A 57,260-nucleotide genomic window follows, 5' to 3' on the forward strand; every position below is an offset into this window, starting at 1 on the left:
ATCCTCACAAATCTAAATCGGCCAACATAGTCGATCAACATATTAAACACCGGCCGGCCCACCCTTTCGGGCTTGCTAACCACCACGAACCGATCGTCATCGCTTCCCAATCCATGTCTGCATCAATCGCAGATGATGCTGCATATGTGCGATGTAGTCCTCAATCAAAAATCCCAGCGTCAGAGAATCACCCGCCACTGATCCAATATTGCCCAGCCGTCCTCTTTCGATATGACCAATCGTCCACGCCACATGCTCATTCAGCGCAAACCAAAGCGCCAGCACCTGCGCCCATTCGCGTTCCGCATAATGCTGCAGATCCACCCATGCCATCTGCTCGTACCCAGGCAAACTCTGCCCAGGCTCAATCTGCAGCCGAACAACCCGTCCCAGATTGTTGCCCGCCGAATCGATAAGATGCCCGATCACCTGCTTCGCGCTCCACTTCCCTGGGCGCTCCGGCACGCTCGCCTCAGCTTCAGAGATCGTCACCAGCCACGGCATCGCACCGCGCAGCACCTCCGACAGGCGATCGCTCAACTTCGTCGAATCCAGCAGCGCAACCTCCGACACCTGCGCGTACATCACCATCCAAACGCTCCTCGATAAAGCGCGAACTCAACTCCAGATGGCAGCAAGTATACCGACACCACGTCGAACCTGACTGGAACCTCCGCCCTCAGCTTCTCCGGGAACCCCCTCAGGTACGCGCGCGCCATCCTCCGCAGCATATCTCGCTTATCACTGTCCACAGCCGACTCAGCCGGCATCGAATCCCTTCCACTGCGAGTCTTCACCTCAACAAAGCACAGTGTTGGCCCATCCCAACCTACCAGATCAATATCGCCCCACAACTTCGCACTCTTCCACCTCTGCGCCACGACGGTATATCCCAGCTTCCGCAGATGAAACAGGGCCTCCCGTTCTCCTTGCTCGCCCGTCGCAAGGTGTGTCGGGCCGCTCTTTCCGTTTGCCCGCCGCGCCGCCAGCGAATCCATCCCCCGCATCACCCGCGCCTGCAGATCAATCCACATCGCAGCTATCATTTGTTCTCTCGTATATCATTCATCCACCATCTCCTGAGTAGAATACGTGGCAGCGGCGTAGCTGTCTGCAAACAGAGCGCTTCCCCGTAACTTTCAGGCCGGGCCCCAAAAAAGATCAGAGGTGATAACACTCATGCCAACCGCATCGAGAGTACTGCTCCTAGTCCTCGGACTCTTCCTGGCTTCGGCCGGATCTCAAGCAGCCGCGCAAACCAAATCTGCAGCATCGGCCAAAGACAGCCAACAATCGACGCCCCAAGCTGAAGCCTCCGATGACGCAGACACTCAGGAGACACCGGACGACGAGCTCGACACCGCTGCCGTCACTCTCGACGTCTCGCACAGTTCGCCGCTGATTCAAAAGCTCTACCAGGCCACCCGGGAGACCAAAGAGCAACCCATCCTCGACCGGCTCACCGAAGCCAAGAAACTAATCGCGGACGGGGCCGACGTAAAGGCCACCGACCAGTACGGCCGCACCGCCCTTCATTGGACCATCTTCGGCTCCAGCTACAGCACCAAGCCAAAGGTCATCGTCGCTTACGAGGGAATCGCAGACCAACTCATCCAACACGGCGTCGATATCAACCACGAAGACATCTACAACGACACCGCCCTCGATTACCTCCTCTACTCCCCCAACTTCGAGATCCAGACCCTCTTGATCGAAAACGGCGCGACCAGCGGATTCCTCACAGCATTCTTCCACTTCTTTAATCAGGAAAACGGAGATATGCCCCACACCATTGCGGCCAGCGTCACACAATCAAGAGAAGCCGACCTCGCCCCCGGTCAAACCCTAAGTGTCCGCCTCAACGGCCCCGTATACAGCGAACACTCCCGCACCGGCGACCCCGTCGAAGCCACCGTCACCTATCCCCTCTGCAAGAGCGGCGAAAACATCAGCTGTCCGAAAGACGAGCTCGTCATACCACCCGGCACCAAGGTCCAGGCTACCGTTCTCTTCGCCCAAAAAGCTCCAGACAAATACTCCCGTCCTCGCCTCGTGCTCGACTTCTCCAACATCATCCACGCCGACGGCACGCGCTCGCCGCTCTACGCCCGCGTCATTGATGTCGACAACGCCCGCGAAACCGTCCGCAACAACGAAATCCTCGGCATTGTCCAGCCACACGCAACCACCAAAGCCTCCATCGCGCTCGCCGGCCTGGGCATGGTCAATCCCATAGCGGGATACACCATCAAAGGTGTATCCGCGGTCTACGGTCTCTCCATCCGCCGCGAGATTCTCTTTCCCGCAGGAACCGACCTCCAGATCCAAGTCGTCCGTCCCTCCATGTTGAAAACTCGCGATGCCTGGTCCGGCTGGCCCCTCCTTCCGGTCGATCCCGAACTGAAGACCCTCGTCGCGGCAGCACCTCTGCGTGTCCACACCAAAGACAACAAGCCTTCCGACCTGACAAACCTCATGTTCATCGGCTCACAGCAACAACTCATCGCCGCCTTTCAAGAGGCCGGCTGGTTCGAAGCAGACTCTCTCAGCATGGGCTCGGCCGCGAAATCGATTCAAGCAACCATCCGCGGCGCTGGCTACACCAACGCACCAGTGTCTCTTCTGATGATCAACGGCAAACCGCCTGATCTCGTCTTCCAGAAATCTCTCGACACCTTCGCCAAACGCCATCACATCCGCATCTGGAAGGAGCCCGGAACCTATCAGGGCCGCGACGTCTGGATCGGAGCCGCCACACACGACATCGCAATCTCAACCGCAAAAGCGAAAACCAAGTGGTCGCACCGTATCGATCCCCACATCGACCGCGAGCGCGAATGGATCGAAACCGATCTCCTCTTCAAAGGCACTGCAACTTCCTACGCCCTGGTCGACCGTCCCCGCGTCCCGAAGAAAACCGCGAACGCAACCGGCGACGAACTCCTAACCGATGGCCAGTTGTCTGTTTTAGTCATCGGCAACACGAAACCGAACATTCTCAACACCCCCTCCCCCGTTCTGCAAACTCGAGAGTAGCGAAATATCTGCATCGCACGAAGCCTGTAGCATGGAACCATCGGCGTGATCCTCAAAACATCACGTCGATGCGCCCTCTCAACTACCGCGCAAGGTTTCTGGACAAAGGCAAACGGATGAATGTAATTCTCTTCGGCGCAACCGGCATGGTCGGCCAGGCTGCTCTGCGCGAATGCCTTCTCGACCCCGAGGTCAAGCAGGTCCTCTCCATCGTCCGCAATCCAACCGGCCAGCACGATGCCAAGCTACGAGAGCTCGTTCACAGCGATCTCTTCGACTACTCCGACGTCCAGACCGATCTCACCGGCTTCGACGCTTGCTTCTTCTGCATCGGCGTCACCTCCGCCGGCATGTCCGAGGCCCAATACACCCACGTCACGCACGACCTTACCCTCGCCGCCGCAACCACTCTCGCAAAGCTCAACCCGTCGATGACATTTGTCTACGTCTCTGGGTCCGGCACCGACAGCACCGAGCGCGGCAGCAGCATGTGGGCTCGCGTCAAGGGCAAAACAGAAAACGATATCCTCAAGCTCGCCTTCAAAGCCGCCTACATGTTCCGGCCCGGATTCATACAGCCACTTCACGGCATCGTTTCAAAAACGACGTCATACCGAATCTTTTACTCGGCCATAAAACCATTCCTTCCTCTCATGAAGAAGATCTTTCCCACCCAGATCGGCACCACTGAGCAGATCGGTCGCGCGATGCTCCTCGTCGTCAAACACGGCTTCCCCCGCCCTATCCTCGAATCAAAAGACATCAACACCCTCCAGCCCCCGCTTGAAAGATAACCACCGATCACCGCGACCACTCCAACCCCACAAACTAAAAGACTTCAACCGAATCACCACTGAAGTCCTTCGAGATGATCCGTTGAAGTTGATCTTCTGATCAGACCAACGGGTGATTGTGGAACTCGCACTCAATAAGTCAATATTCAACACATCGGCGCAGTCGGCTCCTCACAACGTGCTTCCCGTTAGGCTCCCCGCATGAACATCTACAATTAGAAAACGTAGCCGATATGGATGGTTTGCGAAATTCGGGCCCCCTTCTCCTGACCCTCCTACTGTGCTCAACGCTCAGTACGTATGCACACGCGCAAACGCTTTCCCTTCCGTCCGACGCCAATCCCGTCACCGCGACGCCACTTGGCACAACCCAGCAGATCGCTGCAGTAGAACCTGTAGAACTACCCGACGCACCCGGACTACAGTCTTCCAGCCTCATGTCACCCGACCTGCAAGCAACCGGCAGCATCAGCGGCACCGTACTCGACCCTAGCGGAGCCCAGGTCGAAGGCGCTCTAGTCTCTATCCAATTCCTCGACTCCCGGCCTCAACGCACGCTCACGACAGACGCAGCCGGCACCTTCAACTTCGCTGCAGTTAACGCCGGCACCTTCAAGTTAGAAGTCATCTCGCCCGGCTTTGCCCCTTGGGTCTCCTCCGCCCTTGTACTCCTGAAAGGCCAGCAGTACGAGCTGCCCACGGTCGCCCTGCAAGTCTCCTCCGCCACGACAAACGTCGACGTGAACTTCACGCGGCACGACATCGCAGAGGAGCAGGTATCGCTCCAGGAGAAGCAGCGCGTGCTCGGCATCTTTCCCAACTTCTACGTCTCCTATACCTGGGATGCAGTCTCTCTCAGCTCCGGCCAGAAGTTCCGCCTGGCATTGAGAGATGCATACGATCCCGTCTCCTTCGCCATCCCCGGCATCATCGCGGGTGTAGAGCAATCGCAGAACACCTTCAGCGGCTACGGCCAGGGCGCATCCGGCTACTTCAAGCGATATGCGGCCTCCTACGGCGACGGCTTCATCGGCAGCATGATCGGCAACGCGATCCTTCCGTCGCTCTTTCATCAGGACCCACGCTACTTCTACAAAGGCACCGGAACCATTCGCTCCCGCGCCCTCTACGCCATGTCAACCGCATTCATCTGCAAAGGTGACAACGGCCATTGGCAACCGAACTACTCCTTCATCCTCGGCAACTTCGCCTCAGCTGGTCTTTCAAACCTCTACTACCCCGCCAGCGATCGCAATGGAGCTGGATTGACCATTAGAAATGGTCTGGTCGACACAGCTTCCGGTGCAGCCTCGTCCCTCCTCCAGGAGTTCCTCATCAAGAAAATCTCCCGTGGTATCCCGCACAACCCCAAACCCTGAAGAAAACCCTCGAGCAGTCAAGATCGAATCATCAAATCTCAAAAAATCTCATGACCCAACCTGACTTCCCCTGGAAAAGTCAACCCATTGCTTCCAGGCCGGGACCCTGCGATACTTAACCGTGCCCATCCTGCACAAATTTCAAATACATCTAAAGAGGTCGCGGACATGTCTGCAAAGTACATCTTCGTAACTGGCGGAGTCGTGTCTTCGCTCGGCAAGGGTCTCGCCGCAGCCTCTATTGGCTGCCTGCTCGAAGCCCGTGGCATCAAGGTCAACCTCATGAAGTTTGACCCCTATCTCAACGTCGACCCCGGCACCATGTCGCCCTTCCAGCATGGCGAGGTCTTCGTCACGGACGACGGCGCCGAAACCGACCTCGACCTCGGCCACTACGAGCGCTTCACCCACGCCAAGCTCACCCGCGACAACAACCTCACCACCGGCCGCATCTACGAGCAGATCATCACCAAAGAGCGCCGCGGCGATTATCTCGGCAAGACCGTCCAGGTCATCCCCCACGTCACCAACGAGATCAAAAACGCCATGCGCAAAGTCGCAGCGGACTGCGAAGTGGCCATCGTCGAAATCGGCGGCACCGTCGGAGACATCGAATCGCTTCCCTTCCTCGAAGCCATCCGCCAGATGCGTCAGGACCTCGGCCGTGAAAACACCTGCTTCGTCCACGTAACGCTCATCCCCTGGATCGCCGCCGCACAAGAACTCAAAACCAAGCCCACCCAGCACTCCGTCAAGGAGATGCTCTCGATCGGTATCCAGCCCGACATTCTCCTCTGCCGCTCCGACCGCGCCGTCCCCCGCGAGATGCGCAACAAGATCGCCCTGTTCTGCAACGTAGAAGAGGCTGCCGTCATCGCCGCCCGCGACGTCCCCAGCATCTACGAAGTCCCCCTCACCTTCGCAGCCGAAGGCGTAGACACCCTCGCACTCAAGTACCTCCGCATCGAAACCAAAGCCCCCGATCTCTCCCGCTGGCAGGACATCGTGCGCCGCGCCTACAACCCCAAAGACGAAGTCTCCATCGGCATCGTCGGCAAGTACGTCGAGTACGAAGACTCCTACAAATCCCTCAAAGAAGCTCTGGTCCACGGCGCCTTGGCCCACAACCTCAAGCTGCGTGTCACCTGGCTCGAAGCCGAAGGTCTCGAAGTCCCCGACTTCGCCGCACAACTCCAGGGCTTCGACGGCATCCTCGTCCCCGGCGGCTTTGGCAAACGCGGCATCGAAGGCATGCTCAACGCCATCCGCTACGCCCGCGAAGAAGCAGTCCCCTACTTCGGCATCTGCCTCGGCATGCAGACCGCCTGCATCGAGTACGCCCGCAACGTCTGCGGCCTCAAGGACGCCAACTCCGGCGAATTCGACCCCGCCACCCCTTACCGCATCATCTACAAACTCCGCGAACTCACCGGCGTCGAAGAGATGGGCGGCACCATGCGCCTCGGCGCCTGGGACTGCGTCATGGAGCCCGACTCCCTCGCCGCCCACGCCTACGGCAAGACCGAGATCAGCGAACGCCACCGCCATCGTTACGAGTTCAACCGTGAGTACGAGGCCATCCTCACCGGCGCGGGCCTTCGCCTTACCGGCACGACGCCTGACGCAACCTACGTCGAGATCGTGGAGATCCCCACGCACCCCTTCTTCCTCGGCTGCCAGTTTCACCCCGAGTTCAAATCCAAGCCGCTAGAGCCGCACCCGCTCTTCCGCGACTTCATCGCCGCAAGCTACCAGAACCGCCTCGCCATGCAGCACGAGATCTCAACCTCCTCCAGCATGGAAGCCCTGTAGTTGTCAGCGACGTAACGTCGTTCCGATTCGCATTGACGAGCGCAGGCGACTACTACGGCGCTGCCTCGCCATTTTGTTGGGCGCCGGAGTAACATTGTCGAACGATCTTAGACCGGACAATGATGACAACTCTAGCTTTCAGTTCGCTTGGGTCCGTTATGTGGGGCGGCATTACGTTTTTGGCAGGTATCGCAAGCAAGGGCATTGTCGATTCATACCTTCGTCGCAGAGATGACACACACAAGTTCCTGCTTGATAAACGCCTGCACTTCCTTGAAGAGCAGCTGTCAAAGTTCTATTGGCCGACTTATCTTCATCTGCAAAAAGAAAACTTACTGTGGGATCGACTCAAAGACAGAGACCAGGATCCAAACAGCCCTCAAAGCAGACTGAGTATCCAGATAGAATCAGCCGGAATTCTACGAAATCACAGAGACGCCCTTGCGGTCATTGAAGACCACCTGCATCTGGCAGGCGATACGACCATCGTTGAAGCCTCGTTACGTTACGTAAGACATGTAAAGGTCTTTGAGATGCTCCGTGAAGCGGGTCTTAAGGACGATCCCGTGAGCCACGGGGAACCGTATCCGCACGACTATTTTCCACTGATCGAAAAGCGAGTCAACGCACTTCAGACCGAATACGACCAATTGATCTTAAGGCTCAGGCCGGCGGAACGAGACTGAGCGCAAAGGCAGCATTAAGAAAGCATCTTTTGACGCGACGACCACTGCCTGTAAACTCAAGCCAATCACATGCCCCTCCTTCTGCGCGCCTCTCTCCTACTTTGCCTTTCGACCGCTTCCGTAATCGCCCAAACCACCCCCGCCACCGATCCAGGCATCCGCACCATCGCCGACGCGAACAAAAACCTCACCGGCCGTGCCCCTCACGGCATCGACTGGAGCCCCGACGGCAAGCTCCTCACCTTCATCGTCGACGAACCTGAAGCCAGCTCTCCCGGCAAAGCAGGTGACATCGTCCAGATCGACGCCGCAACCGGCCGCGCCAGCGTTCTCGCCACAGCCGAGCAGCTCAGCAAACTCACCTCCGCCGCCGTCAACGAAAAAGATGCGGACCACCGCTCCCGTTACGGCATGTCCGCCTACCTCTGGTCCGCCGACTCCAAACATCTCCTCATCGACAACGGCGGCCGCCTCTGGCTCTACGACATCGCCGCCGGCACCGGCACCCTCATCGTCGACACCCACGAGGGCTCCGGCGACGACCCCAAATTCTCTCCCGACGCTGCCAACGTCTCCTACCTTCACAATCACAACCTCTACATCCACCCCGTAGCCGCCACCGGAAAAGAGACCGCCCTCACCCACGACACCACCGACACCCTCCTCAACGGAGAAGTCGACTGGGTCTACCTCGAAGAGCTCGACGTCCGCAGCAATTACTTCTGGTCGCCCGACTCCAAATCCATCGCCTACCTCCAGATGAACGAGGCCAAAGTCCCCCAGTATCCCATCACTGACTGGATCCCCACCCACGCCACCATCGACAACCAGCGCTACCCGCAACCCGGCGACCCCAATCCGGCCGTCCGCGTCGGCATCGTCTCCACCAAAGGCGGCAAAACCAAATTCATCGAAGTCCCCTTCAGCTCCAACAACGACTACATCCCTCGTTTCGGCTGGGTCGACGCCAACACCGTCTACATCGAAGTCCTCACCCGCGACCAGCAGCACCTCAACCTCTACTTCGCCGACGCACGCTCCGGCAAAACCCGCGTCGTCTACACCGACACCGACGCCAAATACCTCGACTTCAGCACCGACCTCAACATCCTCCCCGGCGGACGCTTCCTCATCAGCAGCTGGCGCGACGGCCACGCCCACCTCTATCTCTACAGCTTCGACGAACACCATCCCCTCGCCGCCGACGCCACACTCACCCGCCAGCTAACCCAGGGCGACTACGAGGTCGAAACCGTCGACAGCATCGACCCGAAATCCAACACCGTCTTCTACGCCTCCAACGAAGGCTCTCCCCTCGAAGACAATCTCTGGTCGGTCAAATTTGACGGCACCTCGAAGCAACAGCTCACCACCGGCCGCGGCACTCACGGCACCAGCACCTCACCAGACGGCGTCCACTTCACCGACTACTACAGCGACGCAACCACGCCCCCCGTCCTCAGCCTCTGCACCGTTGGACAAAGCTGCGCTCCCATCTGGAAGTCCAAGCCCCTTGCCCGCGCAACCGGAGTCACCAGCTCCATCGTCACCGTCACCGCCGCCGATGGAAAGACCAAACTCTACGGCCGCCTCACCACCCCGGCCTCAACCACCCCCGCAACCGTCCCCCTCATCCTCAACCCGTACGACGGTCCCACTCCCGTCAGCAGCATCCGCAACTCATGGGGCGGATCCCAGATCTTCAACGAGCTCCTCGCCCAACGCGGCTTCGCAGTCCTCGATATCGATACCCGCGGAAGCGGAGGCCGTGGCCGCGACTTCCAGCAGGCAGCGTATCGCAACTTCGGCCCCGTCCAGTTCTCTGACCAGATGACCGCACTCGACCAGATCCTAGCCCAATACCCGCAACTCGACTCCAAACGCATCGGCTGGTGGGGCTGGAGCTGGGGCGGCTACTTCACCCTCTACGCCATGACCCACACCGACCGCATCCTCGCCGGCGTAGCCGTGGCCCCCGTCACCGACTGGCGCAACTACGACTCCATCTACACCGAACGCTACCTCGGTCTCCCCTCTCCAAACGCGACACCAGACCCGAACAACATCTACGCCATCGACTCACCCATCACCGATGCCGCCAAGCTCAAAGGCCGAATCCTCATCGCGCAGGGCACGGGCGACGACAACGTCCACATGGCCAACACCATCCAATTCATTCAACCCCTCATCGACGCAGGCATCCCCTACGACCTGCAGCTCTTCCCCCGCAAAACCCACTCCATCGCAGGCCCCACCGCACGCGACGAGCTCTTCGCCCGCATCCTCTGGCAATTCGAAACCTACCTCAAGCCTTAGCTCCGCTCAACCGCTAAGACCTCAGTTACATTGTCGTTGCAGCTGCATCCCCCGCGGTGCAGTTGCAGTTATTGAGTTTTTGAAGCCGTCATCCTGAGCGTAGCGAAGGATCCCTGTATTTGTTTTTTTTTGTCTTTGTCCCTGTCCTTGCAGTTGTCTTTCTTTCTGTCATCCCCGAAGGGGATCTGCTTTTCGCCTCAAAGCCCGCCATCCTACCCCCTGAGCGAAGCCGAAGGGGTAGGATCCTTCTATTTGCAGTTGCCCACACTCCCATCCCCACAACAGCTACCCCCCACCGTAGTAGCATCCAAACAACAATGACTACCCAATACGGTTCATACGGCTCAGGTCGCAGATCCTCCGGAACGTTCTTCGCTGTCGTCCTCTCCCTCTTCCTCGGAGCCGTCGCCCTTGCCGCATTCCTCCGCCAAGCCACCACCGGACTGCCTGCCCGAGTCGCCGCCGCCATCACAGGCCGCACCACCACCTTCGACACCTCGGTTCCGGCGGTCGTCCAGCGCATTCAGCGCCTCAGCCGCCTGGAAACCGTCGTCTACTCCATCGACACCGTCGTCGAAGGCTCCAAATCCAGCACCGTCCTGCCCGACCTCCTAGCCGGCGACCGTCTCCTCCTCGTCGTCCACGGCCAATCCATCGCAGGCATCGATCTCTCGCAACTAAAGCCCGAAGACGTCCGCATCGACAACAACGGCCAGTCCATCCACGTCACCCTGCCCGCCTCGCAGCTCTTCGTCACCACGCTCGACAACCAGCACACCCGCGTCTACGCCCGCTCTACCGGCCTCCTCGTCCCCGCCGACCAAAACCTCGAGTCCGACACTCGCGCCAAGGCCGAACAACAACTCCAGGCATCCGCCCTCTCCGACGGCATCCTCGACACCGCACGCAAGAACGCCCGCGCCACCGTAACAACTCTCCTCTACAGCCTCGGCTTCCACCAAGTCGACGTTACTTAAGACCCCCCATTCACCGAACCCTAACCTAACCCGCGGCAACCTTATCTCCCGCATTGCGTCCAACTGTTCAATGCCACTGAAGCAGTACCTCTCCAGCTTCGATTCTCCCAACCTTCTCAGAACCTGCGCTAAAATTCAAAGCATGATGTTTCGCTCCAAACCTCGGACTGAAGACACCACAACCGAGGAGATCCCCACCACCGCCGTGCTTCCATTCCCCAGTCTCGATCGCAATGGGAAAAACGGGGGAGAGGACCAGGAGACCACTCTCATCAAAACGGTTGGTTGGATCTCCGCCGGTCTGGGCGCCGTTGCTCTTGGTCTATTCGTTGGCCGCGAACTCCGCCAGCGCTACAAGTTCAACCGCCGCACCCCCTACGACTTCTACGCACACTCCGGCGACGAGCAGGACGTAGACGCAGGCCTCGGCATCTAGCTGCCTTCCCAAAACTGGAAAAGATCAGTCCTGCGGACGGCCCACTGCGCGTGGCGCGGTCACTTCGTGACTTTTGTACCGGTCTGGGCGCGTCGAGATACATCGGGCCTCGCGTTGCTCAGCTTTCAATTCCGACCAGCGGGAGGACAAACGCAGTTAACCAACCCAGAAAAGATACACACGCCACGAAGTGGCCGCCCGCCGCGGAGGCGGCCCGTCCGGCAGGACTCCCTCCGTCATTTATCATCGACCTCGACATGAAAATAGCTTTCCTCTTCCCCGGCCAAGGCTCGCAATCCGTAGGCATGGGCCGCGATCTCTACGACAACTTCTCCACCGCCCGCGCCATCTTCGACGAAGCGGACGAAGCCCTCGGCTTCCCTCTCTCAAAGCTCATCTTCGAAGGCCCTGAAGACGAGCTCAAACTCACCGAGCACACCCAGCCCGCCATCCTCACCGTCTCGGTCGCAGCCGCCCGCATCCTTGCAGAGAGAGGCATCACCCCCACCTTCGCCGCCGGCCACTCCCTCGGCGAGTACTCCGCCCACGTCGCCGCCGGCACCCTCTCCTTCACCGAAGCCATCCGCACCGTCCGCTCCCGCGGTCAGTTCATGCAGCAAGCCGTCCCCGCAGGAGAAGGTGCCATGGCCGCCATCCTTGGCCTCTCCTCTACCCTCATCTCCGAGGTTTGTTCCCAGGTCACCGACCAGCTCACCCCGCTCCCCACAATGCCCGACGCCAAAACCTTCAACGCAGCTCTTGCCGTTGTCTCCCCCGCCAATCTCAACTCCCCCGACCAGACCGTCATCTCCGGAGCCTCCGGCGCCGTTCATCTAGCCGCCGACCTTTGTAAGGCTGCCGGAGCCAAGCGCGCCGTAATGCTCCATGTCAGCGCTCCCTTCCACTGCGCCCTCATGCAGCCTGCGCAGGACGCCCTCGCCACCACCCTCGAAGCCGTCACCTTCCACGACCCCGCCTACCCCATCGCCGCCAACGTCGACGCCCGCCTCCTCCATCGCCGCGCCGAAGTCCCCGACTGCCTCATCCGCCAGGTCACCGGCTCCGTCCGCTGGGTCGAGTGCATCCAACTTCTCATAGCCGAAGGCGCAACTCACTTCATCGAAGTAGGCCCCGGCAAAGTCCTCTCCGGCCTAATGCGCCAAATCGACCGCAACCAAAAAACCTTCCACGTCGAAGACTCCGCCTCCCTAGAAAAAACCCTAGCGTCGTTGACGTCGACCGGTAGCTAGAAATTGAAACAAACGACAATCATCTCTGATCGTCATCCTGAACGCAGTGAAGGATCCCTGTATTTCTTCAGTCGTTTGCACGACCTTCAATTTCAAGGCCAAACCAGCCGACCTCCAACTCAAGGTTTAGAATCGGGAGCCATGAAGACACCTAGACTGCGTTTTGTTTTATCTATCTCTGCAGCGATTGCGGCCACGTTCCTGCCTGCCTCATTACACGCCGCCACACCAGAAGAGCAGGCAGTCCTTGCCCCTGTGACAGCAATGTTCGACGGCATGGCAAAGCGCGACGCAGCAGCCATCAAAGAGCCAACACTCCCCGGCGGCACGATGGTCCTCATGCGAGACGGCAAACCAACCCAGATGACATTCGAGGACTTCGCAACCCGCGTAGGAAAACCCGGCACCACGAAGATAGAAGAACGCATACACGATCCCCTCATACGCATCGACAATGACCTCGCCGTAGTCTGGGCCCCATTCGAGTTCTTAGTCGACGGCAAAGTGGATCACTGCGGAACCGATCTCTTCAATCTCGTCCGCAAGGATGGCAAATGGTTGATCGCGAGTGTTGCAGACACCGGAAGGAAAGACTGTTCAGTGAAGTAGCAAGCAGCTTCCCGAAGACGTCCTCACTTTTATCTAGTGCTTAAGTACTGGATCCAGCACGAAGTTCAAATCCCGCACATCTCCCTCGACCACAAGATTCTGCGTAACCGGATCGAAAACACTCGCCTTCGATCCCGCATCCTGCCCGCTCACCTTCACCACGTAGGAGCCACTCACCACACAGTGTAAGACAAACGTCCCCTCGCTTCCGATATCTGCCTCGCGCACCACTGTCATGTCCTCTGGATCGAGTAGCTGCACGGTAACTTTTTTCACCACGCTGCCATCAGCCTTCGCGCTCACCGCGCCCCGAACGACATGTAGCCCATTGGCTGGAATCGTCACATCTACGCCGTTTCGCTCCTCACCGTCATACAGAACGATCGGCAAAGTCTCTCGGATCCTGTACTTATCGCCGAAGTACACCTTCAGCCCGTCACCTTTGGTCACCTTAACATCGATCTCACTAGTACCTGTGATCCGCTTTGGCATCCACAACGCTTGGCGCAGCGCAATCATCACCGAATAAGTACCTGGCGGCAGCCCTGTCTCGCGAAATCTTCCACGATCGTCCGTCTGCACGCTGTCGAGCCCAAGCACCGAAGTTGAGTTATCGTTCGCACTATTTGCGAACGGCTCCCACTGTTGCTTTGCATTCTTCCAAAGCAGCTTCACAGGAAGATTCTCCGCAGGCGAGCCATCGTCATAGATCACAGTGCCGGCGATAGAAGCGCCACGCTGCATCGTCACAGAGGTCGAAGTGGTTCTCCCAGCAACAACCGTTATCGGGTTCAACGCGTACTTCAGTCCCTCATCCTCGTCCTTCACCGCCCCTGAAGTCTCCGCAACCAGAACGTCGTACGGTGTCACGTACCCAGCACAGCGTCCCAGGATGTAATAGTCCCCTGCAACGGCACCATCGATCTGAAAGACCCCGTCCATATCTGTCGGTGAAGAGTAGGCATGCTGTTCACCGGCGGCATACCGTCTCTCTTCTTTGCCGGCATACTCTGCATCGTCACGCTGCCGAACCGGCAGACGGCATGCGTATCCGCACAATACAAGTGGCCTGTCACCGAGCCTGTCTCTTGCCCGGTCGCGTGTCTCTCAACACTCAACACTGCCGTCAGTACGAGCAGCGCCATATTCAAGCAGCGGCCAGCAGAATCACCTCTCTGCGTCGTCATCGTTCTCCCATACTACCCCTGCAGCTTGAGCAGCTGAATGAGATACTCATAGTGGGTTCTGACCCTGAAGGACCCAGAGGAGCCTCGTGCAAATCAACGACAAAGTAGAAAACTTCACCCTCCAAAACCAAGACGGCAAAGAAGTCTCCCTCACCGACTTCAAAGGCAAGCCCGTAGTCCTCTTCTTCTACCCCCGCGCCGACACCCCAGGCTGCACCATCGAATCCTGCGGCTTCCGCGACGCCTTCGAAAAGTTCCAGAAGCAAGGCATCGTCGTCCTCGGCATCTCCCGCGACACCGTCAAAGACCAGAAGAAATTCAAAGACAAGTACGACCTCCCCTACGACCTCCTCGCCGACCCCGACATGGAGCTCATCAACCGCTACGACCTCGTCAAGCCGAAGAACATGTACGGCAAGCTAGTCAAAGGCGTAAAACGCACCACCTACCTCATCGGACCCGACCAGCACCTCATCCACATCTTCGAAGAGGTAAAACCCGAAGGCCACGCCGAAGAGGTCCTCGCGCTCCTAAAAGCCCACGCAAAGAAATAACTTCCCCTCAACAGCAGCCAGCCACGACTCCGCATCGAACAAGCAGAGACCCTCATCGATGAACGCCTACCAGGTACGATTCAAGACCCACCCCGACCCCACCCACCCCGGCGGAATCATCATGCAGTACGAGCGCATCGGCGACATCACCCAAGAAGCCAGCCCCCTCCGAGTCGCCTACCCCGACAAGGTAAAACTCCAGGGAGCCTTCCTCAAAGCAGGCCTCTACCTCCACGCCTTCGGACACGAAGACCCAGGCAGAGACGTCATGCCCGACCCCGATCAAGACTACGAAGTCACCAATGAGATGATGCGGCAACTCGGATTCGAAATCCCCGCCTGATCGTCTGCCCTTTTTTACGTTCCTGACTCCATAAAATCGCCTCCGTCCAGTAAAATTTTCCGCACAATCAATTGATCGCCGCGGCAGGGACCCCATTCCTAACCCCATGTTCACGCTCAATTTACAGCAGATTCATCGACAACCCTAAAACTTAGGGCTATGCGAAAAAAAAGATTTTCTTCTGCATTCAACCTTGTGGCGGCCTTCCTGTTTTTCTTCCTGTGCTCCCATCTGAACGCTCAATACGAAAACGGCACCCTCGTAGGAACCATCCATGATGCAACCGGAGCCGGCGTCTCAGGCGCATCCGTTTCCATCACCAACAACGCGACCTCCATCACCGCAAAAGCGACTTCCAACAGCTCAGGCGACTACGAAGTCCCCTCCCTCCGCGTCGGCGTCTACACCATCTCCGCCAGCGCACCCGGCTTCTCAGACGCGGTCGCAAAAAACATCACCATCTCCGTCGGCGTGCGCGAACGCATCGACCTCTCGCTCCAGGTAGGCTCTACGCAAACCACAGTAGAAGTCAGCGACCTCGCCCTGCAAATCGAAACCGAGACCAGCCAACGCGGCCAGACCATCACGCAATACCAGAGCGAGGCCTTCCCGCTCGTCTCCCGCAACTACTCTGACCTCCTCGGCCTCGTCACCGGCTCCCGCCAGGCTCCCACCGCCGCCACCACCAGCTCCATCAACTCCCTCGTCCGCGCCGGAGCCTACAACATCAACGGCCAGCGCAGCATCTTCAACAACTTCCTCCTCGACGGCATGGACAACAACGCCTACGGCGAGAGCAACCAGGGCTTCGACAACCAGATCATCGCCGTCCCGCCTGACTCCGTAGCCCAATTCCAGATCGTCACCAACAACCAGAGCGCAGAGTACGGCCGCTCCTCCGGCGCCACCATCAACGTCGCCTCCGCCAGCGGAACCAACAAATTCCACGCCACCGTCTACGAGTTCATCCGCAACACCGACCTCAACGCCGCTGGCTACTTCAAACCCACCCTCATCGGCAGCAGTGGAAACGTCGTCCCCTTCCAGAAGCCGACCTTCAACCGCAACCAGTTCGGCGTCAACTTCGGCGGACCCATCATCAAGGACAAGCTCTTCTACTTCGTCGACTACGAGGGCTTCCGCCAGGTACTCAAGCCCCTCAGCGTCAACACCGTCCCCACCACCAACGAACTCAACGGCAATCTCGTCGTAGCGGTCCAGAACCCACTCACCGGTCAGGTCTACCCCGCCGGCACTCGAATCCCTGCCGCAGCCATCAACCCGGTCTCGCAGCAGATCATCAACTACTTCAAGCTAATCCCCACAGCAGGAAGCGGCACTCTCGCGACAGGTGGTCTGGCCCAGGACAACTACGCCACCCAAGTCCCCTTCACCGACAACTCCGACAAGGGTGATCTTCGCATCGACTATCAACAGAACCCCAGCAGCTCCTGGTTCCTCCGCGTCAGCGACCGCAAGGAGACCGGCTTCAACGCTCCCGTCTTCCCGCTTCCTCTCGACGGCCAGACCAACGGCACCATCCGCGTCCTAGACCAGCAGGTAGCCCTCGGCTACACTCACCTCATCGGCGCCAACAAAGTGGTCGATGCCCGCATCGGCCTCTCCAAAACCAAAGCCGGCAAGTTCTCGCCCTCCATCGGTGACAACGCCATCACCCTTCCTGGCCTCCCCTCCGACCCCACCGTCTCGGGCGGCCTTCCCTCCACCAGCCTCGGCGGCGGCTTCACCGCGTTCGGTCGTCAAAGCACCAACCCCCAGTGGCAGAACCCCTCCCTGCTCGATCCCAAGGTCAACTTCACCTGGATCAAAGGCCGTCACTCTCTCAAGTTCGGCTATGAGTACGAGCACATCTGGATGGCCGTCAACGACAACAATCCGCTCTACGGCTCCTTCAGCTACTCCGGAGGCTTCAGCCTCTGCCCCAGCACCACCGTCGCCGGCGTCAAAACCGCGACCAACCCCAACTGCCCCAACATCAGCGGCGCAGTCGCCGACAACTACTGGGCCGACTTCCTCTTCGGCACCACCAACAACTATTCCCTCGCCAACCTCTTCGTCGCCCACCTCCGCCAAAGTCTGCAAAGCACCTACGCGCAGGATGACTGGAAGGTCGATCCCAAGCTGACCCTCAACCTCGGTCTCCGTTGGGAGTACGGCTCGCCCTACTCTGAGCAGCACAACTTTATCTCGAACTTCGATCCCATCACCCAAACCGTCCTCACCATCACCCCAGGCGCAGTCGCTGGCGGCGGCATCACTCCAACCTCCGGCAGCGGCGTCTACGGCAACACCCTCGTCAATCCTGACCTCAACGACTTCGCTCCACGCCTCGGCTTTGCCTACGCAGCCACCGCGCGCACCTCCATTCGCGGCGGCTACGGCACCAGCTACGTCCACTACACCCGCGCAGGCTCAGGCGACATCCTCGCCATCAACGCCCCGCAAGCCCAGTTCGTCTCCGTCACCCAGAAGACGCCCTCCACCAGCAATCACTGTCCCGTAGGCGGAGCCGCTGCAAACTGCTACGTCACTGCCGACCAGGGCTTCCCCACCGGAATCGCCACCACCTTCAACAAAGCAACCGACAACATCACCTGGGTTCCCAAGAACACCCGCGACAGCTACGTTCAGAGCTACTTCCTCAGTGTGCAGCAGGAGCTCGCCAAGAACACGCTCCTCGACATCGCCTACGTCGGCAACCACGGCAGCAAGCTCCAGGGCTTCCTCAACGGCAACCAGATCAACCCCTCCGCTGGCTTCACGCGCCCTTACGGCAACTGGCCCAGCGACATCACCACAGCCCTCAACGAGTTCTACTCGCACTACGACGCCCTTCAGGTTCGTTACGAGCAGCGGTTCGTCGCCGGCCTCACCCTCCTCAACTCCTTCACCTGGTCGCACTCGCTCGACAACGCCAGTGCCTCCCTCGAAGGCAACAGCCCCTCGCCGCAGGACGCCAACAACATCGCCGCCGACTACGCGCAATCTGACTACAACCTTCCCATCAGCAACGTCACCAGCCTCGTCTACGACCTTCCCTTCGGACGTGGCCGCCACTTCATGAACACCGCTAACGGCTTCACCGACACGGTCCTCGGCGGCTGGCAGATCAGCGCCATCAACACCATGCAGGCCGGCACTGTCTTCAACGTCGGCTACTCGCCCAACTCCGCCAACGCCGTCTCACCACAAATCCCCGCAACATATCGCGGAGCCAACGAGTATCGCCCAAACATCGTCCCTGGCCAGAAAGCCATCAAGAAAACCAAGCTGAGCAACGGCTTCATTCAGTACACCAACCTCGCCGCCTTTACCTTGCCAGAGACAAAGGATGGAAGCGGAAATCTGGTAAGCCCCTTCGGCAACGCCTCACGCAACCCAGGTCGCTCGCCGGCTCTCTACCAGACCGACGTCGCCCTCAACAAAACCTTCACTACTCCGCTTGAAAGTCTGCGCATCCAGTTCCGCGCCGAATCCTACAACCTCTTCAACCACACAAACTTCTACATCCCCGGCAGCGGTCTCACCGGCACACTGAGCACACCGGCCACCGCCACTGCACCGGCCAGCCTCAACAACCCAACCGGAGGCGGCCAGATCACCAGCACCTTCGAGCCGCGCATCTTCCAGTTCGGCCTCAAGATCCTCTACTAACCCACAACCCGCAATGCAAAAGCCCTGCGCCAACCAGCGCAGGGCTTTTTTTCATAACGATCAAGAACAGCTCCTACTAAGGCTTCCAGAAGTCCGGCTCCGCCTGTACAAACGCATCCGGCGGATAGCTCATCTTCGGCGCCATCCTGAACAGATTCGACTGTCTCGACTCGACGCACGAAGCCTCCAACGCGTCCAGCTTCTTCAGTCCCTCCGGCCCCAACGCCTCGATGAACTTCGGATCCTTTGCGAAGTTCGAGTCGATCTCCTCCCCCGACCTCAGCGTCGTAATCACAAGATACGTGCTGCCCCCGCCATAAAGCATCTCGTAGGTCCCCCAGTGAGCATCCGGAACACCCTTCTTGTACGCATCGATCACCATCTTCACCAACTCATTCCACTCACCGGTATGGCCCGGGCGAACCACAAATTGCGTCAGCTCCGCATAGCGAGAACCCACGCGATATCCCTGGTTCAAACTGAGATCGTCCCTTCGCATCCACATGCTGGAGTTCGTCTCCGCCAGCAGATCGCCATCCGCTTCATTCGCTCGATCAAGCTCAGCCGAAAGAGACGCGTTCCCGTTCACCTTCTTGCGCTCAGCTTCAATGTCCGCAAAGCTCGGATAGGCGCTCAAAAACAGAACCCTCGGCCGACCCGAAAGAGAGGCAAGCGCGTAGTAGTGGTCCGTAGCCTTCGCCCCCGCCATCGCCTGGGCAAACGCAGCCTCGCTCTTTTCATGAGCTGCCCCCTCCTTGCCTGGCTTGGTGAACTCGCGCTGAATCGTTAATATCTTCTGGCTCGGAATCGTCTTATCCTGCGCGGAGACGGCAGGCGTTACGCAGCTTACAAAACCAACAAGCAACAAAGGGAGAGCGATACATCGACAAGTGATTGGCAGATTCATACAGTCTTCTCCTGATTCGAACGTGAGAGAAGCGAAGGAGCAAGCAGAGGACGAACCTATCGGCACTTTTGCGCGCGACAGCTCGGCTGCACGGCGGACATGCAAGCATGATCGACCCATCAGCCTCAGTGTCCGGGAACGACTATCCCCAGGGTTGAATTGATGCGCGCAATAGTAGGCATTCGAGCTCCATAAATCAAACAAATTCTGCAACTTGCAAAAAGGTGCAGAGAGCCTTCGCAAAGCCGATCCACACTCGCATTACACATCGATTCACGGAAACTCAGGCCCATCAATGGTTGCCCTTCTCCGTCTGTTGTCGCCATTGCTCTTGTCGCTGTTGCTGACACCGCCTCGATCCGACTGCCTTAAAACCCAATCCCCTTGAATCGTCATCTCGACCGAAGACGCGCAGTCTCATCGCGCGACGCAGTGGAGAGACCCCCGTACTTCGTCCTTGTCTTTGTCTTTGCCGTTGCCGTTGCCGTTGCCGTTGCCGTTTAAAAATCCACGCACGCAGTCTCCGTCCCCATCCTCCCTATAATGCAATCAGCGAAGCGCGCAGGCATGACACAAACTCAACTAACCACCTCCACCCTCCTCACCGCGGCAATCGCGACTGCAGGAACCCTCACCTACGCCGCACTCTCTGCCCAATCGCAACTCTTCGGCAAACTCCTCATCGCCCCCAAAAACCCTAACGAAATCGCCCTCACCTACGACGACGGCCCCAACGATATCGCCACCGAACGTCTCCTCGAAGTCCTAGCCCGCAACAACACCCGCGCCACCTTCTTCCTCATCGGCCGTTACGTTCAGCAACGCCCTGCCATCGCTCGCGCCATCGCAACCGCCGGACACCTCATCGGCAACCACACCATGACTCACCCATGGCTCGCCTGGCAATCCACCGCCCGCATCCGCGAAGAACTCACCCGCTGCAACGCCGCAATCGAAGACACCCTCGGCGCTCCCGTTCGCTACTTTCGCGCCCCTCACGGTGCACGCCGCCCCGCAGTCTTTCGCATCGCACACGAGCTCAACCTCACCCCAGTCCAGTGGAACCTTCTCCCCGGCGACTGGAAGCCCATCTCCGCCCGGGAGATCGCAGACCGCACCCTCAGCGGAATTATCCGCAACCAGCGGCAGAATCGTTCATCCAATATCGTGCTGCACGACGGCGGACAGTCTGGTCTCGGCCAGCCTCGCCTGCCAAGCGTCGAAGCCACATCCCTGATTCTTCAGCACTATAAAAATCAACCGGAGATCCGGTTCGTTACGGTCGATTCTTGGAACTGATCCCACCCCGATCCCGTACTATTTAGCATCACCCAAAAGGAATCCCGATGAGCACAACCGCTAACCCCACCGCGGCACAGCAGAATCCCGTCATCGATCCCGAACTCCCCGCGCCGTTATCGATGGGCGATGTCCTGCGCGTCCCCATGATGCGCCGTCTCTGGTACGCCCAAATCATCTCCGTCTTCGGCGACTTCCTCGCCCTCTTCGCCGTCATCAACGTCCTCACATTCAAGCTGCACGCCAACGCCCAGCAGGTCACTGGCGTCCAGATCGCCTACATGCTCCCCATCGCCGTGCTCGGCATCCTCGCCGGAGTCTTCGTCGACCGCTGGCCCCTCAAGCCCACCATGGTCTCAAGCGACTCCATCCGCGCCGGCCTCTGCCTCCTGCTGATCTTCGCCACGCAGATCTGGCACTTCTACGCGATCCTCGCCGCCATCAGTGTCATTTCCAGCTTCTTCAGCCCGGCCCAGGGAGTAGCCATCCGCTCCGCAGTTCCCCTGCATGGCCTCCGTTCCGCCAACGCGCTCATGCAGCAGGTCATGTTCGGCATGCGCATCATCGGCCCTGCCATCGCCGGCCTCATGGTCTCCTATCTCGGAGCCGTCAGCTGCTACGCCTTCGACTCCGTCAGCTTCGTAGGCTCCGCCCTGCTCATCGCCTCCGTCACCTTCATGGCCCCCGGACCAAAAGCCGCCACGCCAGCACCCGACGCCGCAGGCAGCTCCGCAATCGGCAAAGTCTGGCTCGACATGAAGCAGGGCATCAACTTCATCATGCACCACGCCGCCCTATTATTTACGATCCTCGCCATGGCAGCAGGCATGTTCGTCCTCGGCTGCTTCGGCCCGCTCATCGCAATCTACGTGCGTGACTCCCTCCACGCCTCCACAAAATCCTTCGCCATTGCCTCCGCCATGATCGGCCTCGGAATGCTGATCGGCATCAACGGCCTCAACACCTTCGGCAAAAAGCTGAAGGACACAGTCCTCGTCTACTCCGGCCTCTGCGGCATCGCCGTCGGCCTCGTCATCCTCACGCTGCTGCCACATCTCTGGTCGACCATCCTCGGCAACCTCATCATCGGCTTCTCGGTAGCGGGCATCATCGTCCCTTCGCAAACACTCTTCCAGAAAGCAACGCCACCAGAGCTGATGGGCCGCGTAGGCTCCACCTTCATGTCCATCATCTTCACCGCACAGATCTCAGGCCTCGTTCTCTCGGGCATCCTCACTCATTACATCGGCGTACGCCCGGTCTTCGCCCTCTGCGCCGTTATGCTGGTAATCCTGATGGCAGTCGGCAAAATCTGGATGGAACCAAAGCCCGCAAGCACACAATCTGCCTGATCTCCCGCTCAGCAGGTGCCACTCGCCAAAACGCAGTTCAATTCATAGAGTGCCGTCGTCGAATTTGGCAAACAACCGTGCGAAGCTACGCGGACCGAAAGCGGCCGCGGATAAATCCAGAGAGTCCCAGGAAACCAGTTGCGAGCAGGGCCAGCGTCGAAGGCTCGGGAACAGTGGCGTTCTCAGGAGTGACCGTCGCGGAGGTCGTGAAGTCTTCGCTCGCCGAGGTCAGAATCAACGGCCCATCCGACGTAGAGGCGCTGAGAGGACAATCGTCCGCGGGGAAGTTCCCCAGACAGTTCTCGAGGTTCAGGTTAGTCGGATCCACAGGAAAGATGAGATGGCCGTTGGGGTCTCCGCCATCAGCGATGGAGACATTTGTCAGTGGTCCTCCCGAGTAATTGACATCAATGAAGTTAATGCCGCTGTTGGCGAGAAACGTCCCGAGACCGCCGACGGTGATGGTCGTTACCAGAGTCGTGGTCGTTTCAGGATCGGTGAAGGTCGTGAGTGTGTACTCGCCCGTGCCCGGCCCGAGAGGACCAGGACAAGTGTTCGCAGCGATACAAGATAAAAGCTGCTGGCTTGAAAATGTTCCTGTGAAGGTTACATTCTGATTCGTGAAGGATTGGCTGCCAATGGTGCCGCTTGCCTCCTGCGTGATGGATAGGCTGATGGTGTCTGCCCTGGCCACAGAAGTGCCGGCGAAAACAGTAAAAAGCATGAGGGCTGGAAACAGAACGGGACGGAACGAAAGACGCATAAGACCTCCGGGGATGCGTACTATTTTCGTGAAGGAGCAGGCCGTAAGTTGAGCTTCACCGCCATTTCCGGGGTCAGCTTACCGCACCCGGTGGGCATGCGACTGTGGCAGAAAAACCACAACCCATCTCATAAATGCCTCAAGTCCCGGAGCCTGCCCCAGGCAAGCCGCCGCGCCTGCCGGCCTACTGAACGATGATCGAACTTCCCGTGTTTAGAATTGCCTTTGCATCATGTCGATGCTCGGTTCACTGCATCTTGCTGAGGGCGGCGAAGGTGATCTTGCCTGGCCTTAGAAACAGCATGATGAGCAGATAAACAATCACCACCCATATGATCAGGACAAATCCATCGGACGTCGCCAATGTATACGCCTGCGCCCGCACTTGCAGGCCAAGAGCAGTGCCTGCACGTTGCAGTGCCTCTTGCTTACCCGTGGACTGCGGCAGTGCGCCGCCCGCCAGCATCAGCAATCGGTGATCGGTAAGCCAGCTGCCCCTTTGCACATAGAGCCCCAGCATATTGGAGTGAAACTGCTCTCGCACCGCAATAAAGTGAGTCATAGCAGCTACGCCGACCTGGCCGCCGAAGAGCCGCATAAGATGCATAAATCCGGAGAAGGTGGCGGCGTTGGCGGCGCTTGTCAGAGCGCCCGCTTCGAGCGCCTCCAGCACTATGCTGCTCACCAATCCGATGTAGGTGCATGCCAATCCGACAGAGAGCAGAAGCTCCACTATTTCGAAGCTACTTCCTGACCACGTAGTATCCACGTGTGACCAAAGCCAACAGCATATCGCTCCCACGGTAAGTCCAAGCGCCAGGACCAGCCGCGAGTTTACGTGGATGATGATTGTAGCCACCAGCCACACCACCGCGAACATCGGCAGCGCCACCCAGGCAAGCGTGTGTCCGGTCTCCAGCGGCCGGTAGTGTTGAATGTTGCTGAGGAACCCTGGTACCAGCACAATCGCTGCCAGGTGCATGAACTTGAATACGAAGATGGACGTGGCCAGGATGATGATGTTCCGGGTGTTCAGAAACTTGAGATTCACCTCTGGATTCGGCTGGATCATGCGTCTCACGATCGTCGCCCCAAACAGAAAGAGTCCAGCGACTACCATCGCGACGATAGTGCCGGAGTTCAGCCAGTCCAGCCGCTGTCCTTGATCCAGTGCCCCATACAAAAGAGCAAGGCTCAAGCTGAAGTACGTGAACCCCCGCCAACTCGGTTTGGGGTCTGTATTGGTCCGGCGCGGAATTCCGAAATGGATACATACCATCATCAATGGAGTGAAGAGCGCGGCCGTCCAGAAGATCCAGCGCCACGAAAGATGATCGACGTACCACCCCTCCAGCAACGTCGCAATATTACTGACGAAGACAATGTCCGCCGCATACGCCGCGATCCCGAAGATGATCAACCGCTTCGGAAGGTTGGTCAACACAAACGTCATCGTAAGTGAGTAGAAGGTCCCCGAAGCGAGACCTGCCACGATCAACAGTGCCAGCATCACCTGGTAGTTCGGTGCAAACGGCAGGAGGAAAGATGCGGCCGTGAAGATCCCAGCAGCCGGTAGCAGAATTCTGCGCGGCCCCCAAAAGGCATTCAGGAAGACGACAAATACACCACTGAAGATCGTCGCCATGTTGAACGCGGTCGGAAGCCACGATGCATCATCGAAACTGATGCCGAGGGCGCCTCGCAGATCGGGGAGACCGACGCTCAGTAATCGGCTGCTCAGCGTAGCGAGCCCCGCGCCCAAAAAGACCGCAAAGATTCCCACGTACGGGTTTGTGGTCGATTGGGGCTGAACGGGTTTTGCAGGAGAAGCAGGCGCAGACTGACCTGTGGTCTCTGTGGTCGTCATTGAGGTAGTCTCCGTCACAAATCATCTCCATTTTACAAACATTTACGATGCTTAACGACCCTTAGATCCAGGGTAGCGTCGTTCCGCTCCTTATATTCTTCATCACTTCTAGGAGCAATCGAGCTTCCCGTAAAGTCGGGGTGTCGGCTAGGAAGGAAGTCTGGCTGAAGCCTCGTGAGAACAGCACCGGCCTCGATTTCCGCGATCGCGGGGGGGACTTGCACTGCACAGACTACGATCTCACCATTGCGTCACATCTCTTCTTGAGACTCCTTGCCTCTGTCGCGACGAGATCAACAATCTTCTTGGAAAGCAGTGCCGTCGCAATATTGGTCAAAAGTCCTTTCGAAGAAAAAGAGAGTTCGACCTGAGTCGCTCCGTCTCTGGTCTCGATTCTGTGATCGGCGACCAATTCGCCTCCGAGCAGTTTCTGAACCCACGTGAACGCCACATTCGGGGTACAGTCAGTAACTTCATACACTCCAGGCTGCAATCCCGGCTGTACCACGCGATATCGAGCGCCGACTCGTAATCCTTCATCGGTCAGTGGCGTAATTTCGAGAACCGTTGGTGTCCAGTCTTTCCAGTGCTCGACGTCAGCGACTATTCGCCAGACCATCTCCGCGGGTGCCGACGTAACGAATCTTTCGACTGTCTCCATACTGCTGCTCCTCCTCTGCGGTCTTCCTGAGACCACCTGCCGAATTCGCATTCGGTGGCCAGCACAATCCATCATCGATAAGCGTCCGAAGCCACTTCTCCTGCTCAGCCAAAAATAATTCTCAAAAAGTTGGCATATTTTTCGAAACCGAAAATTGTGGTGCTAAAACTCCACATCCACCACGCATCCCACCACGTTTTCACCACCGAAAAACCACATCGAAACACGCAATTTTCCCACAGCCCCCTTCAAAAACCTCAGCAAACCCACACATTTTCGCCCATCCACCACAGCAGAAAAAAAATACCCAACCATCAAAAAAATCGCCAACTTTTCTAAAATTATTCCGGCCGATCCGTCAAAAACGACTTACGAGCAGCTTCGAGGACCATCCCTATCTCCGCTTCCCCATGCGCGGTCGAAACAAACGCAGCCTCAAACTGGCTAGGCGGCAACCACACACCCGCATCCAGCATAGCCCGATGAAACCGCCCAAAAGCAGCCGTATCCGACGTAGCGGCACTCACAAAATCAGTCACAGGCTTATCCGTAAAAAACCACGTAAACATTGACCCAACACGATTGGTCGTCAACGAAATGCCCGCCTCCCGCGCCACCCCCGCAACCCCTTCCGCGATGCGAGCGGTCGTGCTCTCAAGACCGTTATAAATCTCTTCTTCATGCCGCAGAAGATGGCTCAAAGTCGCGATTCCCGCAGCCATAGCAAGCGGATTCCCACTCAAAGTCCCAGCCTGATACACCGGCCCCAGAGGAGCCAAAAACTCCATCACATCCGCGCGCCCGCCAAAAGCCCCACAAGGCAGGCCTCCGCCAATAATCTTGCCCAGCGTAGTAAGGTCCGGCGTCACTCCATAGACTTGCTGCGCACCTCCAAGCGATAGACGAAACCCGGTCATCACCTCGTCAAGGATCAGCAAAGCCCCATACTGCGCCGTAATCTGCCGCAATCCCTGCAGGTACTCCGCCGCTGGAGCGATAGTGCCTGCGTTGCCTACAACCGGCTCCACAATGACGCAGGCAATCTCGTCCGGTCGCGCCGCAAATGCCGCTCTCACCGCATCAAGATCGTTGAAAGGCAGCGCGAGCGTGTGCATCGCGGTCTCCGCCGGCACCCCCGCGGACCCAGGAATTCCCAGCGTGGCCACGCCGCTACCCGCCTTGACCAACATTGCGTCCGAGTGCCCGTGGTAGCAGCCCTCGAACTTGATCACAAAGTTGCGACCAGTGAAGCCACGCGCCAGCCGAACAGCCGACATACAGGCCTCTGTACCGGAGCTGACAAAGCGCAGCTTTTCGATCGACGGAAAGCATCGAGTCACCAATTCGGCCAGATCTGCTTCTGCCGCAGTGGAGGCTCCGAAGCTCGCCCCTTGCGAAGCCGCCTTCTGAATCGCCTCGACGACCAGAGGAAAGGCATGTCCGAGGATCATCGGGCCCCACGAACCGAAGAAGTCGAGGTATTTATTTCCATCCGCATCAAACAGATAGGCGCCATCGGCATGGGTAACGAACGGCGGATCCCCCCCCACTGCGCGAAAGGCCCGCACCGGCGAGTCGACGCCTGCAGGCAGGAATTTTTCAGCACGAAGCTGCAACTGACGGGAGCGAGTAAGGGGACGGGACATATCAACAGTATAAAGAGGCATATCATAGAGAGATGACCGAGCCAGAGCGTGCAGAGATTGAGGGCCGGGCGTTGCTGCTTTACGACGGCGTCTGCGCTTTGTGCAACGGAGTGGTTCAGTTTTTGCTCAAACACGACCGGCAAGAGAAGCTGCGCTACGTCCCCCTTCAGAGCACGCTTGGGCGTGAGGTACTTGGTCGCTTCCAGGTACAGAGCTTCCCCGACGGAGTCGTACTGCTGACAGACGCCCTGAGGCCGCAGGAACGGCTCTACAACCGCTCCGACGCAGTCGGTGGAGCTCTGAGGCTGCTTCCAGCGCCCTGGAGGCTTCTGGGCCGGCTGCTATTACTGGTGCCAAAAACCCTGCGTGAGTTCGGCTACGGGATCGTCGCTCGCCTCCGCTACCGAATCCTGGGCCGCTACGATACCTGTCCGCTACCACCTTTGGACCAGCGCCGAAAACTTTTGGGCGTGTACGAATAACGGCACTTTACGATACTTTGAAGATCGCCCTGCTAGACTAAACTTCTTCTTTTCAAGCACTACGATATGGAGCACGACCTTGCCGGATGAGACCTCCCCGCCGCCTGATTCAATTGCCACGCACAGACCCACGTCCGGACAGGACAAATCCACCGGAGTCTCTCCGCTGCAGTCCGCAAATGCGGAGCGAAAGGCCACTGCGCTGAAGCGATCCTCCTCAGAAGAAACGGCCAAGAGCCCGGCGAAGAAGAGCATCAGCTATGCGGATGCCGGTGTCGACATCACCTCCGGGGACCGCAGCAAACAGCGCATCAAGATGCTCGCGCGGAAGACCTTCAACAAACAGGTGTTGAGCGAGATCGGCGGCTTCGGCGGCCTGTTTGCTCTGGATCTCGAAAAGTTTCCCAACCCCGTACTGGTCTCAAGCGCGGACGGCGTGGGAACAAAGCTGAAGGTCGCGTTTGACCTCGGCATTCACCACACCGTTGGACAAGATCTCGTAAATCACTGCGTCAACGACATTGCGGTGCAGGGTGCGACGCCGTTGTTCTTCCTCGATTACCTGGCCACCGGAAAGCTCGAAGACATAGTGATCGAGCGCGTAGTGCAAGGTATAAGCGAGGCCTGCAAAGCCAACGGCTGCGCGTTGATCGGCGGTGAGACGGCCCAGATGCCGGGTTTCTACGCGGACGGTGAATACGACCTTGCGGGCACGATCATCGGCGCGGTGAGCCGCGACAAGATCATCACCGGAGAGCAAATTCAGATCGGCGATGTTCTAGTCGGTCTGCCTTCGAACGGCCTCCATACGAACGGGTATTCGCTCGCGCGCAAGCTGCTGTTTGAAGTCGCAAAGTATGGCCCGGAGCAGTACATCAACGAGCTGAAAGATAAGACCGGCGCAGCATTGATGCGGACCCATCGCAGCTATCTGTCGGTGATCAAGAAACTGACTGGAGCCGACGTAGTAAGCGGCATGGCGCACATCACCGGAGGTGGAATCACGGAGAATCTGCCGCGCATTCTGCCGAAGGGCATAGGAGCGTTGGTCGACCGTGCTTCGTGGACCGTTCCTCCTCTGTTTGAACACCTGCAACAGCTGGGCAACGTGGAGGAGGACGAGATGCTGCGGACCTTCAACATGGGCATCGGGCTGATCGCGGTGATTCCAGCCGAGAAGATAAAAAAAGCCAAGGCGATTCTGAACCGCGCGAACGAAAGGCACTGCCTGATTGGCCGAATCGTGCGCGGCGAACGCAAGGTCAGCTACAACTAGAGAATAGGCAGCGCCGTTTTTACCGCCCGGTGATCACTGCAACTTCGCAGGTGGTCAGCAGTTTTTTGCTTAAAGCTGATGATCACTGCAGCTTCAGGCCGTGGCGTAGTTGGACGGCCGATGCAGACGGCTACGACGGAAGAAAAAGTAGATGATGACGCTGACGACCGCGGCGTACGCGCACCAGACCGAAGTGAAGGCATATCGTTTGACCAGCATGACGACGAGCAGGCCCACAAGATTGAGCCATGCAAGCGTGATTAGGTCGCGGTAGCCTGAGAAGAAGAGCGAACCGCAGGTCGCGATAACGTAGAGGATTGCGATGAGCGTAGTAGTGGTGATGACGTTGACGTAAACGATGCTGTTGTCCTGTATGGAGACCTGCAGCGGATAAGCAATGAGCCCCCACAGCATGTAGAGCATGAGTGCCCCTCCCAGGATGGCGAACGGGAGCATCTGACGCCGCTGTTTTCGAGTGGGCTCGAGCAGCAGGACGCTGAGTGGAAGCAGGAACGGCAGCAGTCCCTGCGCGTAGAGGACATAGGCTGCACCGGCGTCGTGGGTCACGGTTGGCGAAAGAGTTCCCCCGAGTCCCAGCCAGACAAAGCCTTCGACAAACTGATGGAACGCAAAGAGGCAAGGCATCGCGGCGAAGAGCAGTTCGCGGCGGTGTTTAACCTCAGTGAGAGTGACTACGCCAATTGCGCCCAGAACGGCGCTGCCGACGAAGTTCGCGGTTGCAGAGAAGCACATGGATTCCTCACGGTTCAGGCCATCATACTTCAGCGCCCGCCGCCAATCCTCGCGTGTCTTCTAGAAACGAATTGAGTCGAACAATATGCCCGACGAAGACATAGAGCGCGGCCTCGCCTAGAATCGAAACAAGGAATCCTTCATGCACCGACTTGGCATTCTTCTCTCCGGCAGAGGCTCGAACTTTCTTGCGATCGTGAAGGCTATTCACGAACGACGTTTGCTCGGCGCAGAGATTGCGGTCGTGTTGTCTAACATAGAAGATGCTCCGGGGCTAGCGGCGGCACGCGAGCTGAATCTGCCCTCCTTTGCGATTCCCTCGGCGGGTCACAAGCGTGCCGAGCATGACGCGGAGATGATCGCGCGACTTCATCAACACAAGGTCGACCTGGTCTGCCTGGCGGGATATATGCGTATCATCTCCCCTGTGTTTGTGGGGGCGTTTCCGAACCGAATACTCAACGTACACCCCTCGCTCCTGCCGGCCTTTCCAGGCCTCGACGCACAGGGGCAAGCTCTGAAGTATGGAGCCAAGGTGGCTGGTTGCACGGTGCACTTTGTCGATGAGGCGGTGGATCATGGCGTCATCATTCTGCAAAAGACGGTGCCCGTTCATGACGACGACACTGAGGCAACTCTCTCGGCTCGCATCCTCGAGCAGGAGCACCGCACCTATCCGGAGGCTATCTCCACGGTGCTGAGCGGGGAGTATGTCATTGAAGATCGCCGCTATGTCCGCCGCAAACCCTGACGAAGTTAGAACCGCCGCATCGTCTCAGGCACAAGGCCCATCAGCGCTCCCAGCAGAAATAATAAAAGCGTGTATCGAATCATCGTCCCGCTGCTGGGGCTCTCAGGAGCTGTGCCCGTGAAGAGCCGCCACGCCATACCCGCTGCAATGAAGAGAAAGACTCCTTCATGTAGAGATGCAAAGAAGAGAATGGCGGCGGCCAAGATCAGGCCACGCTGCATGCGATTGAGCGCATGCGTTGCCTGCGCGCCGTCGAGACCCAGCACTGGCACGAGGTTGATCAGGTTCAGCCACGCACCTGCATGGGCCAGCGCAGACCAAAACTCGACTTTCGTATAAAAGTAGATGGCCGCGCATGCTGCGGCCGCCAGCAATCCGGCGAAGGGCCCTGCGAGCGCGATGCTCGAGAGCGCGTCGAGCGAGATTCCCATGCTGTACCACCGCACATACGCCCCTAGCCCAGGCAGGAACACAGGCAGATCCGCCTTCAGCCCACGCCGCCGCGCCGCAATGTAGTGCCCGAGCTCGTGGATCAAGATGGATACAGCGAAACCCAGGCCGAACTTCCATCCAAACAGCGCCCAGTACACCCCGAAGAAGGCGAAGAAGCTTAAAAGAAATTTGAACTTTAGCAGAGCGAACAAAAACGTCTTTGCCTTCAGCAGAAAGAACGTAACCGGAGCCAGCGGCCCCAGCCTCTTCTTCCACGTCGCAGTACGCTGCTCACCCGTCTGAATGCGCTCATCGAGCGTCGCAAGGTGCGCTGCCACCTTCTGACTCTGCTCCCCCGCAGGCAGCCATTGCAGCATCTGCTGCCATGTCTCACGTGCCTGCGGCCATGCCCGCTCCTGCTCCTGCGACATCGCCAGCTGCCCAAGTCCCGTCAAATAACCCGCGTAGACGATCGTGTGACACTCCGGGCAGGCGAGCGTCATCGGCGGCAGCCACAGACTGCACTCGGGACAGTTATGGATCGGTTCAGGGGTACCAGCGGAAGGATTGGTTTCGAGCACTGCAGGATCAGTCATAGAAGCATCTACCATTTTATCCGTTCAGCGACGACCACGTTCAGAGCACTTAGGTCTCGCGACCAGCTTGTCCCTGTTGCTCCGTCGCGTCGTTCAGCTTCACTTTGACGTCGAGCCGCTTATGCCCGCGGAAGACCGTGAGGGTCACCTCATCTCCTGCCTTATGCGAGTTCATCGCCGCCGATAGATCCTGCGCATTCGTGATCTCCTGGCCGTCGATTGCGACGATCAGATCGCCGCCCAGCATCACCGGCATATTGCCCTGGTAGGCTCGCTGAGTTCCTCCATGCAGGCCGGCCTTCTCCCCAGCACCACCCGGCAGGACGCGTTCGATCAACAGACCGTAGTCAGCAGCCAAGCCGATCTGTGCAGCTACCTCCGGCCCAACCTCGAGAGTGGCTATATCGAGCGTGGGACGGCGCACGCGGCCATACTTTGCAAAGTCTGCGATAACCGCCTTCGCCGTATTTACCGGAATTGCAAACCCGATTCCTGACGATTGGTCCGCGCCGTTGTTTGCAATCAGCGTGGTAATACCGATGACTTCGCCACGAGAGTTCAACAGCGGGCCACCCGAGTTGCCAGGATTCACTGCAGCATCGGTCTGGATCGCGTCTTCGATAGGATTGTTGTTCGGGCCACGAATCGACCGGATCGCCGAAATGATTCCGCGCGTCATCGTGCCGGATAAGCCAAACGGATTGCCTATCGCATAGACCCGCTGGCCAACGGTCAGGCTCTGGGACTCAGCCAGAGTCGCCGGCTGCAGATTCGGCGCGTTGTTGATCAGCAGCAACGCAAGATCGTGCCCCTTGTCGACGCCAACCACCGTCGCCTTGTACTTATGCTTGTCCGAGAGCGTGACCTCGACGCGCTGCGCGTTGTCGATCACGTGGTTGTTGGTAAGGATGTGGCCCTGCTTGTCCAGAATGAATCCGGAGCCCTGCCCCTGCTGCGGAACAGGCCCATAAAAAAAGTCGAACGCCACCGCTGTCGAAGTAATGTTTACCACCGACGGAAGAGCTTTCTTGTAGACGGCAATATTCTGCTGCTCCTCAGTGTCGTACGCAGGCGCCGCATCAGCCTCGGTCAGTTCAAAGTTCCCCATCGGCCCGGTGACGGTCGCAGCTCTTGTGGCAGTGACCGGCGCAGATGGCACAGCACGATGCAGCCACGGGGAGACCGCTCCCGTCGACCAGACATGGGTCGTCAGATAGTAAAAGCCGCAAAGAAGAAGGACCACAAGCAGAACGGGACGCAATTTCATCGTGAACACGACCTGAACTTTCAAATAGCCGGTCTCAAAAAAACCGGCTAATTCAATTGTATCGAGCCGCGTGCTCGTCTGCTCACTCGCGGCGGTACGCCGTTGATTCCGTCGAAAGGGGCCAGCGGGGTAGCGGGACCAGATTCGTCCCGCTTCTTTGGAGGATCAGAGCCTTGCAGACTATTGAGCGTCCAGCACATCTTCCCGGGGAGGGACTAAACCTGCACTTTACTTACACCATTCGCTGCAGCCGATTGAGCGCGGACGGCTTGATACGGGGAGCATGGAGAAAATTCTCGCGTTCGGGCTGACGTTTGGCCGGCGCCTCCCACGACTCCTCCTTGACCCGCACCGGACCAGCCCAGGACTCGGCATCGAGGTCTGCGCTGGCAACGTTGGCGCGACCCACCAGCGAGCGATCGGTGCGATCGAGCCGATCCGTGCGCTCAGTTTTCTCTCCAGGCTCGGAGCGTTCGGCCCGATTGATAACCTCTACCTCTTCGCTCTTTGCGACAAGATCAAGACCTTCCAAAGCCGCCTCGGCGTCCTGCTCGTTGTTATGAACGGTCGCCATCAGCGAAGCCATGAAGTTCGCCATCATGCGCTGCGCACACTTCTGTCCGCACAGATGCTTCGCGCCCTTGCGAGAGTTCTGCGGCGACTCCCAACCGCGAAGCTTCAGCTCTCCGCCCGTTTCGTAGGCGACGAACCAGTAGTTACTCGTCTGCTTCTCTGCTGCACAGATATCGCAATTGATCGCTTGCCGGATCATCTGCCCGTCTCCTTGTCCTTCAATAAAGTGTGGCTGTCTGACACAGTACCTTCATCGGCAGAAGACTGAAATGCATCATCCCGGGACATTCAATTTGTTCAGGAGCTTAAGACCGGCATGTTCCTACGATAAGCGCTCGTCTACGCCGCAGCCTCGAGGATCGGCCAAAGCTGATCGACCTGCCACTCCAACTCCGTCAAAGCGCCGCCGTTGGTCAACACGTAGTCGGACAGGGCGCTCTTCTGCTCGTCGGAGATCTGCTGCGCCAGCCTGCGGCGTGCCTCCTCCTCGAACTCAGCGCGCTGCTCTTCGTTGATAGCCTTGCCGCCTGAGGAGCGGGCGACAAATCGTGCGATCTTCACCTCTTCGGGAGCCGTCACCAGAATGATCCTGTCGAAGCGTTTCTGCCATCGTGCACCATCTACCGTCCCGAAGTTCGTCTCGAAGATCAGTGCCGACTCCACCATCACGACAGCGCGTGGTTCCTGCTGAGAGATCTCCTCGGTCAATGCCATCTGGCGCGCTATCACCAACGGATGCGCGATTGCGTTCAACTCTTCGACACGTCCCTCCGTGAAGGCGATGCGTGCCAATGCGGCGCGATCAAGCGTTCCATCGGGCCGAACCACGCCGGGGCCAAAGTGTGCGATCATTCCGTCGTAGATCGGCTGACCTGGCTCCATCAGCTCGCGCCCAATAGCGTCCGACTGCAACACGCGCGCCCCAAGCGCGGCGAACAATCTCGCTGCGGTAGACTTCCCGCTTCCTAGCCCGCCGGTAAGGCCAACGCGCAACATGAAGGTTAGTTGTTCCCCAGCGAAATCCCGCGCCGCAGCTTTGCCGCCGTTACCGTGTTCTGCATCAACATCGCAATGGTCAACGCGCCAACGCCACCCGGCACCGGCGTGTACGCTCCCGCCAACGCGAACGCCGCCGGATGAATATCGCCGACAACAACCGATCCGCGCTTGGCAAAGGTCGCCGCCCGATCCTCATCGCCGGGAAAAAACTCGTCAACCTCATCGGCACTGGTGATGCGGTTGATCCCGACATCGATCAGAGTTGCGCCAGGCTTGACCATCTCTGCGGTCACGAATCCCGGCCTGCCCATTGCAGCCACCAGGAGATCGGCCTTGCGAGTCACGCTGCCGAGGTCGACAGTCTTGCTGTGGCACACCGTCACCGTGGCCGAGGCGTTCAGCAGCATCATCGCCGCAGGCTTGCCGACAATATCCGAGCGCCCCACGATGACCGCATTCTGGCCCGCAACGGGCAAGTCGCTCCGTCGCAGAATCTCCATAATCCCCGCCGGCGTACAGGGAGCCAACCCCGGCTGACCGCTCTGCAGCCGGCCCACATTCATGGGATGAAATCCATCCACATCCTTGTCCGGCGACACGGCCTCGAGCAGCCGCTTGGTGTTTACATGCTTTGGAAGAGGAAGCTGAATCAGAATGCCGTCGATGTCTTCGCGAGCGTTCAGCGCCGCTATCAAATCCAACATCTCGTCGGTCGTAATGGTCTCCGGCGGCGTAAGCATCTCGCTGAAGATTCCCAACTCGCCGCAGGTCTTCACCTTGCTGCGAACGTAAATTTGCGACGCGGGCACCTCTCCGACCAGAATCACGGCCAAACCGGGAGTGATTCCGCGAACGACAAGCGCTTGAACCTCGACTGCAACCTCGGCCTTGATCTGCCCCGCAATCGCTATGCCATCTAAGATTCTGGAAGTTCTTTTCATCTCACTCATATCCGTTCCATGGTATCGCGCTCTCCGGATCTTCGGCCGGTAAGATAGCGATATGAGCGCTGAATCCCTACCGGCCACCGATCTTCGATGTGTCGTGTGCCCGGTGTGCCACCAGCCGCTCGAGAACGCCGGCAATATCATCTCCTGCGAAGGCTGCGGGCGACGTTATCCTGTTATCGACGGAATTCCCGTGCTGCTTGCGGACCGCGTACTCTGATTGAGCTCCTTCAAGGAAACTTTCCGGGCCATCTCTTCGTAAAGTTCTCGGGCGACATAATCTGTCGGGCCAATGAATGAGTTTCAACGCGACCTCGGTTGACCCAGGACGTCTAATACCAAGGGCAGGCCGACGGCGGACACGCGTTGAGCAGGAGAAGTGCAGATGACAAAGGCAAAGGGTGCCCATGTCGAAAAGTTTGCCGAGGCCGACCTCTCGGGTCTGCGAGAGGACCTGATGAAGTCGGGCCTCGACTCCTGGCAGGCAGCCGATCTCATCAGCAGTTTTCTGGTCACGCGCGGCTACGGCGTCTCGACGCAGGACGCACGCAAAGCAGCTTTCCGCATGGAATCCATCAGCTGCTCGCTACCCTGCCTGCAGGAGGAGTTAGAAAAGATCGCGCAATTGATGTGAAATACCCTTCTCTTGGCAGCATCACTAAGCCGAAAAAAGTCTGTCGTACGTCAACGTCGTCGACTACGCTATCCCCATGTCTGCCAACTTCCGCCGCCTTGTCCTTCTTCCACTGACGCTCGCTTTCCTTGGAGTCGCGTCGGTATTTGGCGAAGAACAAGCCGCAGAGCAACCTGACCATCCGCAGCTCGTAAAGACAACTCTCGCCGACGGAATCGATCGAATCGCCGGACAAGAACCGACCTCGCGGATCCAGTACGTTCGCCTGGCCGTGCCAGGGTCTCTTCGTCTCCCCGTTACAGGAGATTCTCCCGCGCCGTCCCCCTCACCCACACTGATCGCCCAGTGCACCCTGCGCCCCAATGGAAAATCTTATTTCGAGCTCTTCGCAAACTTCGGACGCGCCCCCAACCTGGCTTTCTATCCTCCCTGGACGCGAACCCCAGAAGGCGATCTCTTCCCTCCACCCACTGAAAAAGTCATCATGACGATGGACTTCCTCGGCTACACCCACGTAAAACCTGTCCGCCGCCAATGGGAGATTCCTGTCCAAACGCCGGGCCAGTATCGCTACAACCCACCCGGCTCCGGTTCTTCGAATCTTGAAGAGATCGCCTACTATCTGCGCTATCTGCTCGCTCTCCCAACCCTTCGCCTCACGCTCGGCAACAACTCCGCCGACTTTCTCACCACTCCGCTACTCAACGAGATCCGCAAAGAACCCCTCTGCCGCGCCGCTGCTCTCTGATACGGTCTACTGAAGCGCCAGCGCCTCGCCCCCTCGATCCAGCACACAAGGCATAATCAAAGGATGCCGTCCCTTTGGTCTCCAACCGACTGGCCCCAGCGTCTCGCCGAACTACAGGCTCCCACCGGCGAGCTCAAAGAAGCTCCTCTGCGCCGTGACGTTCGCTCGCTCGGCATGTTGCTCGGCGAGGTGTTGCGTGAACAGGCCGGCGAGCCGATCTACGAAGCCGTCGAAGCTCTTCGCCGCATCGCCATCGCCCGCCGCGAGGCCGAAGCCCCGCAGACAGGAGCTGCCGACGAGGCCACCGCCACCGCCCACCTCCAGCAGGCTCTCGCCCGCGTCCACACCCTCGACCTGCCGGCCGCCTACCAGCTCACCCGGGCCTTCGGCTTCTACTTCGAACTCATCAACCTCGCCGAAACAAACCATCGCAAGCGTCGCCGCCTCTCCCTTCAACTTAATCAGAACTCCAGCTCCTCCGGTTCTATCCAGCGTGGTGATCTCCGCGGAACGCTTCGCCGTCTCCGCGAAGCAGACTTCACCGCCGAACAGGTTCACGCACTGTTGAACCGCATCTGCGTCTCCCCCGTCTTCACCGCGCACCCAACCGAGGTCGCCCGTCGCAGCGTCATGTTCAAGCGCCGCCGCATCTCCGATCTGCTCGAGCAACTCGACCGCATCCCCGTCCCTGAGCCCCACCTCGAATCCCTCGAGCACGACCTGCTGGCCGAGATCACCGCACTCTGGCAGACCGACGACGTGCGTAGCGCCCGCCCCACCGTCCTCGACGAGATCCGCATGGCCCTCGACTACTACGAGTCCAGCCTTTTCGACACCCTCCCCGTCCTCTACTCCGAGATCGCCACTGCGCTCGCAGCCGAGTACCCCGACAAGAAAAGCTCCGATTCGGTTACAAATAGACGCAGCGATCCCCCACCCTCAACAACTCCACCACCCTGCATCGCCGATCTTCCCCAGCTCATCACCTTTGGTTCCTGGATCGGCGGCGACCGCGACGGCAACCCCTTCGTCACTCCGCAAGCCACTCGCGACGCCCTTGCGATGGCCCGCTCGCTTCTATTCACGCACTACCGCCGCCGCCTGCAAAACATCTTCGAACAACTCGCAAGCTCTATCCAACAGGTCCCCGTCTCCGCCGAACTGACCGCCCTGCTCGACCGCTACCTAAGCCAACTCCGAACCGCCGGCCAGAACGCTCTCGGAGAGCGCTTCCCACACGAATCCATCCGGCTGCTCGTCGCCTGCATCATGATGCGCCTCGGAGCCACCCCGCAGTCCGCAGTCCCTGTTCCAGCGAACCCCGCGCTCAAGCCCTACACCCGCGCTGCCGAAATACTCTCCGATCTCACCACTCTCCGCGACTCGCTGATCAAAAATAGCGGGCCACGCCTCGCCGAAATGCTCATCGATCCGCTCCTGATCGAAGTCCGCACCTACGGCCTGCACCTGCAGACTCTCGACATTCGCCAGCACGCCCGCGTCCACGCCGCTGCAGTCGCTGAGGTCTCGGCCTGGTGCCCCTCAAGCTCTCCCGACTCGCTCAATCTTCCCTCCGCCTTGAGCGAACAGACAGCCGAGGTCCTTGACACCTTCCGCACCATCGCCGAGCTCAAACAAACCTACTCGCCCGAATCCATCCGGCAGTACGTCATCAGCGGCGCAACCAGCGCAGAAGATGTTCTCCAGGTCATCTGGCTCGCGCGTCTGGGCGGAGTCAGCGTCGAAGCCACGCCACCAGACGCAGACGGGAGAATCGACGATCCCGGCCTTCAACCTGTCCCGCTCTTCGAGTCCATCGAGGATCTGCAAAACGCCCCCGCCATCATGCGCAAGCTCTGGACCAGCGACGTCTACAAGCCTCTGCTCGCCAGCTGGAACCGCCGACAGGAGGTCATGCTCGGCTACTCTGACTCGAACAAAGATGGCGGCATGATCACCAGCACATGGGAGATCTGGAAGGCTCACCGCGCGCTTCACGAAGTCGCCCGCGAATGCAACGTGACCCTGCGCCTCTTTCATGGTCGCGGAGGCACTGTCGGACGTGGCGGCGGCCCCACGCACCGCGCCATCTTCGCTCAACCCGTCGACAGCTTCACTGGCGAACTCCGCATCACCGAGCAAGGCGAAGTCCTCAACTGGAAGTACTCCGACGTGGTCCTCGCCGAACGCAATCTGGAACTAATGATCGCCGCAAGCCTCGACGCCCTCGCCCGCCCCGACGCAGCACTGCAACACGGAGCAGCGATCCCCCACCTCACCGGAGAGATCCTTCCCGCATGGGAAGCCGCGCTAGACCAGCTCTCTGCCACCTCCTACGACTTCTATCGGAAACACATCGTCGACAACCCCGACACCTTCACCTACTTCGAGCAGGCCACGCCCGTCGCCGAGTTGGAGCACGCCCGCCTCGGCTCACGCCCTGCCAAACGCAGCGGCAAAAAATCCATGGCCGATCTACGTGCCATTCCCTGGGTCTTCGGCTGGATGCAGTCGCGCCAACTCGTCCCCGCCTACTTCGGTGTGGGCCACGCGCTCCATCACTTCATCGAGTCCAACCCCGACGGTCCAGTGTCAGGCCTGGCGCAGCTCCAAACCATGGCTCGCGACTTCCCACTCTTTCTCGACATCATTCGCAACGTCGAGATGGCCCTTGCCAAGGCCGACTTCGGAATCGCTCGCCTCTACGCCTCACTGGTCGAAGACGAAGCCCTCCGCGACCGCGTCTTCACCACCCTCGAAGAAGAGTTCAACCTCACCCACCGCATGATCCTCGAGATCACGAAGCAAAAATCGCTCCTGCAGACCAACCCCGTCCTCGAGCGCTCAATCCGCCTGCGCAACCCCTACGTCGACCCAATGTCGCTCATCCAGGTTGAGCTAATGCGCCGCAAACGCGCAGCTCAGACAAAGGGAGACCTCGACTCCCCCGAACTAGATCGCGCCATCTCCGCCACCATAAACGGCATCAGCGCCGGCCTCCGCAACACCGGCTGAGTTCCTGTCAGACCCGTCGTTCATCTTTGTTGTTTCTGCAAATTTGTTTCTCGTCTAGATTTGAACTCATGCTTACGATATTGCGTTCGTCTCGTGCTCGTTCCACCTTTGTGTTTTTGTTCGCCTGTCGTTTCGTATCTGTCCTCAACGCGCAATCGACCGAAGCCGACATCAAGACGAGACTGATGAACCAGCCACTCTTTTTACGTGGCTGCTGAGGCGACGACAAGTTACACTTCGACTCCGTCGGGACTCTCAGGGAGAAATCCAGTGTTGTCGCGTTTACTCTCTGCGGCTTCGAGTTCAAAGATGTCCATATCAAGCAAGATAAGCTCATTCTCGATGGTCGGCGTATCGGTCTCGAGTTGAAAGATGACGAGCAATTCCGCGTACCGCTTAACGCAGGAAAAATAGGAAGTCAGCAGGACGAATCTATTCATCTAGAAGTCGCAGCCGGCCCGACGGGCGATTATAGCCCTGCTCTGGATGCCATCTTCGTCAATGGTCTTCCCAACTTAATTCCGTCGATGCCCTCGTATTGGAAGCCCTATGCTTTGAAATACTTCACTCCAGTGGATGAGGCAGACGCTTCCACCACAGAGCCAACGAGCCAACAACCGCCTGCCCCTAAGGCCGCCCGCGTTGGCGGCGCAGTCAAGGCACCCAAACTACTGCATGCCAAAGAACCGACGTTCAACGATTTCGCACGTAGACTCCAATACAGTGGCGTCGTAGTAGTAAATTTTCACCTTGAGCCAGATGGCACCGTGACGAATATGTCCATCGTTCATGCGCTGGGAATGGGGCTCGATGAACGAGCTCTCGCGGCTGTACAAAAGTACCCTTTCTCCCCCGCCACACAGAACGGTATTCCGGTCCTTGTCGAACTCAATGTCGAAATTAATTTTGAGATCTATTGAAATCAATCAAATCAGGCTGAAGGCGGGTCAGTACCCCTGGTCCGCTCGAAACGCCGTCACTTTATTTTTCACAAAGGTCACGGCCATAGGCTTTCCAAGGTTCGCGAACACCACCATGCGATCTCCATAGGTATTGCTTGTGCTCTTGCTCACCTGCCCCAACGCAAGCTGCACCTGCCGCTCATTCATTCCGAGAATGACCTGGTGCGCATCCACCGCCTTCCAGATCTCCGGCCCCCAATGCTTGTAGAGCTCATGCGGATCGTCATAGAACAAAATCTCATCCGTATAGAACGTGTACTGTCCCGCCTGCCGATACCCCACCGGCACAGCATATTCCTTCGTATCGCCTGCAGCATCGGGCCGCGTGAACACCATCAGCACCTGCTTGTCGCCGCCCGGAATCCGAAACGTCGCCGCCTTCGGAGCCACCTGCTCGATCGCATCCTTCACCAACAGCGGCTCAGCCCCCAACAATGTTCCGGCAGGCTTTCCATACTGCGCCGAGTGCCCAACGAGAGGGTAGTACTCAAGCTGCCCGCCAGCAGAAACCCAAACCGTCGTTCCCGCCAGATCCTTGATGTCCTTCAGCGAGTCAGGCCGCTTTTTCTTCAAAAAAACAAGATCGTCTTCAGGAATTACCTCACGAGCCGGAGCCTTCACCGAGTTGTCCGGAGCATTCCGCTCCCGGTAGATCAAGCCCACCCGAATCCCCACCGCCAACACCAGTATTACGGTTGCCCCAATCGCCGCCTTAGCCCCATTCTGCATCGACTCTCCTCATGAACCCAACCACAGCACTCTAATCTATCGGCTCCGCGACACTCAACTCCAAATCCTTTTCCATCAACGCCTCAGCCGTCAGAGCATCCGCATTGCGCAGCTCGGGAAATAGCCCGGCGGCAGAGGCCGTTACCAACATCGAACCGATTCCACCAATCACCACCGCCCGCACCGCGCCCCACCATTGCGCCGTCACGCCGCTTTCAAACTCGCCAAACTCATTCGACGCTCCGATGAACAACCAGTTCACCGCACTCACTCGTCCACGCATCTCCGGTGGCGTCGCCAACTGCAGCACGCTCGACCGCACCACTACACTCACCATGTCGCTCGCGCCGACAATCACCAGCGCCGCCGCACTCAGGTAGATACTCTTCGACAACCCGAACACAACAGTCGCTGCGCCGAAGATTCCAACGCACACTAGCATCGTCAACCCAGCCTTGCGCTTAATCGGTCGCACTACCATCAACAACGAAACCGCCAGCGCCCCAACCGAAGGCATCGCCCTCAGCAATCCGAGCCCGCGAGGTCCGGCATGCAAAATATCGGTAGCAAAGATCGGCAACAACGCCGTCGCACCGCCCAACAGTACAGCAAACAAATCCAGCGAGATCGACCCCAGCAACAGCTTCGCGCGCCACACATACTCAAGCCCCGCCAGCACTGTCTTCATACTGAAGGCCTTCTTTTCAGTCGTCACCATCTTCGCCCGAATCATGCTCACCAGCACAACGAATCCCAGCAGCATAAGCAGCGTGAAGCTGTAGACCAGCGGAGCGCCATTACACACCGCCGCGACGCCGGCCAGCGGCAAGGTAAATAAAAGCCCCCCCACCGCCGGCCCCGACATATTCGCAATCTGGAAGACCGTCGCGCCCCATGTCACTGCGTTCACAAAATCTTCCTTCGGCACCAGGCTCGGAAGCATCGCGCTCGCCGCAGGCCCACTGAACGCCCTGCCCAATCCAATTCCCACTAGCACCGCATAGATCGGCCACACCCTCCCATGCTGCAACGCCGTCGCACTCAACGACAACCACAACAACACAGCAGTACAACAAGCCTGTAGCCCATAACAGAGCAGAATGATCTTCCGCCGGTCATACCGGTCCGCCGCGTGCCCCGCTGCCAGCATCACAAACAACCCAGGCAGAAAAAGCGCCAGCCCTGTATATCCAAGATCCAACGCCGAGTGCGTCAGCGCGTACACCTGCCACGCCACAGCGACCGACTGCGCCTCCGCCCCCAGAATCACCATCAACCGCGCTGTCTGATATAGCCGAAAGTCCCGCGACTTAAACGCCGAGCGGTAATCCTTCTTTACCGCTGGCTCCCCTCGTTCCGAACCATCCGCCATAGCCTATGTTTTCACACTTCCGCCGCGAAAGTGCCTGTGCCACCGCAGACTTTCGCTATGTTTTCATCACGCAGCAGCGATCAGTCCACAGTTCCAGTTGGCGGCTCGCCCCAACGCTCCGACCGTATCGCCGCGGAACCGTTTCCATCAATGTGTTCCCGCGCACTCTCAGCCGGCCTCACCGCATTTACGATCTGTAACAGAATCTGGAAGGGTAGAATCAAAAAGCAGAACCAGCCCGCATGACCGAATCCGCGATCTGTCACAACAACGCCGATGGCCAGGATGAACAACGCACCCGATGCCACACCCCACACTGGGTTCCGGAGCCGTCGCCGCAATGGCTCTAGCTCAGCATCCGTCCAGGCACCTTTCTTCATGCCGCCACGCAGCTTTTGCACGACCAAGGCGATGATCGCAAGTCCAGCCAGGAAAGGTATTGTGAAAGTGAACAAGCGAAACGCCCACACCGGCAACGCTGTGACACGATTGGACAGTTTCGGGTACACCACTACCTCGAAGAACACCGCGCCCGCCATAACTAGGTTGCCAACCAGGGCCCACGCTGCCAATCGCATCGGCGATGAACGCTCGGCGTTCTTCATGCGGAGAATCCTAACACCGACCCTTGGGTTGCAGCTCTACCGGCCCAGGTAAACCTTGTACTGCGACTCCACGACGCCGGTATTGCGCGCCAACTGCAGCTTCGACTGGTTGTATTGATAGAGCGTATTCACAAGCGTGCTCTGCGCCGCCGCCAGCGTCGCCTGAGCCTGGACCACCGGCAGGTTGTCATCTACGCCCGCCGAGAAACGATCGGTCGCATCCTGCAACTCCTGCGTCGCAAGATCCACGTTGCTCTTGGCAACCTTCACCAGATCATTCGACGACTGAACATCCAGCATCGCCGAGCGAATCTGTTGCTCAATTGTCACTCGCAACGACCCGATCTGCTGTCTCAGCCCGATCATCTGCGCATCCGCCACCTCACGCTCGCCGCGAAGCTGTGCTTCTTCAAATACCGGCACGCTCACCTTACCGGTCGCCGTAAACACACCGTGGTAGAGCGAACCGATCTCACCGAGCACTCCATAGTACCCATCGAACGACAACACCGGCAGCCGTTCAGCCCGCACGGCCTTCCGTGCCTTCACCGCAACCTCAAGCTGCGCCTGCAGACTCAGCAGATCCTTCCGGCGCTCGTAGGCCAGCTTCTTCGCATCATCCAGCGGCAACTGCGCAAACTCCCCATAAGGCGCCGCATCCGTAAGTTTAATCTCCTGATCCACCGGCAACCCAATTAGCCGGTTCAGTGCAATCTTGTCCTTCGCAAACGCGTTTTCGTCATTGATAAGCGCCTGCTGCTGCGTTTGCAATTGAACCCTGGCGCGCAACTCGTCCAGATTGGTCCCAACGCCTGCTTCGTGCGAGGCCTTCGCCTGCTCATACGCGACCTCATCAGCCTTCTCCAATGCCTGCGCATTCGTAATCTGCGAAGCATCCGCCAACGCCAGCAGATACTGCGTCCCCACGGAAAGGACGACGGCATCCTCCTGATTCAGCGTCGTAAAGTTCGCCGCCTTGGAAGCCTGTTGCGCGGATCGATACAGATAATAAGCCGGCACATTGAAGAGCTGTTGATTCAAGCTCATCTGTGCCGAAGCCGTGTTCACCTCGACGATTTCGTTAAATATGAACCCCGGCGGCAACGGAAACTCCGCAAGCGAGGACCCCTTGAATCCCTCCGCCGCAAGGTTAATTTGCTGCGCTTCGATCGCCCCCTTGGCCGTCAAGCTAGGCAACAAACTATTCTCGGCCGTCAGAACCTGGCCCCGCACCATCCGTTCGTTCTGGACGGCCAACAGCATCTGCAGGTTGCGCTTCTCCCCACGGGCGATCGCATCGTCGAGACTCAACGGCATCGCCCCAGGCGTCCCCTGCTCGACCACCACCCCGCCCGGAAACTTCACAATATTGGGCGTCGGAGCCGGAGGCAGATCCGCGCTCTGAGTCTGTGCGTCAGCCAGTGGGCTGCACAGGATCAATGCCAGAGGCCAGGCCTTCACTCCTCTTAATCTTCCAGTAAGGGATTTCATGCTCTCTTATTAGAGTGCCACACTCCCCTCCCGATGCAGAAATTGAAGGAAAACCGTTCCAACCCCGCCGTCAGCTAAAATACAAAAGATAATCCTATGCGTCTTACACCAATGACCCGCATCCTTCTCGCAGCAGCCCTGTTCCTCGCCCTTCCGGCCAGCCTCCCGGCCTTCGCTCAGGGCTTCAAAGACACCTCCATGCTCCGTGCTCCCAAGGGCTCCCCGGTCGCCATCTACGAGTTTGAAGACCTCGAATGCCCCGCCTGCGCCCACGCCTTCCCCATCGTGCACGCGGCCGTTGACAAGTACAAGATCCCGCTTCTTCGCCACGATTTTCCCCTCCGCATGCACATCTGGAGCATGGACGCCGCCATCACGGCCCGATACATGCAGGACAAGATCTCCCCCCAGTTCGCTGAGGACTATCGCCGCGCTGTCTTCGCGAACCAGATGTCTATCGCCTCGAAGGAAGACCTCAACGCCTTTACGCAGAAGTACTTTCAATCTCACGGTAAGGTAATGCCCTTCGTCATTGATCCAAACGGCCTCTTCGCCGCCGAGGTACACGCCGACCAGACCCTGGGCGAGCGCGTCGGCCTCACTAAGACCCCGACCATCTTCATCGTCACCCAAAAGGGATACACCGAGGTTAGCGACGTGACCCAGCTCTACGCCATGCTCGACACCGCAATCGCCGAAAATCCCGCCCCCGCTGCCGCCGCAAAACCAAAGACCACCACAGCGAAGCGCTAGGAAGCGATAGATCGATGACCAGAGCCCAGCGTCTCCTCCCAGGCCTGCTGCTCACCACGATTGTCACGATAACCAACGCCCAACAAAGCTCCCCGGAGTTCATTCAACCCACGAGGCCAGTGCCAACTGGCCTCGCGCCCCACATGCAGGTGAAGCTGGTAAGCCAGCAAAAGGGCGAACGTACCTTCGCCGTCATCTTCGGCAAAGGCGACGAGGTCCTCAGCGGCCTCACCGACTTCGCGAAGCAATACCACGTCGGCGACGCACACTTTACGGGCATCGGAGCAGTCTCGAGCGCCCTCACCGCATGGTTCGATCTCGACCGTAAACTCTACCATCCCCTGCCGGTCAACGAGCAGGTCGAGGTCCTCTCCATCATCGGCGACATCGCCACCTTCCAGTCGAGACCGATCGTCCACACCCACGTCGTGCTGGGAAAACGAGACGGAACGACCGCAGGCGGTCATCTCTTCGAAGCCTGGGTGAACCCAACCCTTGAGGTCTTCGTCACCGCCGAGGACACACCACTAAACAAGCGCGACGATCCAAGCGGCCTCAGACTCATCGACCCAACGAAGTAATTCGCGCGATCAATCTTTCACAGCTCAACGAACCTGAAAGATCAGGAAATAATCCTCTTTATCCGCCTTCGTAAAATCGTACGTCCCCGTGAGCTTGTACCCAGCATCACTCATCTCTTTCACCACCACATCCTGATTCAATCCGTGATCCGCTCCGTTGCCATTGCGGTCGATGATCCCGACCTTCGCCCCTGGCCGCAGTGCTTTCTGCAGCACCTTCATCGTCGACACCGGATGCGCAATCTCGTGATACACCTTCAGCATCAGCACCGCGTCCACGCTACCCTCCGGTAGCCGCGGATCGTCGGCGGTACCCAGCACCGTTCGCACATTCGACAGATTCTCCGTCAACACTCTCTTCCCGATGTGTTCGATCGCTAGTGGATTAATGTCTTCCGCGATCACCGCGCCCGTCGGTCCCACCCTGCGCGCCGCAAGCACCGTAAACCAGCCCGAGCCCGCACCGATATCGGCAACATTCTTCCCTGGCACAATCCCCAGCAGATCCATCACTCGATCGATTTGCAGCTTCTTATCCCGGTCCGGATACTCAAAAATGGAAAGGTCGCCCGAGTAAGGTGTGCTTGTAGGCCGCTGCGTCACATCCTGCGTGCCCGTCTGCCCACCAGCAGGCAAGCCCACTCCAACCACCAAAGCTAATCCAAGAAAAAATCTACCCAGCCCAAGCCGCGTCGAACGCATCATCCCAACAGCATCCGCTAATTTGCGAACTCAGGCAATCCCACCATTGTCGGTTACAGACCCACCCACAACTTCACCCACACGATCAACTAATCTGCACAAGCTCGCTATTACCCGAAGCCCCTGGCGTCACCGACGAGGTCTGCGGCGCGCGCCAGTGATCGATGTAGCTCACCTGGTGCACGCAGCTAATCGTGCAGCCCGGCGCACAACTCTTCTCCGTCAAAAACTCCCGCTTCACATCGGCCGTCTGGTAATTCGCCAGCGGCACCCCCGGATACCCACGCTGCTGGCTGCAATAGTGCACCAGACCGTTCTCGCAGATATACAAGTACCGCCCACCCGCCCGGCATCGCCAATCGTTCGTCTTCCCATTCGCAATTGCTTCCTGGAAGTGATTGAACCGCGAGTAGCTCCGCCGCGTCAGGTTCCGCACCTTGTCCCAAACACTGCGCTCCGCATCGCCCAGCGGCTTCAACTGCCCGCTGCCATCGTGAATAATTCCAATCGTCGAGCTGAACCCCAACGCCAGCGCGCGCTCGCTCACCGTTAGCGCATCATTCGGATCAGCAATCCCGCCGCCGACCACCGAGTTGATGTTCACATGAAAATCCGCGTGCTCAGCCAGCATCTGTAGCTTCTTATCCAGCACCTTCAGGCTCTTCTTCGAGACCTCATCCGGCATCACGTTATCGATCGAGATCTGCATATGGTCGAGCCCGGCCTTGTTCAGTCGCTCAATCCTGTCCGGCATCAGCAGATATCCATTCGTGATCATCCCGGCGATCGCGCCCGTCTTCCTGATCCGCGCAATAATCTGATCCAGCTCCGGGTGCAGCAACGGCTCGCCGCCTGAGATCGTTATCACCGAAGTCCCCAACCGCCCCAGATGGTCGATGCGGCGCAGCATCTCGTCCAGCGGAACCGGTGGCGAGTGATCGTCATACTCGTTGCAGTAGGTACAAGCCAGGTTGCACCGCCGCATCGGCACAATGTGCGCCATATACGGATGCCCGGTCGACATCACCGCGGAACCAATTGAACCCAGCTCGCGCAGCTTACGCGTCACTGCCTTCAGGCGGCGCGTGGCGGTCATCGGACGTCTGCCATTCACCGAGGCAGTTGTAGAAGCAGAAGACATATCACTTTCAAGTATATCGAAACGTGGCCCAACGTAGTGTTTTCCCAACAACCGGAACCCGAAACCTCATCCAACTTGCGTGTCATTTGCTTTGCCCGGTATCACCGCATCACAAGGCCTGATGACGACCAACCTACCCTCCTTGTTGTAGTTACAAATAAAAACGACTGGCGTATCATCTCCCTCATGCAACCAATGAAGCAGCAACTCCTGCGATTTGTGGGACGTCAACATTGGCTTCGCGGTCGCGACAGAATCCTCCGGACGTTTTCGCACCCCGACCATCAGGAATCGCACCCGTTCAACACTGATTTCTTTGGCAAGTCTTACTCCGGCAACATGGCCAACTTCATCGACTGGTCCGTCTTCTACTACGGAGCCTTTCAGCTGCATGAAGTACGTCTCCTCGCCGCCATCGCCGACGCGCTCCGTGCCACCGGCAAGCCAGTCAACTTCTTCGACGTGGGAGCCAACATCGGCCACCACTCCCTTTTCATGTCCAGTCATGCCGATCATATCTTTTCGTTCGAGCCCTTCTCCGTCGTGCGCGCCGAGATGGAACGCAAACTCAACCATGCCAGGGTCGACAACGTAACTATCTTTCCCGTTGCCCTCGGCGACCAGAACGAAAGCGGCACCTTCCACCCTCCCACCGGCGCCAACCAGGGCACTGGAACACTCGGCAACAACCTCCCCGACAACGCCTCCAGCGACGTTATCTCAGTGCCGGTCGTCCGCGGCGACGACTTCTTCGCAGCCAACAACCTGCCTCCCATATCGCTTCTCAAGATGGACGTCGAAGGCTACGAAGCCAAGGCACTCGCAGGCATGCGCGAAACGATCCGCCGAGACCGACCGCCCATCTTCGTTGAGATCCAGCACGATCAGTACACCGGCTCCGGCACGCACAAAGGAGCGACCGTAAAAGAACTCCTCTATCCCGATCACCTCATCTTCGAGGTCGGAGTATCCCACGGCCACTACGAACTCAAGCCCTTCATGACGGGAAATACCGAGGAAGCGCTCGTACTGCCAATCGAACTAGCTGGCCTGATCGAGGGCACCACGGTGCATTAAGAGAACGTAGCCCCGACCGCGCTACAGCTTCGCCAGCAGCTCGCGCGTGTACTGGCCAGTCTCGCCAAAAAACTCTTCCAGCCCAAATCCAGGAATCACGCTCGAACGCTTCTTATTATCCGGCGTCAGCGTCAGCGTCTCCTCATGCTTGTCGCGAATCACCACCACGGGCACAGGCTTGTTCCTGTTGTCATGCACCGTCTTGGTCCAGTCGGCCCCACTTGAAACCGGGATAGAGTTCACCTTCACCACCACGTCTCCCGCCTTCAAGCCAGCTTCCTCCGCTGGGCTGTGGATGTCGACGCTACGCACCAGCAATCCCGCACCACCGTCTGCACCAAAAAATCCAGCCAGCTGCGGTCCCATCACCTCAAGCTGCGCACCCGTATACGACGAACTCAGAATCATGTTCATCGCCAGCACCTCTCGGTGACCCTTGGGAATCGTTGTCGTCCCGGACGACGTCGAGGCCGACATAAAACTATTTCCGCCCACCGACCCCGAAATTGCTTGGCCCGGCGCCGGCACCGAATAGTGTTGCTCCCACGCCTGCTGCTCCACCGTCCGCCGGTCCGCCATCTGCATCGTCATCGTCTGCGTCTGCCCATCGCGGCTCACTACAAAACTCACCGTCCGTCCCACCGGCTGATCGCGAAGCAAACGCTTCAATTGCTCTTGCCCGTCGACGGCCTGACCGTTCATCTGCAGAATCACGTCATGCATCCGCATCCCCGCCTTGCACGCAGGTCCGTCGTGATCCAGACTCACAATCTCCGCGCCCCGGGCCTCCTTCAGTTTCAGCGCACCAAGCTGATCCTCGCTCACATCGCGCGACTCCACCCCAAGGTACCCCTGCGGCAAATATTTATGTGAGCCTTCCCCCATCGCAAGCATCCGCGGACCAAACCAGAACGGGATGCCCTGCGCCGCAAGCATCCTCTGTTCTCCACCAAGAACAGCCGTGCCCGCCACCAGCGCCACAACCCCCAACGACCTGCGGTATTTCATCTGCATAACCTTATCCGCTTAGCTCTCGCATCGTTGTGATCGAGAGAACTCCATCGCCCAGTGGGATTTCTTTACTGAATATCTGCGAAGTTCTGCAGCGCGTTATACGAGGCAGTCCGAATATAGGGATTTGCGTCCTGAGTCGATACCGTCCGCAGCACCTGCCGCACACTCGAATCCGACTGCACCGGCTCAAGCAGCCCAATCGCAGTCTTCCGAATCCCGGCATCCGGATCATGCATCACTGCTTCTAACACTGCGTCCCGCACATGTTGGTCCTGCCCGACATACTGCTGCAAGCCTTCGAGAGCCGTCATACGCACTCCCGCATCCTGGTCGTATCGCAGCGAAACCATCAGCGCATGCCGAATCCCCTTACCATCGGGTGTCGGCTGGCACTCATGCCCGGCCTTACATTCGTTCGCCAGCGAGGAAACGGAGTCCTTCCGCACCACGTCGGTCGCAGCAGCATTGGTCCCAACCATCAGCAGCTTCCGAATCTCCGGACTATCCAGCGAGCCTTCCATCGTCTCTGGAACAACCCGGTTGTACTTCACCTGCACCAGCTCCGAGTTCGGCATCTGCACAATCCCGGTCACATTTCCCACCACGCCCGGCTGTTCGGTAGTCACGATACCCTGCGGCTTCGGCGCATGTGCTACCTGATAGCGCAAAGTAAAGTTCCCTGCCAGAAAGCCCACGCCTAGCAGTAATGTCGCCAGCGCTGGCGCGCTCTGCACATGCCCGCACCAACGGTAGAAATTAACTCTCAGTTGAGTAAGAAACCCATGCGGCGGAATCATATCCAGCGCATCATCCAGCCGCATCCGCGACTGCGCCAGAAGATTCGGCGTAGGCTCCAGCACCGGCAGCAATGCCAACCGCTCTTCGAACAACCGGATCGCCTCGAGCTCCACGCGGCAACCCTCACATTCGATCAGATGCTGTTCCAGTCCCCCGGCAAGTTCATCGGGCAACTCGCCATAGTTCAGCAAAACGATACAGTCCCTTGCGCTCTCACACTTCATTGTCCTACCTCAACCAGCCTCAAATTCTGCACTTCTCTGCTGGGCTCTACGTGCGCCCTTATCCAATCATTTCGTATCAACTTCTACTTCCCAGCCGCAAACCTTATCGAAGCTCCGCCAGATTAGCCCGCAGCTTTCGCGTGGCCCGGAACAACGTATTCTTGGCCGTCTCTTCCGTCGTGCTCAACATCTCGCCAATCGTCCGCAGCTTCAGCCCCTGGTAGTGCTTCAGCTCAAACACAGTTCGCTCCCGCGGCGTCAGCTTGCTCAAAGCATCGCTGATCCGCTCACTCATCACCTTCCGGTCCAGCTCCCGGCCCGGGTTCGCCATCGCCCGGTCGTCCGTGATGTTGGCCATCAGGTCCATCTCATCGCCACTGGCATCCAACACCGTCGCCGGATCTTCCCTGCGGCTCTTGCGCCGCCTCAGCTGATCCAGGCAAAGGTTCGTCACAATCCGGTAAAGCCACGTATAAAAGCTGCATTCGAACCGGAAGTTCCCCAGGTGTCGATAAGCCTTGATGAAGGCCTCTTGGTGAACATCCTGCGCATCCTGCTCATTTCCAAGCATATGCAGCGCCAGTCGAAGCACAGACTGGTCATATCGCCGCACCAGAGCATCGAATGCTGTTCGCTGGCCCTTCTGCGCCTCGCGAATCAGTTCGTCATCTTCGGTCCGCTGTTGTGCCCGCGCGTCCAGCTGCGCCTGCGTCAGCTTGCCGCTGTTCCGGGTTCCGGGTTGAGCCGCTGCCTTTGCCATCGCTGGCAACGATTCTACCGCTGTTCCGCCAATCAGTCCCGCAGCAAACGGACTAGCGTGCCGTTTTCGGAGCCCCACAGCAAGCGGAGAAGACAACTCCCCGCCAGGATTCAATCCAGCAGCTTCTAAATTCATCGTTCTGACTCCGGAGTCAGGAAATCGAAGTACACCTCGATAGACCCCAAAACTTCCGAAAGGTGAGCATCACCAGATACCACCAAAGGGGGAGCCGCCCCTCCATCCAACCCATAACACTCGTCATCTCGACCCTGAGCGAAGTCGAACGGGCGGCGCACTTTGCCGCCGCAGTGGAGACACCCCCGTATTTCGCATCCACCTTAGCGGTTGTCCGACCGTCTCGATCCATCGACTGCCAAAGTCACCGAAGCCCCACTATCCGGTAAACTCACCCAATGCCTCCCCGTCCGACCGCAGCTCCCAGCCTCTTCTCCGAAACCCCCATCTCCAATCCGCCCGCCACAAAAAAGACCGATTGGATCAACGCCCACTGCGACGGAGGAGCCCGCGGCAACCCCGGCCCCGCCGGCTACGGCGCCCTCATCCAGGACAACGAAGGCACCGTCCTCGCCGAACTCGCCGAGTTCCTCGGCATGCGCACTAACAACTACGCCGAATACTCCGGCCTCCTCGGTTGCCTCCAGTACGCTCTCGACCACCACCACCCTCGCCTCCGCGTCGTCTCCGACTCCGAGCTAATGGTCAAGCAGATCCAAGGCAAATATCAGGTCAAAAGCCCCGACCTCAAGCCACTCTATGAAGAGGCAAAAAACCGCATCGCCAAACTCGAAGCCTTCGAGATCACCCACGCTCTGCGTCACAAAAACAAGGACGCCGACCGTCTCGCCAACGAGGCCATGGACCGCGGAATGCGCCGAGGCCCCGCCATTGGCTCAAGCTCCCCCAGCCAGCCCGCCGCCCCTCCAATCATCAAAGCCAATCCCTACCCCACCAAATCCGAAGCCCCACCCAACCCCTACGCCAAAGCCGACACCATGCTCCGCGGCTTCACCAAAGACGGCGTAGTCCACATCCTCGGCGGCGCAACCCTCCCCGACGGCATCTTCGTCAAAATCATCCGCGAATAAAACCTACTTGCTCGAGACGTCCACGCTCGAATCATTCGCGTATTCGATCCTGAAGTCGATCTGGGCGGCCTTCTCCAGCATCTTCGAGACCGAACAGTACTTGTTCTTCGAGAGTTCAACCGCATCTTCGGCAGCCTTCTTTGAGACAGCACCGCCAATCCTGTAAGTCAGCATGATCCTTGTAAACACCCGAGGCGGCGCAGCGGACTGTTCAGCGGTTGCAGACACAGTAAGGCCGGTCAGGGGCTCGCGCTTCTTTTTGAGAATCGAAACGACATCGACGGAGGTGCAACTGCAAAGTGCCATCAGCACCGCCTCCATTGGTGAAGGGCCGTTGGCGTGCCGGTCGCCGGCATCGAAAATGACGCTATGGCCACTTTCGGACCGCCCCTCAAATTCCATCTCCTTCGTCCAAACTGTCTCAGCAATCATTAGTCGCTCCCCTGAATTCATCGGACACTCGATTAATCTTGGTCCGTTATCAAATTATCGACTTAGGAATAAGCTCAGCGTCCCGCAGCAGCGATCCGCGCACAAAGCTCTTCCACCGCCGTCATCTGCGTCAGCATGGTTTCCAACTTCTGTGCCCCCACACCATCCTCAAATCGCCGCTGCATTCGATCCAGAATCCCCATCACCCTCACCGCTCGCCTCTTCCCCAGCGGCTTGAGCAGCAACTGCACCGCCCGCGCATCCTCCGGATCGATCCTCCGCTCCACCAGACCCTTCGCCTCAAGCGACGAGATGCAATGACTCACATTGCTTCGCGTAGTCTCAAACGCCTCCGCCAGAGCCGACGGCTTGATCTGCCCGCGCTTCTCAAAGAAGATCGCCGCCAACACCATCGCCTCAAACGCAGTCACCTCCTCATCTTGGAGCACAAGATTTAGTGAAGCATCCATTCTCCGCGCAATCCGGCTAGCCTGAAACACCGGGCTCTGCCGCAAAAAAGCTTCGATCCGCATCGCACCTCTTCTCCGGCAGATAATTGATTAATTCAACTATTTATAACAAAACAAAACTACCTCCACTCGTCCCTCAACCCGGCGCATTATCGTTTTGGACACCGGACCCTATGAAAACAACTTTAGCCTACCTGCCTCTCTGTCTGATCTATCTGAGCGCCGCCGCCCAACAGCCCCAGCAAGCACCCACTCCATCGCCATCCCCAAACAAACCCGCACCCATCGCCCAAAGCATCTCCGTCACCACCACCCTCGAGCCACTCCCCCTCGCCGAGAGCGACCGCTCCGTCAACCTCATCTCCCCACGCGACCAGCCCCTCGTCTCAAACTCCGTCGTCGACTACCTCCGCCAAGACTCTTCTCTCAACCTGCAAGCCCGTGCAGCCAACGGCGTCCAGGCCGACCTCTCCCTCCGCGGCACCACCTTCGAGCAGTCCCTCATCCTTCTCAACGGCCTCCGCATCAACGATCCCGAAACCGGCCATCTCAATCTCGACATCCCCGTCCCCCTCGACGCCGTCACGCGCATCGACATCCTGCACGGCTCAGGCAGCACCTTCTACGGCTCCGACGCTATCGGCGGGGCCGTCAACCTCCTCACCCAGCCTCCAGCCCCAGGCCTCACCGTCATTGGCAGCGCGGGCGGCGGCAGCTATTCCTCCATCGAGCAGCACCTCCGCGCCTCCTACACTCAGGGCCCCGTGGCCACCCAGCTCACCGGCAGTCGCGACACCTCCGACGGCTTCATTCCCGACCGCAACTACTCAAGCAACGCGCTAGCCTCCGAGACCTGGCTAACCCTAAAGCCCGGCACAACCGACATCCTCCTCGCCACCAGCGACCGCCCCTACGGAGCCAACCTCTTCTACGGCCCTTACGACTCATGGGAGCGCACCAAAGGCTGGTTCGCCAGCATTCAGCAGCAGTTGGGCCAGAAGACCGCCGCCAGCTATGGCTACCGCCGCCACACCGACCTCTTCGTCCTCTTCGCCGACCAGCCCCAGATCTACGAAAATAACCACATCACCACCAGCTACGAAGCCGCCCTCCGCCGCGCCGACAACCTCACCCCCAACACCACCCTCTCCTACGGCCTCGAAGCCGACGGCGACTCCATCCACTCCAACTCACTCGGCCAACACGCCCGCAACCAGGGCGCAGGCTACGTCAACCTCAGCCTCCGCACACTCGGCCGCTTCTCCCTCTCGCTCGGAGCACGCGACGAAGTCCTCTCCAGCAATGGCAATGTCTTCTCCCCCAGCATCGCCGCCGCTTACACCCTCACCCACACCACGCGCCTCAGAGCCTCCGCTGGCCACGGCTTCCGGCTCCCCACCTACGTCGACCTCTACTACTCAGACCCCACCACCATCGGCAATCCCAACCTCAAACCCGAGTCCTCCTGGAGCTACGAAGCCGGCCTCGACTGGACCCCCACAAACGGCCGCCTAACACTCACTGCCACCGGCTTCCGCCTCCAGCAAAAAGACACCATCGACTACTCCAAACTCGCCCTCGCCACCCCGGCCCTCACCTTCGCGGAGCCCTACCAAGCAGTCAACATCCAGAACCTCAACATCACTGGAGCCGAAACCACTCTCCGCCTACGTCTCACTACCACGCAGCAGCTACAGTTCAGCTACGCCGCCGCCCACGCAGCATCCCCACCACCCAACCTCATCTCCGAATATGCCTACAACTACGCTGCGCAAAACGCCATCTTCGCCTGGAACGGAACCCTCCCTGGCAGCATTGGCCACCAGATCAACGCCCACACCCAGGTCAACGTCGTCCAGCGCACCCAGCACACCGCCTATCCGCTCTGGGACATCGCCCTCTCCCGCAACACTGGTCGTTTACGCCCCTACCTGCGCCTGCTCAACCTCAGCAACACCGGCTACCAGGAGATCCCACAAGTCCCCCTGCAAGGCCGCACCATCATCGCCGGCACCGAGTTCAACTGGTCACGCCGATAGCGCTACGCAGATCACACCCGATGAAACGTATGCCAATGCGATATCTCTTCCACTGCAATCAAAACCAGCGTCACCATTGACAGCGCAAGCTGCACCCGCTCCGCCCTCAACTTTCGCGGTGTCAAGGGCTTCAACCGCCACTGCGCAGACGGCCGACTTCGCAGATGCCGCACATGCAACAACACTGTCAGGTTCAACAGCGCACCCACCAGCGACAGCACAATCATCGGCACACGAACCCAGTCCGTATGCAGTCGATCCCACTGCTGGCCTGCTCCAACGATGCTGGCCAGCGCACCCACCCCAATCAAAAACCGCAGTCCATCCAACGCAACAAAAAAACTGCAAACGCTCTGCAGCACCGCGAAGAGAAAACTAGACCAGCCAATAACACCCTGGGCCTTCCCTATTTCACTCGGTATCACGCGCGACAAAGCTTCGTCAGATTCCTCCAGCTTTGCACCAGCAGTCGTCATCGAAGCGGAACTCCTTACGAACAATTGATTCGGGCCTAGACTCGCCGGCGCCATATTTCTTGCACAATCAAAAACTAGCCCTGCTTCGCCAACTCCGCCTTCACAATTTCGCTGACCAGCTTCCCATCCGCCCAAAGCCCACTCGCCATGATCCGTTGCTTGGTCACGTTCATGATCGGCCCGATATCCTTCGGCCCCGGCCTCACTCCCCCGGCATCCTTCTGCAGATACTCAATCGCGCCATGCACTATCTGTCGAATCTCCGCCTCCTCGGCAGCCTTTGGCAGATACCCTTCGATCATCCCGATCTCCGCCTGCTCCTTCTCTGCCAGCTCCGTCCGTCCACCTTTGGTAAACGATTCCACCGACTCCCTCCGCTGCTTGATCAGCGTCGTCAGAATCTGTTGCTCCTCCGCATCGGTCAGCTTCTCGCGCTTATCGATCTCTTTGTTCCTTAGCGCCGACTTCACCATCCGCAGCGTCGTCAGCTTATGCTCGTCCTTCGC

General features: G+C 58.7%; 55 protein-coding genes (1 of these 55 only partly in view). 28 read left to right on the forward strand and 27 right to left on the reverse strand.

Features of this window, described 5'->3' with window-relative positions:
* Window positions 1–96: 96 nt before the first annotated feature.
* Both HDF14_RS02355 and HDF14_RS02360 read right to left on the reverse strand, forming a co-directional pair.
* Entirely contained in the window at window positions 97–591 is a 495-nt protein-coding gene (locus tag HDF14_RS02355; protein WP_183973143.1) for a DinB family protein, read from the reverse strand.
* A complete protein-coding gene (locus tag HDF14_RS02360) occupies window positions 585–1,046 on the reverse strand; it encodes a YraN family protein (protein ID WP_183973144.1) in 462 nt (153 codons plus the stop codon). Before HDF14_RS02360 ends, HDF14_RS02355 begins: the two co-directional genes overlap by 7 nt.
* A 133-nt stretch (window positions 1,047–1,179) precedes the next feature.
* Between HDF14_RS02360 and HDF14_RS02365 the strand changes: the two genes are divergently transcribed.
* From HDF14_RS02365 to HDF14_RS02410, 10 genes are all read left to right on the forward strand, one after another.
* Window positions 1,180–3,036 (forward strand): LssY C-terminal domain-containing protein, encoded by a 1,857-nt coding sequence (locus tag HDF14_RS02365; protein WP_183973147.1) that lies wholly within the window; start codon window positions 1,180–1,182, stop codon window positions 3,034–3,036.
* Window positions 3,037–3,152: 116 nt separating this feature from the next.
* Window positions 3,153–3,830, forward strand: coding sequence for an NAD(P)H-binding protein (locus HDF14_RS02370; RefSeq protein WP_183973149.1), 678 nt, complete (start codon window positions 3,153–3,155; stop codon window positions 3,828–3,830).
* 233 nt (window positions 3,831–4,063) lie between these two features.
* Entirely contained in the window at window positions 4,064–5,209 is a 1,146-nt protein-coding gene (locus HDF14_RS02375; RefSeq protein WP_183973151.1) for a carboxypeptidase-like regulatory domain-containing protein, read from the forward strand.
* Window positions 5,210–5,377: 168 nt separating this feature from the next.
* Window positions 5,378–7,021, forward strand: a complete 1,644-nt coding sequence (locus HDF14_RS02380; protein WP_183973153.1) for a CTP synthase — start codon at window positions 5,378–5,380, stop codon at window positions 7,019–7,021.
* 119 nt (window positions 7,022–7,140) lie between these two features.
* Window positions 7,141–7,707: a hypothetical protein gene (locus HDF14_RS02385; protein WP_183973154.1), complete on the forward strand. Its 567-nt coding sequence runs from the start codon at window positions 7,141–7,143 to the stop codon at window positions 7,705–7,707.
* Between the two features lie 69 nt (window positions 7,708–7,776).
* Entirely contained in the window at window positions 7,777–10,023 is a 2,247-nt protein-coding gene (locus HDF14_RS02390; RefSeq protein WP_183973156.1) for a DPP IV N-terminal domain-containing protein, read from the forward strand.
* Between the two features lie 317 nt (window positions 10,024–10,340).
* Window positions 10,341–11,000, forward strand: a complete 660-nt coding sequence (locus HDF14_RS02395; protein WP_183973157.1) for a DUF4230 domain-containing protein — start codon at window positions 10,341–10,343, stop codon at window positions 10,998–11,000.
* A gap of 70 nt (window positions 11,001–11,070) precedes the next feature.
* Window positions 11,071–11,436, forward strand: coding sequence for a hypothetical protein (locus tag HDF14_RS02400; RefSeq protein WP_183973158.1), 366 nt, complete (start codon window positions 11,071–11,073; stop codon window positions 11,434–11,436).
* Window positions 11,437–11,693: 257 nt separating this feature from the next.
* Window positions 11,694–12,686: an ACP S-malonyltransferase gene (fabD, locus tag HDF14_RS02405; protein ID WP_183973159.1), complete on the forward strand. Its 993-nt coding sequence runs from the start codon at window positions 11,694–11,696 to the stop codon at window positions 12,684–12,686.
* A 141-nt stretch (window positions 12,687–12,827) separates the two neighbouring features.
* Entirely contained in the window at window positions 12,828–13,295 is a 468-nt protein-coding gene (locus HDF14_RS02410) for a nuclear transport factor 2 family protein (protein ID WP_183973160.1), read from the forward strand.
* Between the two features lie 33 nt (window positions 13,296–13,328).
* On the opposite strand, the gene HDF14_RS02415 is transcribed toward HDF14_RS02410, so the two are convergent.
* Window positions 13,329–14,354, reverse strand: coding sequence for a carboxypeptidase-like regulatory domain-containing protein (locus tag HDF14_RS02415; RefSeq protein ID WP_183973161.1), 1,026 nt, complete (start codon window positions 14,352–14,354; stop codon window positions 13,329–13,331).
* A gap of 214 nt (window positions 14,355–14,568) precedes the next feature.
* Here HDF14_RS02415 and bcp point away from each other — a divergent pair, with 214 nt between their 5' ends.
* The 3 genes from bcp (at window position 14,569) to HDF14_RS02430 (ending at window position 19,054) form a co-directional block, all read left to right on the forward strand.
* Window positions 14,569–15,036 (forward strand): thioredoxin-dependent thiol peroxidase, encoded by a 468-nt coding sequence (bcp, locus tag HDF14_RS02420; RefSeq protein ID WP_183973162.1) that lies wholly within the window; start codon window positions 14,569–14,571, stop codon window positions 15,034–15,036.
* A gap of 58 nt (window positions 15,037–15,094) precedes the next feature.
* Complete coding sequence (locus HDF14_RS02425) at window positions 15,095–15,379, forward strand: hypothetical protein (RefSeq protein WP_183973164.1); 285 nt, start codon at window positions 15,095–15,097, stop codon at window positions 15,377–15,379.
* Between the two features lie 159 nt (window positions 15,380–15,538).
* The gene (locus tag HDF14_RS02430) at window positions 15,539–19,054 is read left to right on the forward strand and encodes a TonB-dependent receptor (protein ID WP_183973166.1); all 3,516 of its coding nucleotides are present in this window, start codon (window positions 15,539–15,541) and stop codon (window positions 19,052–19,054) included.
* A gap of 76 nt (window positions 19,055–19,130) precedes the next feature.
* Here the strand turns inward: HDF14_RS02430 and HDF14_RS02435 are convergent, their stop codons facing one another.
* Entirely contained in the window at window positions 19,131–19,961 is an 831-nt protein-coding gene (locus HDF14_RS02435; RefSeq protein WP_183973169.1) for a hypothetical protein, read from the reverse strand.
* 567 nt (window positions 19,962–20,528) lie between these two features.
* Between HDF14_RS02435 and HDF14_RS02440 the strand changes: the two genes are divergently transcribed.
* Window positions 20,529–21,260: a polysaccharide deacetylase family protein gene (locus tag HDF14_RS02440; RefSeq protein WP_183973171.1), complete on the forward strand. Its 732-nt coding sequence runs from the start codon at window positions 20,529–20,531 to the stop codon at window positions 21,258–21,260.
* A gap of 47 nt (window positions 21,261–21,307) precedes the next feature.
* Window positions 21,308–22,612, forward strand: a complete 1,305-nt coding sequence (locus HDF14_RS02445; protein WP_183973173.1) for an MFS transporter — start codon at window positions 21,308–21,310, stop codon at window positions 22,610–22,612.
* Window positions 22,613–22,697: 85 nt separating this feature from the next.
* Here HDF14_RS02445 and HDF14_RS02450 read toward each other — a convergent pair whose 3' ends face one another.
* The 4 genes from HDF14_RS02450 to hemL form a co-directional block, all read right to left on the reverse strand.
* Window positions 22,698–23,375: a PEP-CTERM sorting domain-containing protein gene (locus HDF14_RS02450; protein WP_183973175.1), complete on the reverse strand. Its 678-nt coding sequence runs from the start codon at window positions 23,373–23,375 to the stop codon at window positions 22,698–22,700.
* A gap of 247 nt (window positions 23,376–23,622) precedes the next feature.
* Window positions 23,623–25,242: an MFS transporter gene (locus HDF14_RS02455; RefSeq protein WP_183973177.1), complete on the reverse strand. Its 1,620-nt coding sequence runs from the start codon at window positions 25,240–25,242 to the stop codon at window positions 23,623–23,625.
* Between the two features lie 232 nt (window positions 25,243–25,474).
* Window positions 25,475–25,903: an SRPBCC family protein gene (locus tag HDF14_RS02460; RefSeq protein ID WP_183973179.1), complete on the reverse strand. Its 429-nt coding sequence runs from the start codon at window positions 25,901–25,903 to the stop codon at window positions 25,475–25,477.
* Window positions 25,904–26,244: 341 nt separating this feature from the next.
* Entirely contained in the window at window positions 26,245–27,549 is a 1,305-nt protein-coding gene (hemL, locus tag HDF14_RS02465; protein WP_183973181.1) for a glutamate-1-semialdehyde 2,1-aminomutase, read from the reverse strand.
* A gap of 32 nt (window positions 27,550–27,581) precedes the next feature.
* On the opposite strand from hemL, the gene HDF14_RS02470 reads away from it, so the two are divergent.
* Entirely contained in the window at window positions 27,582–28,031 is a 450-nt protein-coding gene (locus HDF14_RS02470) for a thiol-disulfide oxidoreductase DCC family protein (RefSeq protein ID WP_183973183.1), read from the forward strand.
* A 202-nt stretch (window positions 28,032–28,233) separates the two neighbouring features.
* Window positions 28,234–29,307, forward strand: a complete 1,074-nt coding sequence (gene purM / locus HDF14_RS02475; protein WP_260698006.1) for a phosphoribosylformylglycinamidine cyclo-ligase — start codon at window positions 28,234–28,236, stop codon at window positions 29,305–29,307.
* Window positions 29,308–29,400: 93 nt separating this feature from the next.
* On the opposite strand, the gene HDF14_RS02480 is transcribed toward purM, so the two are convergent.
* A complete protein-coding gene (locus HDF14_RS02480; RefSeq protein WP_183973185.1) occupies window positions 29,401–30,060 on the reverse strand; it encodes a DUF6629 family protein in 660 nt (219 codons plus the stop codon).
* A 142-nt stretch (window positions 30,061–30,202) separates the two neighbouring features.
* On the opposite strand from HDF14_RS02480, the gene purN reads away from it, so the two are divergent.
* On the forward strand, window positions 30,203–30,811 hold the full coding sequence (gene purN / locus HDF14_RS02485; protein WP_183973187.1) for a phosphoribosylglycinamide formyltransferase: 609 nt from the start codon (window positions 30,203–30,205) through the stop codon (window positions 30,809–30,811).
* Between the two features lie 5 nt (window positions 30,812–30,816).
* Here the strand turns inward: purN and HDF14_RS02490 are convergent, their stop codons facing one another.
* The 5 genes from HDF14_RS02490 to HDF14_RS02510 form a co-directional block, all read right to left on the reverse strand.
* Window positions 30,817–31,839, reverse strand: coding sequence for a site-2 protease family protein (locus HDF14_RS02490; RefSeq protein ID WP_183973189.1), 1,023 nt, complete (start codon window positions 31,837–31,839; stop codon window positions 30,817–30,819).
* Window positions 31,840–31,888: 49 nt separating this feature from the next.
* Window positions 31,889–33,106: a S1C family serine protease gene (locus HDF14_RS02495; RefSeq protein ID WP_183973190.1), complete on the reverse strand. Its 1,218-nt coding sequence runs from the start codon at window positions 33,104–33,106 to the stop codon at window positions 31,889–31,891.
* Between the two features lie 232 nt (window positions 33,107–33,338).
* Window positions 33,339–33,878 carry a hypothetical protein gene (locus HDF14_RS02500; RefSeq protein WP_183973192.1) on the reverse strand — a complete coding sequence of 180 codons (540 nt, stop codon included), beginning with the start codon at window positions 33,876–33,878 and terminating at the stop codon, window positions 33,339–33,341.
* 140 nt (window positions 33,879–34,018) lie between these two features.
* A complete protein-coding gene (gene coaE, locus HDF14_RS02505) occupies window positions 34,019–34,675 on the reverse strand; it encodes a dephospho-CoA kinase (RefSeq protein ID WP_183973194.1) in 657 nt (218 codons plus the stop codon).
* A 5-nt stretch (window positions 34,676–34,680) separates the two neighbouring features.
* Entirely contained in the window at window positions 34,681–35,619 is a 939-nt protein-coding gene (locus HDF14_RS02510) for a bifunctional 5,10-methylenetetrahydrofolate dehydrogenase/5,10-methenyltetrahydrofolate cyclohydrolase (RefSeq protein WP_406707176.1), read from the reverse strand.
* Between the two features lie 61 nt (window positions 35,620–35,680).
* Here HDF14_RS02510 and HDF14_RS27345 point away from each other — a divergent pair, with 61 nt between their 5' ends.
* The 5 genes from HDF14_RS27345 (at window position 35,681) to HDF14_RS02530 (ending at window position 40,942) form a co-directional block, all read left to right on the forward strand.
* Window positions 35,681–35,845 carry a Trm112 family protein gene (locus tag HDF14_RS27345; RefSeq protein ID WP_406707177.1) on the forward strand — a complete coding sequence of 55 codons (165 nt, stop codon included), beginning with the start codon at window positions 35,681–35,683 and terminating at the stop codon, window positions 35,843–35,845.
* 165 nt (window positions 35,846–36,010) lie between these two features.
* Window positions 36,011–36,259, forward strand: coding sequence for a hypothetical protein (locus HDF14_RS02515; protein WP_183809434.1), 249 nt, complete (start codon window positions 36,011–36,013; stop codon window positions 36,257–36,259).
* A gap of 76 nt (window positions 36,260–36,335) precedes the next feature.
* On the forward strand, window positions 36,336–37,007 hold the full coding sequence (locus tag HDF14_RS02520; protein ID WP_183973198.1) for a hypothetical protein: 672 nt from the start codon (window positions 36,336–36,338) through the stop codon (window positions 37,005–37,007).
* Between the two features lie 63 nt (window positions 37,008–37,070).
* Window positions 37,071–40,022, forward strand: coding sequence for a phosphoenolpyruvate carboxylase (gene ppc, locus HDF14_RS02525; protein WP_183973200.1), 2,952 nt, complete (start codon window positions 37,071–37,073; stop codon window positions 40,020–40,022).
* A gap of 365 nt (window positions 40,023–40,387) precedes the next feature.
* On the forward strand, window positions 40,388–40,942 hold the full coding sequence (locus HDF14_RS02530; RefSeq protein ID WP_183973202.1) for an energy transducer TonB: 555 nt from the start codon (window positions 40,388–40,390) through the stop codon (window positions 40,940–40,942).
* A 27-nt stretch (window positions 40,943–40,969) separates the two neighbouring features.
* Here HDF14_RS02530 and HDF14_RS02535 read toward each other — a convergent pair whose 3' ends face one another.
* The 4 genes from HDF14_RS02535 to HDF14_RS02550 form a co-directional block, all read right to left on the reverse strand.
* Entirely contained in the window at window positions 40,970–41,713 is a 744-nt protein-coding gene (locus HDF14_RS02535; protein WP_183973204.1) for a hypothetical protein, read from the reverse strand.
* A gap of 31 nt (window positions 41,714–41,744) precedes the next feature.
* Window positions 41,745–43,085 carry an MFS transporter gene (locus HDF14_RS02540; RefSeq protein WP_183973206.1) on the reverse strand — a complete coding sequence of 447 codons (1,341 nt, stop codon included), beginning with the start codon at window positions 43,083–43,085 and terminating at the stop codon, window positions 41,745–41,747.
* Window positions 43,086–43,165: 80 nt separating this feature from the next.
* Entirely contained in the window at window positions 43,166–43,690 is a 525-nt protein-coding gene (locus tag HDF14_RS02545; RefSeq protein WP_183973208.1) for a hypothetical protein, read from the reverse strand.
* A gap of 36 nt (window positions 43,691–43,726) precedes the next feature.
* Window positions 43,727–45,181, reverse strand: a complete 1,455-nt coding sequence (locus HDF14_RS02550; protein WP_183973210.1) for a TolC family protein — start codon at window positions 45,179–45,181, stop codon at window positions 43,727–43,729.
* A 96-nt stretch (window positions 45,182–45,277) separates the two neighbouring features.
* Here HDF14_RS02550 and HDF14_RS02555 point away from each other — a divergent pair, with 96 nt between their 5' ends.
* Complete coding sequence (locus tag HDF14_RS02555; protein WP_260697964.1) at window positions 45,278–45,934, forward strand: DsbA family protein; 657 nt, start codon at window positions 45,278–45,280, stop codon at window positions 45,932–45,934.
* A 14-nt stretch (window positions 45,935–45,948) separates the two neighbouring features.
* Complete coding sequence (locus HDF14_RS02560) at window positions 45,949–46,515, forward strand: PPC domain-containing DNA-binding protein (RefSeq protein ID WP_221304517.1); 567 nt, start codon at window positions 45,949–45,951, stop codon at window positions 46,513–46,515.
* Window positions 46,516–46,539: 24 nt separating this feature from the next.
* On the opposite strand, the gene HDF14_RS02565 is transcribed toward HDF14_RS02560, so the two are convergent.
* Both HDF14_RS02565 and HDF14_RS02570 read right to left on the reverse strand, forming a co-directional pair.
* The gene (locus HDF14_RS02565) at window positions 46,540–47,220 is read right to left on the reverse strand and encodes a class I SAM-dependent methyltransferase (protein WP_183973212.1); all 681 of its coding nucleotides are present in this window, start codon (window positions 47,218–47,220) and stop codon (window positions 46,540–46,542) included.
* A gap of 82 nt (window positions 47,221–47,302) precedes the next feature.
* Window positions 47,303–48,358: a radical SAM protein gene (locus tag HDF14_RS02570; RefSeq protein WP_183973214.1), complete on the reverse strand. Its 1,056-nt coding sequence runs from the start codon at window positions 48,356–48,358 to the stop codon at window positions 47,303–47,305.
* A 195-nt stretch (window positions 48,359–48,553) separates the two neighbouring features.
* Here HDF14_RS02570 and HDF14_RS02575 point away from each other — a divergent pair, with 195 nt between their 5' ends.
* Window positions 48,554–49,435, forward strand: a complete 882-nt coding sequence (locus HDF14_RS02575; RefSeq protein WP_183973216.1) for an FkbM family methyltransferase — start codon at window positions 48,554–48,556, stop codon at window positions 49,433–49,435.
* Between the two features lie 21 nt (window positions 49,436–49,456).
* On the opposite strand, the gene HDF14_RS02580 is transcribed toward HDF14_RS02575, so the two are convergent.
* From HDF14_RS02580 to HDF14_RS02590, 3 genes are all read right to left on the reverse strand, one after another.
* Window positions 49,457–50,449 (reverse strand): PDZ domain-containing protein, encoded by a 993-nt coding sequence (locus HDF14_RS02580; RefSeq protein ID WP_183973217.1) that lies wholly within the window; start codon window positions 50,447–50,449, stop codon window positions 49,457–49,459.
* 65 nt (window positions 50,450–50,514) lie between these two features.
* Window positions 50,515–51,471: a HEAT repeat domain-containing protein gene (locus HDF14_RS02585; RefSeq protein ID WP_183973219.1), complete on the reverse strand. Its 957-nt coding sequence runs from the start codon at window positions 51,469–51,471 to the stop codon at window positions 50,515–50,517.
* Between the two features lie 103 nt (window positions 51,472–51,574).
* Window positions 51,575–52,366: an RNA polymerase sigma factor gene (locus HDF14_RS02590; protein ID WP_183973222.1), complete on the reverse strand. Its 792-nt coding sequence runs from the start codon at window positions 52,364–52,366 to the stop codon at window positions 51,575–51,577.
* Between the two features lie 278 nt (window positions 52,367–52,644).
* Here HDF14_RS02590 and HDF14_RS02595 point away from each other — a divergent pair, with 278 nt between their 5' ends.
* Window positions 52,645–53,337: a ribonuclease HI family protein gene (locus HDF14_RS02595; RefSeq protein WP_183973224.1), complete on the forward strand. Its 693-nt coding sequence runs from the start codon at window positions 52,645–52,647 to the stop codon at window positions 53,335–53,337.
* Between the two features lie 3 nt (window positions 53,338–53,340).
* On the opposite strand, the gene HDF14_RS02600 is transcribed toward HDF14_RS02595, so the two are convergent.
* Together HDF14_RS02600 and HDF14_RS02605 are read right to left on the reverse strand one after the other, a co-directional pair.
* Window positions 53,341–53,769, reverse strand: coding sequence for an OsmC family protein (locus HDF14_RS02600; protein WP_183973226.1), 429 nt, complete (start codon window positions 53,767–53,769; stop codon window positions 53,341–53,343).
* Window positions 53,770–53,843: 74 nt separating this feature from the next.
* The gene (locus tag HDF14_RS02605; RefSeq protein WP_183973228.1) at window positions 53,844–54,302 is read right to left on the reverse strand and encodes a MarR family winged helix-turn-helix transcriptional regulator; all 459 of its coding nucleotides are present in this window, start codon (window positions 54,300–54,302) and stop codon (window positions 53,844–53,846) included.
* 110 nt (window positions 54,303–54,412) lie between these two features.
* Between HDF14_RS02605 and HDF14_RS02610 the strand changes: the two genes are divergently transcribed.
* The gene (locus HDF14_RS02610; RefSeq protein WP_183973230.1) at window positions 54,413–56,278 is read left to right on the forward strand and encodes a TonB-dependent receptor plug domain-containing protein; all 1,866 of its coding nucleotides are present in this window, start codon (window positions 54,413–54,415) and stop codon (window positions 56,276–56,278) included.
* A gap of 11 nt (window positions 56,279–56,289) precedes the next feature.
* Here the strand turns inward: HDF14_RS02610 and HDF14_RS02615 are convergent, their stop codons facing one another.
* Together HDF14_RS02615 and HDF14_RS02620 are read right to left on the reverse strand one after the other, a co-directional pair.
* Window positions 56,290–56,754: a hypothetical protein gene (locus tag HDF14_RS02615; protein ID WP_183973232.1), complete on the reverse strand. Its 465-nt coding sequence runs from the start codon at window positions 56,752–56,754 to the stop codon at window positions 56,290–56,292.
* A 74-nt stretch (window positions 56,755–56,828) separates the two neighbouring features.
* Window positions 56,829–57,260, reverse strand: partial view of a GatB/YqeY domain-containing protein gene (locus HDF14_RS02620; protein WP_183973235.1) — the 3' portion only. Its footprint extends 48 nt past the window's final position; only the last 432 of its 480 coding nucleotides appear in the window; its start codon lies beyond the right edge, outside the window — the gene reads right to left on this strand; the stop codon is at window positions 56,829–56,831.

Source organism: Tunturiibacter gelidiferens (assembly GCF_014201335.1).
GTDB lineage: Bacteria > Acidobacteriota > Terriglobia > Terriglobales > Acidobacteriaceae > Edaphobacter > Edaphobacter lichenicola_E.

Excerpts from the sequence above, each read along its gene's own strand:
- HDF14_RS02355 (WP_183973143.1), bottom strand. The coding sequence starts at position 591 with ATGGTGATGTACGCGCAGGTGTCGGAGGTTGCGCTGCTGGATTCGACG.
- HDF14_RS02360 (WP_183973144.1), bottom strand. The coding sequence starts at position 1,046 with ATGATAGCTGCGATGTGGATTGATCTGCAGGCGCGGGTGATGCGGGGG.
- HDF14_RS02365 (WP_183973147.1), top strand. The coding sequence starts at position 1,180 with ATGCCAACCGCATCGAGAGTACTGCTCCTAGTCCTCGGACTCTTCCTG.
- HDF14_RS02370 (WP_183973149.1), top strand. The coding sequence starts at position 3,153 with ATGAATGTAATTCTCTTCGGCGCAACCGGCATGGTCGGCCAGGCTGCT.
- HDF14_RS02375 (WP_183973151.1), top strand. The coding sequence starts at position 4,064 with ATGGATGGTTTGCGAAATTCGGGCCCCCTTCTCCTGACCCTCCTACTG.
- HDF14_RS02380 (WP_183973153.1), top strand. The coding sequence starts at position 5,378 with ATGTCTGCAAAGTACATCTTCGTAACTGGCGGAGTCGTGTCTTCGCTC.
- HDF14_RS02385 (WP_183973154.1), top strand. The coding sequence starts at position 7,141 with ATGATGACAACTCTAGCTTTCAGTTCGCTTGGGTCCGTTATGTGGGGC.
- HDF14_RS02390 (WP_183973156.1), top strand. The coding sequence starts at position 7,777 with ATGCCCCTCCTTCTGCGCGCCTCTCTCCTACTTTGCCTTTCGACCGCT.
- HDF14_RS02395 (WP_183973157.1), top strand. The coding sequence starts at position 10,341 with ATGACTACCCAATACGGTTCATACGGCTCAGGTCGCAGATCCTCCGGA.
- HDF14_RS02400 (WP_183973158.1), top strand. The coding sequence starts at position 11,071 with ATGCCACTGAAGCAGTACCTCTCCAGCTTCGATTCTCCCAACCTTCTC.
- fabD (WP_183973159.1), top strand. The coding sequence starts at position 11,694 with ATGAAAATAGCTTTCCTCTTCCCCGGCCAAGGCTCGCAATCCGTAGGC.
- HDF14_RS02410 (WP_183973160.1), top strand. The coding sequence starts at position 12,828 with ATGAAGACACCTAGACTGCGTTTTGTTTTATCTATCTCTGCAGCGATT.
- HDF14_RS02425 (WP_183973164.1), top strand. The coding sequence starts at position 15,095 with ATGAACGCCTACCAGGTACGATTCAAGACCCACCCCGACCCCACCCAC.
- HDF14_RS02430 (WP_183973166.1), top strand. The coding sequence starts at position 15,539 with ATGCGAAAAAAAAGATTTTCTTCTGCATTCAACCTTGTGGCGGCCTTC.
- HDF14_RS02435 (WP_183973169.1), bottom strand. The coding sequence starts at position 19,961 with ATGAATCTGCCAATCACTTGTCGATGTATCGCTCTCCCTTTGTTGCTT.
- HDF14_RS02440 (WP_183973171.1), top strand. The coding sequence starts at position 20,529 with ATGACACAAACTCAACTAACCACCTCCACCCTCCTCACCGCGGCAATC.
- HDF14_RS02445 (WP_183973173.1), top strand. The coding sequence starts at position 21,308 with ATGAGCACAACCGCTAACCCCACCGCGGCACAGCAGAATCCCGTCATC.
- HDF14_RS02450 (WP_183973175.1), bottom strand. The coding sequence starts at position 23,375 with ATGCGTCTTTCGTTCCGTCCCGTTCTGTTTCCAGCCCTCATGCTTTTT.
- HDF14_RS02455 (WP_183973177.1), bottom strand. The coding sequence starts at position 25,242 with ATGACGACCACAGAGACCACAGGTCAGTCTGCGCCTGCTTCTCCTGCA.
- HDF14_RS02460 (WP_183973179.1), bottom strand. The coding sequence starts at position 25,903 with ATGGAGACAGTCGAAAGATTCGTTACGTCGGCACCCGCGGAGATGGTC.
- hemL (WP_183973181.1), bottom strand. The coding sequence starts at position 27,549 with ATGTCCCGTCCCCTTACTCGCTCCCGTCAGTTGCAGCTTCGTGCTGAA.
- HDF14_RS02470 (WP_183973183.1), top strand. The coding sequence starts at position 27,582 with ATGACCGAGCCAGAGCGTGCAGAGATTGAGGGCCGGGCGTTGCTGCTT.
- HDF14_RS02480 (WP_183973185.1), bottom strand. The coding sequence starts at position 30,060 with ATGTGCTTCTCTGCAACCGCGAACTTCGTCGGCAGCGCCGTTCTGGGC.
- purN (WP_183973187.1), top strand. The coding sequence starts at position 30,203 with ATGCACCGACTTGGCATTCTTCTCTCCGGCAGAGGCTCGAACTTTCTT.
- HDF14_RS02490 (WP_183973189.1), bottom strand. The coding sequence starts at position 31,839 with ATGACTGATCCTGCAGTGCTCGAAACCAATCCTTCCGCTGGTACCCCT.
- HDF14_RS02495 (WP_183973190.1), bottom strand. The coding sequence starts at position 33,106 with ATGAAATTGCGTCCCGTTCTGCTTGTGGTCCTTCTTCTTTGCGGCTTT.
- HDF14_RS02500 (WP_183973192.1), bottom strand. The coding sequence starts at position 33,878 with ATGATCCGGCAAGCGATCAATTGCGATATCTGTGCAGCAGAGAAGCAG.
- coaE (WP_183973194.1), bottom strand. The coding sequence starts at position 34,675 with ATGTTGCGCGTTGGCCTTACCGGCGGGCTAGGAAGCGGGAAGTCTACC.
- HDF14_RS02510 (WP_406707176.1), bottom strand. The coding sequence starts at position 35,619 with ATGAAAAGAACTTCCAGAATCTTAGATGGCATAGCGATTGCGGGGCAG.
- HDF14_RS27345 (WP_406707177.1), top strand. The coding sequence starts at position 35,681 with ATGAGCGCTGAATCCCTACCGGCCACCGATCTTCGATGTGTCGTGTGC.
- HDF14_RS02515 (WP_183809434.1), top strand. The coding sequence starts at position 36,011 with ATGACAAAGGCAAAGGGTGCCCATGTCGAAAAGTTTGCCGAGGCCGAC.
- HDF14_RS02520 (WP_183973198.1), top strand. The coding sequence starts at position 36,336 with ATGTCTGCCAACTTCCGCCGCCTTGTCCTTCTTCCACTGACGCTCGCT.
- ppc (WP_183973200.1), top strand. The coding sequence starts at position 37,071 with ATGCCGTCCCTTTGGTCTCCAACCGACTGGCCCCAGCGTCTCGCCGAA.
- HDF14_RS02535 (WP_183973204.1), bottom strand. The coding sequence starts at position 41,713 with ATGCAGAATGGGGCTAAGGCGGCGATTGGGGCAACCGTAATACTGGTG.
- HDF14_RS02540 (WP_183973206.1), bottom strand. The coding sequence starts at position 43,085 with ATGGCGGATGGTTCGGAACGAGGGGAGCCAGCGGTAAAGAAGGATTAC.
- HDF14_RS02545 (WP_183973208.1), bottom strand. The coding sequence starts at position 43,690 with ATGAAGAACGCCGAGCGTTCATCGCCGATGCGATTGGCAGCGTGGGCC.
- HDF14_RS02550 (WP_183973210.1), bottom strand. The coding sequence starts at position 45,181 with ATGAAATCCCTTACTGGAAGATTAAGAGGAGTGAAGGCCTGGCCTCTG.
- HDF14_RS02555 (WP_260697964.1), top strand. The coding sequence starts at position 45,278 with ATGCGTCTTACACCAATGACCCGCATCCTTCTCGCAGCAGCCCTGTTC.
- HDF14_RS02560 (WP_221304517.1), top strand. The coding sequence starts at position 45,949 with ATGACCAGAGCCCAGCGTCTCCTCCCAGGCCTGCTGCTCACCACGATT.
- HDF14_RS02565 (WP_183973212.1), bottom strand. The coding sequence starts at position 47,220 with ATGATGCGTTCGACGCGGCTTGGGCTGGGTAGATTTTTTCTTGGATTA.
- HDF14_RS02570 (WP_183973214.1), bottom strand. The coding sequence starts at position 48,358 with ATGTCTTCTGCTTCTACAACTGCCTCGGTGAATGGCAGACGTCCGATG.
- HDF14_RS02575 (WP_183973216.1), top strand. The coding sequence starts at position 48,554 with ATGAAGCAGCAACTCCTGCGATTTGTGGGACGTCAACATTGGCTTCGC.
- HDF14_RS02580 (WP_183973217.1), bottom strand. The coding sequence starts at position 50,449 with ATGCAGATGAAATACCGCAGGTCGTTGGGGGTTGTGGCGCTGGTGGCG.
- HDF14_RS02585 (WP_183973219.1), bottom strand. The coding sequence starts at position 51,471 with ATGAAGTGTGAGAGCGCAAGGGACTGTATCGTTTTGCTGAACTATGGC.
- HDF14_RS02590 (WP_183973222.1), bottom strand. The coding sequence starts at position 52,366 with ATGAATTTAGAAGCTGCTGGATTGAATCCTGGCGGGGAGTTGTCTTCT.
- HDF14_RS02595 (WP_183973224.1), top strand. The coding sequence starts at position 52,645 with ATGCCTCCCCGTCCGACCGCAGCTCCCAGCCTCTTCTCCGAAACCCCC.
- HDF14_RS02600 (WP_183973226.1), bottom strand. The coding sequence starts at position 53,769 with ATGATTGCTGAGACAGTTTGGACGAAGGAGATGGAATTTGAGGGGCGG.
- HDF14_RS02605 (WP_183973228.1), bottom strand. The coding sequence starts at position 54,302 with ATGCGGATCGAAGCTTTTTTGCGGCAGAGCCCGGTGTTTCAGGCTAGC.
- HDF14_RS02610 (WP_183973230.1), top strand. The coding sequence starts at position 54,413 with ATGAAAACAACTTTAGCCTACCTGCCTCTCTGTCTGATCTATCTGAGC.
- HDF14_RS02615 (WP_183973232.1), bottom strand. The coding sequence starts at position 56,754 with ATGACGACTGCTGGTGCAAAGCTGGAGGAATCTGACGAAGCTTTGTCG.